The sequence below is a fragment of the Jejuia sp. G7-7 genome (assembly GCF_055808955.1).
Genome location: NZ_JBVVSZ010000001.1, coordinates 865073 through 922743 on the forward strand (window position 1 = coordinate 865073; position 57671 = coordinate 922743).

The following is a 57671-nucleotide window of genomic DNA, read 5'->3' on the forward strand; positions in this document are numbered from 1 at the left end:
AATGGCCACATTTAGATTTAAATGTAAATACTGATTACGCATTTTTAAACACATGGGTGGAAACTATGAATGCTGGAATTGGATTTAGTTTTTTAAATCAGCGTGAAAATAGTACTAATTACAATCACTTTCAGTTTAACGGTAATTTTGCTTACATCGTAAAATTATCAAACGATTGGTATTTTAGACCAGCAATTGAAGTAGGTTATGGTATGAAATCTTTTAATTTTAGAAATTTAGTACTATCCGATCAAATAAATATTAATTCAGGAACCATAAATTCAACATCAGCAGATCCTTTTGCTGCAAATGCAAATGATAATATTGGTTTCTTCGATTTTACTGCAGGTTTTGTTTTTGATAAGAAAAACACACGGAATGATACAGATTTATGGTTAGGTGCTGCGATAAAACATTTAAACAGGCCAAATATTTCATTTATTGATGGAGACAATGTGCCATTAGATATTTTTTATACTGTGCATGCCAATTATAAATTTCCATATTACGATTACAACGATATGATTATCTCTGCAAATTATATGCAACAAGGTGAATATAACCGATTAGATATTGCAACTACCATCAAGCTGAATAAATTATTCTTGGGTGCAATGGCTGTTACAAATCCTGCAAAGAATAGCGGCAATAGCCATTTGTTAACATCTGTAAACGCCTTTGCTGGTTTAGAATTTGAACGTTTACGTTTTGGGTTTTCATATGATTTTAATACTTCTAATATTGGAAGAACTGATGGAATTTATGAAATCTCCATAACATATTTAGCCGATTGTTTGATTTGTAGAAGTCCTACTAATAATGAGCGTAGGAAATAAAACTATTTCTGTTCTAGAAGTGATTTAGCAAACTTCTTAAATCGCCAATTATGATGGGTTGTTGCTTCTTGTAAATTTTCTTTACATTCCGTATTACAAGTTTTAATTTCATTTAAATATTGAAATGCATTTTGGCGTACCTCAAAACTATATTTCAGACTTGTATAATCCATCAATTCTTTAAAATATTTAGATTTATTTTCAGGCTCATAATCTTCAGTAATTAAAGTTAATGTTAACCAAAGTATCCGAACGTTTTTGTCATTAAAACCCTGAATACCTTTAGTTTTATTTAAATACTTGCTTCTGTCTTTTGGAAAGTTTCTCCATAAATTAAATAGTGCTGTTTCTATAGTGATATAGGATTTGTCGTTTAGAAGTGATTCGTAGTCTTTTTTTAATTCTGATGGAATATCAGATAAATTTTGTACTGCGACTTGACGTAACTTGATATCTATTGAAGCTAAAGAGGTTTTAAGTAATTCTTTTTTATCAACCAAACTATCATTTATCAAATCATTAAAAAGTCCTACTTTAGTCATACTATTGATACTTTCGGATAGCTTTTTCATTTTTAATTTGTTTCTTTCTTTTTGAAAATCAACTAAATCAACTCCGCTAGGGCAGTCTAATGCATAAATACCTATTTTTTTATAAATTTTTCTATACTTCATAAATAGGCTAATGTCTCCCAAAAATTCATCTCCTTTTGATATTAACAAACCTTCTTTGAAATTAGTTAAGTCTTTACCACTAGCCTTTTCAACTTCATTTATAAAATCATCAGTTTCTACATTTTTAAATTGATGCTTTTCTAAATAGTTTTTTACTCCAGCTTTAAAAGCGGTATCCCCTACTTTTTCTCGAAGTAAATGCAACACCCAAGCCCCTTTTTTATAAAACGTAGTACTACTCGATTTTGGGTCTAATAGCGAAGTGCTTTTCCCTGCTTTATCTTGCGCTAATAATTCTTGGGCATATTCATACAATCTCCAATAGTAATAATCGTCTCCAAAAACTTCTCGTTCTGCCAACAATGCATAATACGTAGCAAAACCTTCCTGTAGCCAATGATGTGTTCCAGAAGTAGCAGTTACTAAATTACCAAACCATTGATGCGCTAATTCGTGTGCATTAATATTTACAAAATTTTTATCTACAAACGCAATAGAATCTACTACAAAAGCATCTGAATAAATATTAAGACTTGTATTCTCCATCCCTGCATACAAAAAGTCTTTAACTGGCACCATTTTGTAATTCTGCCAAGGATAAGGCACACCAATTTCTTCTTCTAAAAAATCAAACATTTGTTTTGTGTAACGGTATGTAGGTTCAACTTTTAAAGAGTCTTCTGGGTAGTAATACATTTCTAGTGGAATACCACTTTTAGAGTATGCTACTTTTTTATTGTATTTACCAATGGCGAGCGCTACTAGATAGCTAGACATGGGTTTTTGCATGTCGTAATGCCATAGGGTAAGATTAGGAGAAATCTCTTTATTAAGAAGCTTTCCATTACTAATAACTATTGATGGTTTATTCCCTGTAAAAACTTCGTTACCTTCTTTAAAAATAACATTTAGATCAAATTCCACCTTTTCATTCATATCATCAAAACTAGGCATCCAATTACTGGTATATTTACCTTGACCCTGAGTCCATATTTGCTGATTATCCTCTTCATTATTCCAATCTATAAAATACATAGCTTTTTTTGGACTAGTATTCCACATGATATCTATCTTATGTTTGCTGTTTTTTTTAAAAGGATGTTTAACAATTAAAAATTTATTATTATATAAACTGTCTTCAAATTTATTATCAAGTTTATATTTAATACTCTTAAAATCTTTAGCATCTATGTATAAAGAATCAATATCCTTTAGAATTTCAAATTCATAAGAAATAAGTCCTGAAACCTCTTTTTGAGGTAAATAACCAAAAATGATGTCTACTTTAGCCGTTTTAAAATCAACATATTCTGTCTGTTGCCCCCACAAAAAGTTAGTACAAAAACATAAAACAAAGAAGATTTTTTTCATGTTTTTAAATATAGCAAAGATTACTCCAAAACAGTAAATTGAATACTAAAAACTATGAAACTCAATTAAATTAGCTTCAAAATACTGATCGCCTAGTTTAGTTAAAAGTGTTCTAATCACATTACTGTCGCCATTTACAGCAATTGCAGAATATCCAACATCGTTTAATTTTCCTAAACGTAAATCTTTTATATTGATATTTCTAGAAGCTAGAGCAGATAGAAGAATTAATAATATACCAGGAGCATTTTGGTGTTTAGTTAAAATTACCTTCTTGCTTAAAGCCAGGTTTAGCTTTACACCATCCATTTCTAATAAATAAACGCCTTTACTGTAATAATTTGGAAGTACAGCATCTTCTTTATAAGTGAGTTCTTTAAAGAGACCACTATCTGTGCCTTTAATAAATTCAATGGCACTTTTTACATTTCCATTGTCATTATCAATAGATAAAAATGCTACTGCGGTACCATCATTATTAGATTTTAATCGTGCTGTATTCACATTTATACCTTCAGAAGCTAATGTGTTAAACAATGAAGAAATAACCCCAGGTTTATCCAAATGCTCAGAAAACAAACCGTTAACAATTCGCTTAGTATTTTTAGGTGTTTCATCAGTAACTGTGATTGATTTACCCCATTTACGAATTCTAATGGCATTATAATCACCCATTCCTGTGGCACTTCTGTAAATATCTACAAACTCTGAAAATGAGCCTCCAAAAGAAAAATCTGGAATAATACGTCTTTGGTTATCATCCAAACGCTGATTTAACAACTCAATACCCTTATTTAAAATAGTATATTTTACTTTTAAATCATGGTCATCAAAAATAGTTCGGTTTTCAGGAATTAATTTAGAATAACTCACATAACTTTCATAACCAGCCTCTTGAATGTATTCTAAACTTTCTTTATAATTTAACCCGTAATATTTTACATGATGTGTGTCTGTACCCACACAAACAGGAATTTGTAATTCGTTAGCACGACGCAAAATACTTTGAACAGGATATACACCAACACCTTTAAATTTACCCGCCATATTTACATCTAAAGATAAATTTCTATCAGCAATCAGTTCTAAAAGTGTTCTGAATTTATTAGCTAAAGGGTGTGAACTGGTTTCAAAATTAACCAAAGCATCTGGCATATCCACATTTAGTTTTGGCAAATCTATATGACCAATAATCTGAATCATATCGCCAAAACATTCAATCATTTGAATCATTTCATTGAAATAACCATCCCAATAAGCTTCAAGGCTTCCTCTTAGTTTTAATAATTCTTGAGCTTCTTCTTTAGAGCCATCATAAGGCAAACCTTCAGGCGCAAAATGCACAGAACCAATCACATAATCAGCATCTTCTGCTTGAAATATTTTAGAACGACTCCATTGTAAACCTAAATCTGGTCCCATCCATTCCAATTCAACACCGTACTTAATGTTAATTTGTCCATCATATTTTTGACGCAGATTAGCAATTCGCTTTGGATAATTTAAATACGATTTGTTACCGCGAATAAACTTAACTTTTGTCTCTCTCTCTGCGATATAACGAAAATTGGTTAATCTAGGAGAATGAATAATAAAGGTTATACTTGGGTTTCCAGCTTCAATGGCCTTATCAATAATATCCTCTAGCTTATCAATACCATGCTTTACGTGGTCTTGTTCTGTACCAGCATGAATACCGTGGGTTTCCCAAATAAATTCGTTAAGCTTTTTCATCAATTAAAATGCATTTATCCGTTAAGAATGTCAAATTTAACCATTGCGATAGAATTTATAGCTAAAAGTTTATGGTTTTCTATATTTTTTAAAAGTAGTGTTTTTATCCTGAAAAATATTCTAAATATAAACGAATACTAAGAATTTTTTTAAAGGTGTGAATTTTTAATGTTTTGCTTAAATTCGCTTTATGTCTGTGAACTTACAAACTCCAATAGATTATTTAAAAGGCGTAGGTCCAAATCGTGCTGATTTGCTACGTAAGGAGTTGAATATACATAACTATCAAGACATTTTGAATTTATTTCCGAATCGCTACATAGATAGAACACAATATTATAAAATCAACCAACTACATCAAAATAATGCAGATGTTCAAGTTTTAGGAAAAATTACTGGATTTAAAGAAGTAGCACAAAAAAGAGGGAAACGTTTGGTGGCCACATTTCAAGACGATACAGGAACTATGCAGTTAGTATGGTTTCGCGGACAAAAATGGATTAGAGAACGTTTAAAGCTGAATACACCTTACGTGATTTTTGGAAAAACGAATTTATTTGGCAATAAATTTAGCATGCCACACCCCGATGTAGAAACTATTGATGAACACAAAAAAGGTTTGAGTTCGGGCATTCAACCGATCTATCCTTCAACTGAAAAATTGGCTAATCGAGGCATTAGTAATCGTGTTGTTGGCAAAATTGTGCAACAAGTGTTTTTGGAAACTAAAGGAAAGTTTATTGAAACTTTATCTGATTTAGTACTTTCTGAATTAAAACTGATTTCTAAATCTGAAGCGTTACTAAATATTCATTTTCCTAAGAGTCAAGAACTATTGGCAAAAGCACAATTTAGATTAAAATTTGAAGAGCTATTTTATATTCAGCTACAATTAATTCTAAAAAACTTAATTCATAAATCGAAAATAAAAGGCTTTCAATTTGAAAAAGTGGGCGAGTATTTAAATCAGTTTTTTAATAGTTATTTACCGTTCGATTTAACCAATGCGCAAAAACGTGTTTTAAAAGAAATAAGAGCAGATTTAGGGAGTAATGCTCAAATGAATCGATTGTTGCAAGGCGATGTTGGTTCTGGAAAGACTATAGTAGCGTTCATGTCAATGCTTATAGCGCTTGACAATGGTTTTCAAGCCTGCTTAATGGCTCCGACTGAAATTTTGTCAGTCCAACATTATAACGGACTATTAGAATGGTGTAATAAATTGAATATCAGTATTGAATTACTTACTGGTTCAACTAAAACTTCAAAACGAAAAGAAATTCATGAAGCCTTAGAAAATGGCGAATTAAATATCTTAATTGGTACTCATGCTCTACTTGTAGATAAGGTAAAATTCAAAAATTTAGGGCTTGCAATTATCGATGAACAGCATCGATTTGGAGTTGCCCAAAGAAGTAAATTGTGGCATAAAAATGTTAATCCGCCTAACATTTTAGTGATGACTGCAACTCCAATTCCGCGCACATTGGCTATGTCGGTTTATGGCGATTTAGACATTTCTGTTATTGATGAATTACCACCTGGTAGAAAATCTATAAAAACGGTACATCGTTACGATTCTAATCGTTTACAAGTTTTTAAATTCATAAGAGATGAAATCACTAAAGGACGGCAAGTTTATATTGTATACCCATTGATTCAAGAAAGCGAAAAAATGGATTATAAGGATTTGATGGACGGTTATGAAAGTATTTCGAGAGATTTTCCGATGCCAAAATATCAAATTTCTATAGTTCATGGCAAAATGAAACCTGCTGATAAAGATTTTGAAATGCAGCGTTTTATAAAGGGGGAAACACAAATCATGGTAGCCACAACAGTTATAGAAGTTGGTGTTAACGTGCCAAATGCATCTGTTATGATTATCGAAAGTGCTGAACGATTTGGTTTATCCCAACTACATCAATTGCGCGGACGTGTAGGTCGTGGTGCAGAACAAAGTTATTGTATTTTGATGACGAGCCACAAACTAAGTGAAAATAGCAAAACACGTTTAGATACCATGGTACGAACTAACGATGGTTTTGAAGTTGCCGATGTAGATTTAAAACTGCGAGGTCCAGGAGATATTATGGGCACACAACAAAGTGGTGTTTTAAATTTGAGAATTGCAGATATTGTTAAGGATAAAACTGTTTTACAACTCGCAAGGAATTATGCAAAAAAGATTTTGTATGATGACCCTTCGTTAGTTAGTAATGAAAATGAAGTGATTTTGAATACTTATAAAGCTATGGGTAAGTATAAGAATATCTGGAATTATATTAGCTAGATAATTCTAGCGAAACACTACTCTACTGTCATTAATCACGAAGGCCAGAATCTATTTTTTGCACTCTTAATTTGTTATTTATCCCTGCATTCGCAGGAATTAAAGAGTACATAAGCTAAAATTGATTTCATAAAAAAAGCCTTCAATTTCTTGAAGGCTTAATGTTATAAATGAATTTCAGAAAAATTACTTCTTCTTAGCAGGTTTAGCAGCTTTTCCATCCATTTTATCTTTAAGAGCTTGTAAAGCGTCATTAGCATCACCTAAAGTTGGTTTTGCTTCTGCAGCAGCACTAGCAGCTTTTTTGGTAGCAGCTTTTACATTTGCAATTTCTTCAGCTTTATGTATTGCTGCATGAGATGCAACTACACGTTTAAACTCTTTATTAAATTCAATAATTTTGAATTCTGCTTCTTCTCCTTTTTTCAATTTGTTACCATCTTCTTTTTCTAAATGACGTGACGGTACAAAAGCAACGATATCTTCGTTAAACTCTATAGTAGCACCTTTGTCAACTATTTCAGAAATAGCAGCTTTATGAGTTGTGTTTAAAGCAAATTCAGTTTCGTATTTATCCCAAGGATTTTCTGTTGTTTGTTTGTGTCCTAAACTTAATTTACGACCTTCAACATCTAATTCTAGAACAACTACATCTAACTTGTCTCCTACTGCACAAAATTCTGATGGATGTTTGATTTTCTTAGTCCAAGATAAATCAGAGATATAAATTAATCCATCAATACCTTCTTCTAATTCAACAAAAACACCAAAGTTTGTAAAGTTACGTACAATACCTGTGTGCTTGGAAGCTAATGGGTATTTAGTTGTAATGTCAGTCCATGGATCTGGAGTTAATTGCTTAATTCCAAGAGACATTTTACGATCTTCTCTATCTAAAGTTAAGATAACTGCATCAACTTCATCACCAACAGTAACGAAATCTTGAGCAGAACGTAAATGTGTAGACCAAGACATTTCAGAAACGTGAATTAAACCTTCAACACCATCAGCAACTTCTATAAATGCACCGTAATCTGCAATAACAACTACTTTACCTTTTACTTTATCACCAATTTTAACCTCTTCTCCAAGAGCTTCCCATGGGTGCTTGCTTAATTGTTTGAGACCTAATTGGATTCTAGATTTATCTTCATCAAAATCAAGAATTACAACATTTAATTTTTGATCTAACTCAACAATCTCATTTGGATGATTGATTCTAGACCAAGATAAATCTGTAATATGAACTAATCCGTCAACACCACCAAGATCGATAAATACACCGTAAGACGTAATGTTTTTAACAACACCTTCTAATACTTGTCCTTTTTCTAATTGACCAATAATTTCTTTCTTTTGTTCCTCAATATCAGCTTCAATAAGTGCTTTGTGAGATACTACTACGTTTTTGAATTCGTGGTTGATTTTCACAACTTTAAATTCCATAGTTTTATTTACATATTGATCGTAATCTCTAATTGGTTTAACGTCAATTTGAGAACCTGGTAAGAATGCTTCAATTCCGAAAACATCTACAATCATACCACCTTTAGTTCTACATTTAACAAAACCATTAACGATTTCACCAGTTTCGTGTGCTTTATTAACACGATCCCATGCTTTAATTACACGAGCTTTTCTGTGAGACAATACTAATTGACCAGTTGCATCTTCACGCACATCAATTAAAACCTCAACTTTGTCTCCTACTTTTAAACCAGGATTGTAACGGAATTCGTTTAATGAAATTACACCTTCAGATTTTGCATTGATATCGATAATTGCATCTCTATCAGTAATGTGAATTACAGTACCTTCAACAACTTCATCATCTAACGTATCTACAAAATTTTCAGCTACTAATTTTTCAAATTCTTGAAGTTGCTTGTCATCTACCTCATCAATACCTTCTTGGTAATTGTGCCAGTTGAACTCTTTTAAAAATTTTTCGGGATTTGCTTGAGCTTCAGATACTACTGGAGCTTCAACAGTTGTTGCTTCAGTTGCTTCAACTTCAGCTTGTTTTGCTTTTTCAGCCATTAAATATAAGAATGATATATTACTTTATATTCTTTACAGAATGTAATGCTATCATGTTTTGTATTCTGTATGTTTCAGGAGATTTAAGCGTTTAACACACAGAAGTGTTATTTTGTTTTATAGTTTCAATTCCTTTATCACCCTGACGATTCGCTAAAAGGAGTGCAAAAATACATATTTCCAATTAATTAGCCTAATTCACATAAAAAAAGAATAAATATAATTTCATAATGTATTAATTAGTAAAAATCTACAAAAACTGCCATTTCTTTTATTATATTTAGAACGTTAATTTTTAAACTAAAAAACAATGACTGCAAAAGCTAAATACCAAGAAGTTTTAGATTTAGGAGAATCTCTAAACATTCAAAATGGTGATGTAAAAGAAGAAAATGGGCAACTAAAAGTTTGGGGTACAGCTAATACACCTTATGAAAAAGACTTAATTTGGGATAAAATCAAAGAAATTGGTGGAGAAAATGCTTCAGATATTATGGCCGATATACAAGTTGCTGATAGTAGTGTCTATCATAGACATACTGTAAAAAGTGGAGAAACACTAGGTAAAATTGCAATTCAATATTATGGGAAAGCTGCTAAATATCAAGATATTTTTAAAGCGAATTCTGATATTCTGAAAAATCCAGATTTAATTCATCCTGATCAGGAATTGATAATTCCTAATGCATAAAACATATTTGTTCTCTCATCAGGAACATATATATCATAATATTAAGAATCCTGTGAATAAATTTACAGGATTCTTTTTTTAAAAATATTGGTATGAATTTTAGAAACCACTTAACCACTCTCGTTTTATTAAAAAACATTCCTATTAAATCTATTTTTCTTCTAGGTATATTTACAATACTTTTATCTATAAATGTAAATTCTCAAAACGGAAAAATTGAAGTTAAAGGTTTAATTTTAGATGAAACATCTACTCCTATTCCATTTGTTGCTGTTGGGATTACAGCAAAATATATTGGAACATCCAGTACTGATGATGGCGAATTTTCATTTTTGATTACAAAAAACGAACTAAGGGACACGCTTTCAATTTCTAGTTTGGGTTATGAACCATTTGAAATTATTATTGAAGATTTTATCAATAGAACATCAAAAGAAATTGTTTTAATTGAAACACTAACAGAGCTGGATGCTATAACGTTATTAAGTCCTGCTGAATATGTAGTAAATGCTCTTAAAATGCTTAAAAATAACACTATTAGCAAGCCTCATCAAATTGAAATATTATATAGGAGTGCAGTTACTGAAGGTGATAAACCTAAACTTTTAGTAGAAAATTACATTAAAGTAAAAGATCGAGGCCCAGCATTCTACTTTGGGTTAGTTCAGGTTACTGAAAGTCGAAAATCTGGAGATTACAGAATTTGGAAACCCAAACACAATTGGCATCCAATAAATGTTGTTGCCCAAGTAAATCCAATACGACCAAATGACTCTGACCATTCTAGAAACCTAAAAAAATTTATTTGGAAAAAAATTGGTGATTCATCATATGAAGGTGAAGATGTTGTTATTGTTGAAGGTAAAAACCCAAAAAAGAAATGGGAGAAAATAAAACTATATATAGGTATAGATACTTATAAAGTATACAGAATTGAGCGTGGTAAAACCTTGTTTATTTACAAAAACCATGAAAGCGGCAAGCTGGTTTTAAACTACTATAACCATGATTGGCATTTATCTAAAGATAGAATCCCTAGAGAATATTGGAATACACCTGTTGTAGATTCTCATTTTAAAGCAGAAGCTTTTGTTTATAGAGTTATTACTGATAAAAAAGAAAATAAAAGTAAGCCCTTATGGTATTGATGTTGATGCAGCACTAATAGATTTACCTTATAATGAAGAGTTTTGGAAAAACCTAAGTGCTCCACCAGATACCAAATTCTATAAACGTATAAAAGATGGTTTAGAAAGCATATATGGTGTACCACTTGAAAAGCAATATGAATTAGTGAATAAATAATTGAATATTTTGTGCAAATAATTGGTAATTATGTAGTTATATACAATCTGCCAAAAATGTAATTTAGTTAATCTAATAATAAGTGTTAATTAAGTTTTTTCAATCTTTTTATTAAAATTAGATTTTGGCTTTATTTTTGTAATTTAAATCAATATGAAAATCAAATCATTACGTTACTTACTAAGTTTATTAATATTAATTCCAATTTTTGGATATTCCCAGAATGAAAGAATTGAAGTTAAAGGTATAATTTTAGACGAAGCAGCTTATCCAGTACCATTTGTTGCTGTTGGTATTGTAAAAAAATATGTAGGCACATCAAGTACCGAAGATGGGGAATTCTCATTCCTTATTACTAAAAATGAATTACAAGACTCTCTATCTGTTTCTAGTTTGGGTTATGATTCCTACAAGATTAAAGTTGAAGATTATTTAAAACTAGAAAAGAAAGAAATCATCCTTGTTGAAACTACAACTGAGCTTGATGCTGTGAAATTGCTTAGCCCAATAGACTACGTACTTAACGCAAAAAAAATGATGAAGGCAAACACGTTAAGTGAACCTCACAAAATAGAAATGTTGTATAGGCGAGCGAACACAGAAAGTAAAAAATCGAAATTTTTTGTTGAAAACTATATAAAGATTAGAGATAGAGGTCCAGCATATGCTCCAGGAGACATACAAGTTACTGAAATTAGAAAATCTGCTGATTACAGAATATATAAAACAAAACAATGGCAACATTCAATTAATAGCTTATTCCATCTTAACCCTTTTAGACCTCATTATTCTCAACATAGTCGAAATCTAAAGAAATTTAAATGGAAAAAAACTGGGGACTCTTCATATGAAGGTGAAGATGTTGTAATTGTTGTAGGACAAAATCCCAAATTAGATTGGGAAAAAATTGTGCTTTATATTGGTATTGATAGCTATAAAGTATATCGTATAGAACGAGGAAGAACTTTGTTTATTTACAAAAAACATAATAGTGGTAAATTACATTTAAGTTATTTTAAAAATGAATGGAACCTAAAAAAAGAGAATATCCCAAAAAAATATTGGGGTACAGATGCTGAAACTTTACAGTATAGAACTGAAGCTTTTGTTTATAATGTTGAAACGGATAAAAAGAAATTCAGGGTAATACCTTTTGGTCATGATACTGATATGGGGATTATAGATTTACCATATAATGAAGAGTTTTGGAATAACCCTAAGTATGCCTCCGGATACAGAATTTTTAAGAGAATAAAAAATGAATTAGAGGGGAATTTTGGAGTTCCATTAGCTAAACAATTTGAGTTAGTAAATAAATAGAGCTTATTCGCTATCCTCTATCGTCATTTTTACAAGGTTTAAAATTTTACTAAATTGTTCTTGTAAGTTAAGATTAGAATTATCAATTTCGATAGCATCATCAGCTTTCACAAGAGGTGAATCCTTTCGATTTGTATCAATATAATCGCGCTCTGTAACATTTTTTAAAACAGCTTCATATGTAACTTTATCTCCACGTTTAATAAGTTCTTCATAGCGTCTTTTTGCACGTTTTTCAGCAGAAGCAGTCATAAATAGTTTAAGTTCTGCATCCGGAAAAACAACAGTACCAATATCTCTTCCATCCATAACAACTCCTTTGTTTTTTCCCATTTGTTGTTGTAACTCAACCAATTTTTTTCGAACTTTAGAAACAGCTGCTACCCTACTCACAAAACTAGAAACTCTTAAAGTTCTAATTTCTTTCTCAACATTTTTAGTATTCAAAAGCATTTCAGCAAATCCCAATACTTCGTTAAATCTAAACTTCAAATTAATATTGTCTAGTTGATACTCTAGAGCTTCAATATTAAAATCGTTATCAGAAATCAAACCTTTTTGAAGTGCATATAAAGTTACCGCACGATACATTGCCCCAGTATCAACATACACATAACCTAAATGTTTTGCAATCTGTTTAGCAACAGTACTTTTACCTGTTGAAGAAAAACCATCTATGGCGATTGTAATTTTATTCATGTATAAAGTTTGAAGTCCCTAAAATACTTAAAATGGTTAGAGTGTAAAAAATTATTCCCTATTTGAAAACTCAGAATTCTCTACCTATTGTAAATCTATTTGCAATCCAAAAAAATTAGAATTAGCTGCACTTGTATATTTAGCATGTGTATAACTAAAACGCATTTTATTCATCTTGATAGAAATTCCAGCAGAAAGACCTGAGAAATTTCGTTGGTCTACAATTCTTAATTCCTCACCACGGCGGAAATTATACCCTAAACGTATATTAAAACCACCTTCTGGAAACAATTCAGCTCCTAAAATGGTATGCCTTATTAGTTGCCCCATGAAGCCTATTTTTTCAGAAGATTGATTTCCAGATAAATCGCTTGTAACTCTTGCTGGATTTGGTCTTGCGATTGGCCATTCTTGTAAGTTTTCAAACGTAACATGCCATCTAATAGGTACATGCTCTAATGTCTGTGACATACCAAATCCAATTTCAAAAGGTAATGGTTCATTTAAACCTGCATAAGTAGTAATTTGTGAACCTAAGTTTCTTACAACTAAAGCCGCATGAAAATCTAAATCTTCATCAATATACAATAAGCCCAAATCTACTGCAGCTCCAAAAGAATTATATTGTTCTAGTTTTGAAGTAATTAATTTTAAATTAGTTCCAAAAATAAAAATCAGAATAACCTAATTGAAGTGCATAACCTACAGATAATGCTGTTTCATTTCCTGTAAATGATCCAGTAGAGTTGCCAGCTTCATCATAACCATCAAAATCCCCATAATTTATATAGGTTATTCCACCATGAAAAGTTTTGTGTACGTCTATCAACAGTATAAGCATAAGCAGCAGTTCCGTAACTAATACCTCCTAAATAACTCGAGTAATTTAATGCCAATTGATTATCCATTTCAGCATTAATAGTAGCTGGGTTAAATAAGCCTTGGGTTACATCATAGTCTACATTTGTAAATACTTTTCCTCCCAAAGCTGCTTGTCTTGGAGAAGACACTAAGTTCAAAAATTGATATGTAGACTCACCTCCTACTTGAGCAAAAACCAATGGAGCAAGAGACAAACAAAAAATAGTGATAACTTTCTTTAGCATATTTACGATACAAAGTAAATGAATCTATCTTTAAACGATAGCATGTATCTTTTATTTTTTTGAAGTATGGATTTCTATTTCAAAAATAATTTTTGACCAATATTTAGTGTATTATTTTTTAATCCGTTTAAACGCTTTAAGGTAGCAACACTAATTTTTTGTTTTTCTAGAAATTTCATAGAGCGTATCTCCTTTTGAAACTATCCATACAACATCTGAAGTTTCTTTTTCAGCTTTATCAAAATTTCTAACACGAAGCTTCTGTCCTATGCTAACCAAAGTGGTTTTGAGATTATTACCCTTTTTAAGTTCGTTTAATGTTAGCCCATATTGTTTTGAAATCATCAGCATGTTTTCGCCAGGTTCTACAATATGAAAATTCAATTCTTCTAGCGAAAAATCTTCTTTATCAGCATTAGCCTTAATAATTGAATCATTTCCATTCGATCCTACTAATATAAACTCACCTGTAGTAACATTTAATCTTGCCGCTTTACCATTTAAAAGTACATCTTTATAATAGGGCTTTTGTTGTGCACTAATTGTTTGGCACATAAAAACCACCAGAATGAATACATCAAATTTAAAGATTCTTTCCATTTTTAACTTTTTGATTAGTGATAGCAATATCTATAACTTCACTCATATCGGTCACATAATGAAAGGTTAAACCTTTTAAATATTCAGGTTTTATTTCTTCAATATCACGTCTATTATCTTCACACAATAATATTTCTTTGATACGAGCTCTTTTTGCAGCTAGAATTTTTTCTTTAATACCTCCTACTGGTAATACTTTCCCACGAAGTGTGATTTCACCAGTCATTGCCAAACTTTTCTTAACTTTCTTTTGAGTGAAAAGTGACACTAAAGAAGTTAACATGGTAACACCTGCACTAGGTCCATCCTTAGGAGTTGCACCTTCAGGAACATGGATGTGTACATTATATTTCTCAAATACATCAGTATTTATACCAAAAGTATCTGCATTAGATTTTATATATTCCATGGCAATAGTAGCCGATTCTTTCATTACTTTACCTAAGTTTCCCGTAATGCTCATATTACCTTTTCCTTTGGAAAGTATGGACTCTATAAACAAAATATCTCCACCAACACTAGTCCATGCTAAACCAGTAACAACTCCAGCAACGTTATTGTTTTCGTATTTATCGCGTTCTAGTTTTGGCCCACCCAAAACTTCAATAATATCTTCATTAGAAACTTTAACATTGTAATCTTCTTCCATTGCAATGTTTTTGGCAGCAAAACGTACCATTTTTGCAATTTGTTTTTCTAGACCACGTACACCAGATTCTCTTGTATAACCTTCAACTATCTTTTCTAATTGTGGTTTTGCTATTTTTAAATGTGAGTTATTTAAGCCATGCTCTTTTAATTGTTTTGGTAATAAATGACGTCTAGCAATCTCTACCTTTTCTTCTATAGTATAACCAGTTACATTGATGATTTCCATACGATCTCTCAATGCAGGCTGAATAGTATTTAAACTATTTGAGGTTGCAATAAACATTACTTTGGAAAGGTCATACCCCATTTCTAAAAAGTTATCGTAGAACTCACTATTTTGCTCAGGGTCTAACACTTCAAGCATTGCAGAAGATGGGTCACCTTGATGAGAATTTGAAAGCTTATCAATTTCATCTAAAACAAAAACAGGGTTAGAAGTCCCCGCTTTTTTTAAACTTTGAATGATACGCCCTGGCATTGCACCAATATATGTTTTGCGGTGTCCACGGATTTCAGCTTCATCTCGTAATCCACCTAAAGACATACGCACATATTCTCTACCTAAAGCTTCAGCGATAGATTTCCCCAATGATGTTTTACCAACTCCAGGAGGACCATATAAACATAAAATTGGCGATTTCATATCATTTCGCAATTTTAATACTGCTAAATATTCTATGATACGACGTTTTACATCATCTAAACCATAATGATCGCGGTCTAAAATTTTCTTGGCACGTTTTAAATCGAATTTATCTTTACTGAACTCATTCCAAGGTAAATCTAAAAGTAATTCTAGATAATTACGTTGAATTGAGTATTCAGAAACCTGAGGATTCATACGTTGCAACTTCCCAATTTCTTTATCAAAATGCTTCGCTACTTTTTCATCCATACTTTTTCTGAAGCTTTAAATCGCATTTCGTCAATCTCCTCATCATGACTTACACCACCTAATTCTTCTTGAATGGTTTTCATCTGTTGATGCAAGAAATATTCACGCTGTTGTTGGCTCATATCCATTTGAACTCTGGACTGAATATCATTCTTAAGTTCCAATTTCTGAAATTCAACATTCATAAATTTCAATGTCGCTAAAGCTCGCTTTTGTAGATCATTGATTTCTAAAGCTTCCTGTTTTTCGGTAACAGAAAGATTCATATTTGAGGATACAAAATTTACCAAAAAAGAATTGCTCTCAATATTTTTTATAGCGAAAGAGGCTTCACTTGGAATATTTGGACTTTCCTTAATAATCTCTAAAGCTAAATCTTTTATCGAATCTATAATTGCTCTAAATTCTTTATTATTTATAGCTGGTTTAGCTTCTGCAATATCTCGAACGGTAGCGTTCATGTAAGGTTGCTCAGTAATCACTTCAGCAACTTTAAAACGCTTTTTACCTTGAATAATAACTGTAACGTTACCATCAGGCATTTTTAAAACTCTTAAAATCCTAGCTACAGTACCCGTTTCATGGATATCTTTTGCTGTTGGGTTTTCAACAGTTTCATCCTTTTGAGCTACTACACCAACTACTTTTGAGCCTTTATTGGCATCGTTTATCAACCTAATAGATTGATCTCGACCAGCGGTAATAGGTATAACTACACCTGGGAACAATACAGTATTTCGTAATGATAATATTGGGAGTGTTTCAGGTAACTCTTCATTATTAATAGCCTCTTCATCTTCAGGTGTCATTAATGGAATTAACTCTGAATTTTCATCAAACTCCTGTGATGACAAACTGTCAAACGTTATAAAATTAGATTTCTTCATATATCTCTCTAGGTCATTATGTCATTAAAACGTACTAAACCTTTTTTCAAATTTATTATACAAAATTTTAAACACCTATATATCAGTATTTTAATAATTGATAAGACGTTTTATTACTTATATAAATTCAATAGTTATGCCAATTGTAATTATTTAGACATTACATTTTACCAGTTTTTTGCAAAACAAAAAGTACTATAATTGGTATTGCCAATAAACCTACAAATAGCAGACTTGTACTAAAAAGTGATGGCGCCAACATGAGCGTTAGTATATAACCACCTACAGCACCGCCAAAATGCGCATCGTGGCCTATGTTCCCAATTCTTTTTTCATACCGTAAATAGAATACAATAAATACCCTATTCCGAATACAAACCCTGGAATAAAAAAGTTTATTTCCATCCAAGGATCAAACAAAATAGCTGAATATATCACTCCCATAACCGCCCCACTTGCACCAACTGCGCTATAATGATATTCATTTTTATGAAAATAATAAGATAGGAAATTACCAATTAATAAACTACCAATATATATAGTTAAAAAGCCTACTGTTCCTAGCTTGTGAACTACTAAACCAGAGAAAAAGTATAGTGTTACCATGTTGAACAATAGGTGTTGCATATCTACATGCAAAAACCCGGAACTAAACATTCTTATTTGCTCTCCTCTTTTAATCCACCTACATTAAATTTATACTTTTCAAAAAAAGTAAAATCGTTGAAACCCTTATAGGATATCAAAACGTTAGCGATAATTATTATTATAGTTATGGTATCTAAATTACCCATGTGTTTAAAACGATTAAATTGAAATTAACATATATTTGCGCTTACAAATCTAAAACTTATAAATGCAATTTCTAGCGTATATTATTATTTATCCTTTTTTATGGTTAATTTCTATATTACCTTTTAGATTGCTGTATGCATTTTCGGATGGCATTTATGTGTTGCTCTATTATGTTTTTGGGTATAGAAAGAGAGTTGTTTCAAATAATTTGAGATTAGCATTTCCTGAAAAATCCGATTCAGAAATTTTAAAAATCAGAAAAAATTCTACCATCATTTGTGTGATATGATTGTTGAAGCCATAAAATCTATCACAATTTCTGAAGCTGAAATGCAAAAGCGTTATGCATTTACTAATTTGAATATGTTACATCAATTAGAAGAAGAACAAAAAAGCATTGTACTTTTTATGGGACATTATGCAAGTTGGGAATGGATTTTCATCTTACAGACACATGTAAATTATAAAGGTTATGCAGTCTATAAAAAATTAAGTAACAAGTATTTTGATAGACTTGTAAAACGCATTAGAGCCAAATATAATAGTCATTTAATAACCACAAAAGAAACATTTCCTGCACTAATAAAAGCCAAGCGTAATAATGAGTTAACCTTTAACGGTTTTGTTTTTGACCAATCTCCAAAATTAAACAAAGCAATATATTGGCAAGAATTTATGGGCATTAGAGTACCTGTTCATGTTGGCGCCGAGGTTTTAGCAAAACGATTAGATATGGCTGCTTTGTTTTTGAAAGTTAAGAAATTAAAAAGAGGCTATTACGAATCCACTTTTTCTATTATTTCTAAAACTCCAAAAGAATTAAAAGATTTTGAAATTACCGATATTGCTCTAAAACGTGTTGAAGAACAATTACATGAAGCTCCAGAATATTATTTATGGACACACAAACGCTGGAAGCATCGTGGTAAAGAGCCTAAATAAGAAATACTATTCTTCTTTAAAATCTGGATTTACCAATACTCTGCCTTCTTTCATTGCCTTCATATAAACTGCTTTTGATGGTCGTGGACGAATTCTATATTTTGTTGGCAAACCTGTTTCTCTAAAAAAATCGTCTGGTGTTCTTTGCTTTGGTAAAAAATCTTTGGTTGTAGTTCTAGTGGTTACAAGTCTTTCTCTCATTTCATCTAAAACCTCTTTGTAATCTGGATTTAGTACAAGATTATTTAATTCAAAAGGATCTGTTACAATATCAAAAAGCTCTTCTTTGTCTCTTGGTTTTTTAAAACATTTTTTTTGAGCTTCAGTAAGTGTTCCCTTTTTGTATTCTTCCATCATACTTTGCCAACTTCGGCCTCGGTTAACATCTGCAGATGGTGTATCTGGTAAATCATTATAAAAATTCTTAACGTATTTAAATGTTTTGGTTCTTATAGCTCTTGTATAATCTTCATAATCATGAAAATGATCTTCAGCATAAATTTGGTCTCTTATTGTTTTTGAAGTATCATTTAGCATTCCAGAAAAATCAAAACCTTCAAACTCAGAAAGTGGTTTTAAACCAGCTACACTCATAAAAGTAGGTGCTATATCTACAGAACTTATTAGATTATTATTTACAGTACCACCTTTAATTTTAGCAGGCCATTTTACAATCCAAGGTGTTTTAATACCACCATCATAAAGTGTTGTTTTATCTCGCGGAAACGCTCTACCATTGTCAGCAACAAAGACTATTATTGTATTATCAACAACACCTTGAGATTCTAGTTCAGCAACAACTTTACCGATATAATCATCCATCCTTGCAATCTCATCATAATATAAGCTATAGTCTTTTTTTACTAAATCTGTATTTGGAACATAAGGTGGTAAAGTAACATCACTTGTATCATGCACTTTAGGGCAACTATTATCATCATAAAATGGACGATGCGCATCAAATGAGGCTAGCCAAGTAAAAAACGGTTTATCCTTTGGACGCTCTTGTAATAGTTTAATCCATTCGTCACAGCCACTCCCATCTCCTTTTAAACGTCTATCCAAACCGATTGGTGCATCTAACCATTGCATTTCTAAAAGCATGTCAAAATCATCTCTTACCGGATTACCCATGTGATATTTACCTGCTAAACCTGTCCAATATCCAGCATTTTTTAACTCTTGAACAAATGTCTTTTTATAATCGGGTAATGGCCATGATAATTGCTCTGCATCAGTATTGTGAGGATATAACCCTGAAATAATACTTGTTCTACTAGGGCTACAAGAACTCGTAGTTAAAAATGCTTCTTTAAAAAGCATTCCGTCTTTTGCTAACTGATTTAGGTTTGGTGTTTTTACATTTGGATGTCCATATACTCCAATGTCATTCCAACTTACATCATCTGCAATAATTAAAACAATATTTGGTTTGTTATCAGTTTCAATATCTTTTTTAGAATCGTTTTTAGATTGACATGACATTAAAATTAATGCAATGCATGTAATCGAAGTGATGATGTGGCGGTTGATATTCATTATTCAAAAATCTAGTTATTTTACTAAACTAATGATTAAAACCATTAAGATGGAATACTTTTGAAGAATTGACTATAATTTACCTAAACACGATTTTTATTTACTAATTTGAAAACCTTGCTATATAATATAACTATCGCTTTTTAATTCCTAATAAATATAAAATAACGCCAGGTCCAGACTTTACTCTACCTATTTCCCAATTGTATGTTTCTGTATTTTCTAGATTAGCAACAAGGGTATTCATTTCTTTTACAGAATAGGTTCTCAATGAAGAAACCAGACCATCCCACAAAACAAACAATGGCACTATCGGAATAAGATAAGTAAAAATAATGCGTCCAAACTTAAAAGGTCTTATAAATGGCGTCGTTAAAAGTACGCTAATTGGCGAAAATAACATGGCTATAATACTAGGCAAACTTCTTTCTTGAGCTTCAAAAATAGCAATAGAAGAGTTAGAATTTACAGCATTCTGTAAAATTTGTTTTGCAGCATTAGGTTTAAAATGGTGTAATGATAAAAATTGAGTTCTTAAACCATTCAACTCTTCAGGAACAGCTCTGGCGTCTACTGGAGAAGTTACAAAATCAAAATTATTGGCTTTTACCTTTGTAAAATTAAATGCTGAAATATTTGGATAAAAATCAGTTAACATAATTTTTAAATCAGGAATTTCTTTTTTTAATTCAGAATTCAACCAAATTAGTCCACCTCCTCCACCAGATCCTAAATCAATTATTTGATTTGTTTTACTTTCTTGAAGTCCTTTTACAAGTATTGGTATAATAGATTTATATAATTTTGTTTTGTTTGATAGAAACTGCAAAAAATCTGTGCCATAATTTCTTAAAAACGCTGGAAACCATTTTTGGTCTTCAAATTCAAACAGATGTATTCTTCCCATTTTTAGTTAGATTTTGCAACAGTAATATGCTTATAAATAATGTGTTGGAGATTGTATTTCAAAATTAGTAAAAGAAAACAACTTATGATGAAAAGTTTGTTTCAATATAATTTTTATACTAAAAACTTCAATTAATTTTTTAGATTTTCAAATGAAAAGCATATCAAGTAAATACTTTTATTTTCAACTATATTTGCTACAAATTCAGGAATTATATTATGCCGTTTAAAAAACTAATTGAACCTTTAGGAGCTATTTTAGAACATAAAGGTTTTGAAAACCCTTTGCCATTTCAGAAAAAAATCATATCCAAAATAAAAGGAGGTGTTAGTATGTTTGCCATTGCACCGAAAGGATCTGGTAAAACAACGAGCATTATTATAAGTGTGATTCAAAAATTAAAAGGTAAAGCATTTGAAGATGCCCCACGAGTGTTGATTTTTGTAAAAGACAAACAGACTGCATTAGATTTAGAATTGGAGTTTAATGCATATAAAAGAGGAACAGATTTACGTGTCTATTGCGCGTATGATGAGAAAAATATTGATGACCAAAGGAATGAAATTTATGATGGGACAGACATTGTTATAGCTACTCCAAAACGATTGAATAAGATTTTTTACTTAAACGGGATTAATTTGAATAAACTGCAAATGTGTATTGTAGAGGATGCAGAGTTTTTATTTAGAAATAACAACCTATCTGAAGTAGCTAGAACACCAGAAAGTATTGGTAAATGCCAATATTTAATTTTTGCTGAAAAATTTGACAAACGTTTTGAACGCTGGCAAGATACATTTATGTATAATGCACAAATTGTGAAGCTTTAGTTAAGAGAGTTTACTCAATAATTTCGTAATCAATACTTAGTTTTCGTAAAGCTCTTAAAGCAGAGCCAGAGTTTTTATCTTCTACTTCAATATCAACGGCGTCTCCTTCTAAAAGTATATCAGTAAATTCGTTAGACAAAGATGTTTCAATATTAGAGATTTCTACAATACATTTAGCTATCGCTCTTCTATCTGGTCTCTGAGCATCGCAAGACAATAAATTTAATTTCATAGGAATAGTTTATTTGTGTAAGATACTCTAATTGAAGAAAGTCTGGATGATAATTGCCGGATTAGTTAGTCATTGTTTATAAGTTTCTGTTTTTATAAAGTTCAATTGCCTTTAAGTAATTTTGTGCACCTTTCATGGTTAAATCATTGATAAATTCATCAAACTTAGGATGATGGATTTTAATCCAATTAACCAAAGTGTCTCTTTCATTTTGCCAAACATTCCAATTAGCATCTGGATATTCTAATTCTTCAAGTTTTGATATTTTTCCATTATGAAAAGAGATTTTGTATTTGCAAGTTAAAGGATTGTTTTTTAAAACTTGAAACGTAGCGAACTCGATGTTACGGTTGCTAATATTTGGTCATTTTGGTGTTCTATCTTGATTAATTGATATGTGGGCTGAAATACGGAATCCCATTTAAATTGTTTGTAAAAACTATTTTGTGTATAAAGTGTTATATAATCTCCAGAGGTAATTGTAATACTATCATTTATTACCGTTTTTATTTGATTAAAATCTGCAGTATCAAACCCTTGAAAATATGTAGTTACTGTCTCAGAAGGCGATGGTTTTTTAATGCTGCAAGACGTTAGTGAAATTATGATAGTGAAAATGATGACATAGTTTTTCATGGGTTTGGGTGCTGTTTGCATGTAATATATGCCTTGTAGTTCCTCGAAGATCGGAGTTTTATTCAATTAACTTTCTTTCAGTTAATTCTATTTCCCAAAAACTCATAACTTGATTTGCGAGCTCAATTATTTCTAATGAATTGCCAAATTCAGATTTAAGATTATCTTCAAAGTAAACTATTATTGGGCTTTCAAAAAAACCTTCTTGTACAAAACCTTTTTCTACAAAACGCTTTTTTCAATTTCCTTTATAGAATTATGTCTATATGTTTCAAAATGTTTAATCCCATTTGCAATATGATTACACACTTTTATTATTGGCTTTTTATTAAATTCCTTACGATCTCTTGAATATTCCCCCAAAAAACCCAATCAATTAAATGGTATGCTGTAACAAAAAAATTAAAAGCTATATAATGATTATCCTTATTATCAGTAAGTTTGTCAAAATCAAATTCCAGTTTCTTCCAATAATCATTAACTGTCTTTAGTTCTGTAAAACCTTTATTATTTTTCATTTATATAATAGTGCTTAACCCGCTATATAATAACCTTTATTATTTATATTTCGCAAACAGACAGTAAATTCCTTTACCTCTGTCCTATCCGTAAATATAATCAATTTAAAGAAAGAAAAAGACCCTAGCAGATAGTCTAGCCCCGATTGAAACGGCATCCTTTTTAAAACCTAAATGGAACCATAATTACACAGATTGCCACGTCGCTTGCTCCTCGCAATGACGTCTTAAAAGATAGTCCTTAGCTGCGCACAGGATAAATTACAAGCGGGAAACAGCTTCTAATATAAAAGGATTAAATACCAGCTATTACTCCAATTTCGGCTATAAATTTATCGGCCAACGCATCGGCTTCTTCTTGAGATTTTGCTTCGGTATAAATTCTAATAATAGGTTCGGTGTTACTTTTACGCAGGTGTGCCCAACTTTCGGGAAATCTATTTTTACACCGTCTATAGTGGTTAGTTGCTCGTTTTTATAACGGGCTTCCATGGTTTTTAAAATACCATCTACATCCAAACCTGGCGTTAATTGTATTTTCTTTTTACCCATAAAATAACTCGGATAGGTTTTTCTAAGTTCGCTTACTTTCATGCCTTTTTCTGCCAATAAACTTAAAAACAACGCAATACCCACTAAGGCATCTCTACCATAATGAATCTCTGGATAAATAATGCCACCGTTGCCTTCGCCACCTATTACTACTTTGTTTTTCTTCATTAATTTTACAACATTTACCTCGCCTACTGCAGAGGCTTCATACATGCCGCCGTGTTTTTCGGTAACATCTCTAAGTGCACGCGTAGAACTCATGTTGCTTACCGTATTACCTGGGTTGTGACTCAATACATAATCGGCACAAGCTACCAAGGTGTATTCCTCTCCAAACATATCACCATTTTCGTCCATAAATGCGAGACGATCTACGTCTGGATCTACAACTATACCAAAATCTGCATTGTGTTTTTTAACGGCATCAGATAAATCTGTTAAATGTTCTTTTAAAGGTTCTGGGTTGTGTGGAAAATGTCCGTTTGGTTCACAATACAACTTTATAACATCAACACCTAAACGCTCTAATAATAGAGGAATAACTATTCCTCCAGTTGAGTTTACGCCATCTACAACTACTTTAAAACGCTCTGCTTCAATAGCTTTTACGTTTACTAATGGTAAATCTAAAACTTCTATTATGTGTAAATCGAAATAGGCTTTATTTTTTGTGATTTTACCTAAACTATCTACATCGGCAAATTCTATAGTGTTGCCTTCGGCTAGTTCTAAAATTTTTGCGCCTTCTTCTCCATCTAAAAATTCTCCATCTGCATTTAATAATTTAAGGGCATTCCATTGTTTTGGATTGTGACTTGCGGTTAGAATAATACCACCATCTGCATGTTCCATAGGCGCTGCAACTTCAACCGTTGGAGTGGTAGATAAGCCTAAATCAATAACATGAATGCCTTGACCTACCAAAGTTTGCATGACTAAACTTTGAATCATTTTCCAGAAATACGTGCATCTCGTCCTACTACAACTTTGTAATTGTCTTTAACACGTTGTTGTTTTAACCAAGCACCATAAGCTGCTGCAAATTTTACAGCATCTATTGGGGTAAGGTTCTCGCCTACTTGTCCGCCAATGGTTCCTCTTATTCCTGAAATTGATTTTATAAGTGTCATACTCTATTTTTAAAATTAAAGCACAAATATACAGTTTCAAAATCGTATTTCTTAGCACGGAATTTGTAAATTTCACGAATGAATTATTTAGCACACATTTATTTATCTGGAGATAACGATTTAGTTACCATAGGAAATTTTATTGCAGACGGTATAAAAGGTAAAAATTACAAAACCTATGATAAAGATGTACAAACTGGTATTTTGTTACACAGGCATATTGACACGTATACCGATGCTCATAAAACGGTAAGACAAAGCACAAAACGTTTACACGGAAAATACAGTCATTATTCAGGGGTAATTGTAGATATTTTATATGACCATTTTTTAGCTAAAAATTGGAGCAACTATTGTAATGTACCATTAAACAAATATGTGGATAATTTCTATACTTCACTTGAAGATAATTTTGAAATATTGCCTTTAAGAATTCAAAAAATGATGCCATACATGATTACCGATAATTGGTTATTGAGTTATGCATCTATTGATGGTATTACTCGAGTTTTAGAAGGTATGAATAGACGCACCAAAAACGTTTCTGGCATGAATGAAGCTGTTAAGGAATTAGAAGAATTCTATTCTGAATTTGAAACTGAATTTACTGCTTTTTTTGATGAGCTTATTTTGTTTTCTAATGAAAAATTAAAAGTTTTAAACGAAGATTAAATGACAAGGTTTTATTTTACTTCTCTAGTTTTTTTGTGCTTTTTTATTTCCTGTAAAAAAACACCAGATATAGCTATTAACAGCAATACTAAACGTGGTGTGGTTGCAAAACATGCCATGGTAGTTACGGCTCGTGAAGAAGCTTCGCAAATTGGTGTAAACATATTAAAACAAGGAGGGAACGCTTTTGATGCGATGGTAGCTACTGAATTAGCTTTGGCGGTTGCTTATCCCGTAGCAGGAAATTTAGGTGGAGGTGGTTTTATGGTTTATAGAACAAAAAATGGTGAAATTGGATCAATCGATTACAGAGAAAAAGCACCACTTGCCGCTACAAAAAACATGTATTTAGATGAAAATGAAACTATAATTCCTAATAAAAGCACCCTTGGCATAATGTCTATTGGTGTTCCAGGAACTGTTGCAGGTATTTTTGAAGTTCATGATAAATTGGGTTCCCTACCCATAGAAACCATTTTAAAACCTGTAATAGCTTTAGCTTACAGAGGTGTTGTGGTTACCAATAAGCAAGAAAAGAGATTAAAATGGCATCAACCAAATTTTAGAAAAGTAAATAATGATTTTATTCTTTTTGAATTGGATTGGAAAACTGGAGACACTATTAAAAATATAGCTTTGGCTCAAACTTTAGAGCGTATTTCTAAAAATGGAAAGAATGAATTTTATAAAGGGGAAACGGGGGAAATACTGGCTAAATTCATAAAAGACAATGGTGGTATTATTACTGAAGATGATTTATCAAAATATGAAGCCAAATGGCGTGATCCGATAACATTTTCTTATGATGATTTAAAGATTATTTCCATGGGACCACCTTCAAGTGGTGGTATCTGTTTAGCCCAAATTTTAAAAATGATCGAACCTTTTCCGTTACATGAATATGGACATAACACTCTAAAAACCATTCAAGCCATTACCGAAGCTGAAAGACGTGCTTATGCAGATAGAAGTTTTTATCTAGGAGATCCAGACTTTATAGAAATTCCTGCCAGAACACTTATAAGCGATAAATATTTAAGTGGAAGAATGGCTGATTTTTCTTTTGAAAAAGCAACATCTTCTGATGCTGTTTCGCATGGTAACATTCAAATCATTGAAAGTAATGAAACAACACACTACTCCATTATTGATCAATTTGGAAATGCTATTGCAACTACTACAACTCTAAATGGTGCTTATGGCTCTAAATTGTATTGTGCTGAACTTGGCTTTTTCTAAATAATGAAATGGATGATTTTAGTAGCAAACCTGGCACCCCCAATATGTTTGGATTAATTGGAGCAGAAGCCAATAGTATTGCTCCAGAAAAGCGAATGTTAAGCTCTATGACACCAACTATTGTTGAAAAAAATGGTAAATTACTCATGACACTTGGTACTCCTGGCGGCTCTACAATTATTACCTCAGTTTTACAAACCATTCTTAATGTACATGAATTTAATATGAGTATGCAAGAGGCTGTAAATGCGCCTAGATTTCATCATCAATGGTTACCGGATAGAATATTAATGGAACCACATTCTTTTAATAAATCGTTAATTCTTCAACTTGAAGATTTAGGATATCCAGTGAAAGAAGGAAAATCGAGTATTTTAGGTAAAGTCGATGGAATACTTGTTTTAAATGACAACTTGTATGAGGGTGGTGCAGATTATCGAGGAGATGATACGGCTATCGGTTTTTAACTATTTTGTTTCATCAAACCAATGATAATTAATACTTTAGCAAACCAGACCCCAATCTATTACATAAATGAAATCTAAAAAACCTATAAAAATAATCTTTGGTGTTGTAGTGTTTTTAACACTACCTACACTCCTCCTTTTTGGTTTTTTGTATTTTAAACATCATCAAGACATTCCAAATGGTGTAAAAGGTGAAGCTGCAGATAATCTTGCAACAAAAATGCTTATTGCCTTAAATTATGAGGCTTACAGAAGTACAGATTATATAGAGTGGACTTTTAAGAAGAAACGACACTACAAATGGGAAAAAACCAAAAATATTTGTGAAGTGTTTTGGAAAGAAAACAAGATTAAACTTGATTTAAAAGACCATTCTGAAAGTAAAGCTTATGTACATGGCTTTACTATAGAAGGCGAAATGGGTGCTGAATTAGTTGAAAAAGCCAAAAATCACTTTAACAATGATGTATTTTGGTTGATTGCACCTTTCAATGTTTTTGATGAAGGGGTTGAGCGTAAACTAGTTACACTAGATTCTAATAAAAAAGCACTATTAGTGACTTACAATGGTGAAAGCGCTTATTTATGGCATTTTGATGATACAGGAAAACCAAAAAGCTTTAATATGTGGGATTCTGAAACTCCAATTGACGGGCTAGAAGCTTCATGGAGCGATTGGGAAATTGCAGAAACTGGTGTGAAATTACCAAGGTTCCATAAAATATTAATGTTTGGTATGGAAATATCGGATATTAAAACGCATTAACTTTTTTTAACAGTTTTACCTCCATAGATACACTTCATTTTTAACCTCAAAAAACGTAACTTCGCAACTTTGCTCTCAAATAAGGGCAGTTTTGTATTGCTATGAGTTATTTTGAAGAAAAAATTGAGGTAAAGGGCGCTCGTGTTCATAATCTAAAAAATATTGATGTTTCAATTCCTAGAGAGAAACTAGTAGTTATTACTGGTTTATCTGGAAGTGGTAAATCCTCATTGGCTTTTGATACCATATATGCCGAAGGACAACGCCGTTATATTGAAACGTTTTCTGCTTATGCTCGTCAATTTTTAGGAGGTCTGGAACGACCAGATGTTGATAAAATTGATGGCTTATCTCCTGTTATTGCCATTGAGCAAAAAACGACCAGTAAGTCACCTCGCTCTACGGTTGGTACAATTACCGAGATTTACGATTTTATGCGCTTATTGTTTGCTCGTGCAAGCGATGCTTACAGTTACAATACTGGAGACAAAATGATAAGCTATAGTGATGAACAAATTAAGGAACTTATCTTAAAAGATTTTGATGGGAAACGTATTAACGTTTTAGCACCTGTTGTTCGTTCTAGAAAAGGTCATTATCGAGAGTTATTTGAGCAAATTGCAAAACAAGGATTTGTAAAAGTAAGAACAGACGGCGAAATTAATGACCTTGTAAAAGGCATGAAGTTAGACCGCTACAAAACGCATGATATTGAAATTGTAATAGATCGTTTGGTGGTAAATAATGAAACTGATAATGATAAACGGCTTACAGAAACCATCAATACAGCAATGTATCATGGCGATGATGTTCTTATGGTAATTGACCAAGACACACAAAAGGCACGCTATTTTAGTCGAAATTTAATGTGTCCTTCCTCTGGAATTTCATATCCAAACCCAGAACCTAATAATTTTTCATTCAATTCTCCAAAAGGAGCATGCTCTAACTGTAATGGTATTGGCGAATTGTATCAGGTAAATGAGAACAAAATTATACCTGATGATTCATTGTCCATTAAAGCAGGTGCATTAGCCCCTCATGGACCAGAGAAGAAAAGTTGGATTTTCAAACAATTTGAAACTATTGCACAACGCTTTGATTTTAAATTGACTGATGCCTTTAAAGATATTCCAAATGAAGCCAAACAAGTTATTCTATACGGTGGTAATGAAAAGTTTTCTGTTGAAAGTAAAACACTAGGTGTTACCAGAGATTATAAAATAGATTTTGAGGGAGTTGCCAATTTTATTGAAAACCAATACAATACAGCAGAATCAACATCACTTAAACGATGGGCTAAAGATTATATGGACAAGGTAAAATGTCCGGTTTGCGAAGGCTCTCGGTTAAAAAAAGAATCCTTATACTTTAAAATAAACAATAAAAACATTTCAGAACTCGCAAATACTGATATTGTAGAATTAGCTGAATGGTTTAACGATTTGCATCTTCATCTTTCAGAAAAACAATTTAAAATAGCTGAAGAAGTTCTTAAAGAAATAAAAACACGTTTGCAGTTTTTGTTGGATGTAGGCCTAAATTACTTGGCATTAAACAGGAGTTCAAAATCGCTTTCGGGTGGAGAAGCACAACGTATCAGGCTCGCTACGCAAATTGGTTCTCAATTGGTTGGTGTACTTTATATCTTAGATGAACCAAGTATTGGTTTACATCAACGTGATAATGAAAAATTGATAAATTCTTTAGTATCACTTCGAGATATAGGGAATTCTGTGATTGTAGTTGAGCACGATAAAGACATGATAGAACGTGCCGATTATGTCATAGATATTGGCCCTAAGGCTGGAAAATACGGTGGCGAAATTATCAGTATTGGCAATCCAGATGATTTAAAAACACATAATACTCTTACTGCTGATTATTTAAATGGCGCTAAAGAAATTGAAATACCAAAAAAACGAAGAGAAGGTAATGGTAAATTTTTAGAGCTTAAAGGCTGTACAGGTAATAACTTAAAAAATGTGTCTGTTAAATTTCCTTTAGGAAAAATGATTGGAGTTACAGGAGTTTCGGGAAGTGGTAAATCTACTTTGATTAATGAGACGCTCTACCCTATTTTGAATGCACATTATTTTAATGGTGTAAAAAAACCAATGCCTTATAAAACTATCAAAGGGTTAGAGCATATTGATAAGGTTATAGATATTAATCAATCGCCTATTGGAAGAACACCACGAAGTAATCCTGCAACATACACCAAAACTTTTGATGAAATTAGAAGTTTATTTGCCAAAATACCCGAAGCCATGATTCGTGGTTATAAAGCTGGGCGTTTTAGTTTTAATGTAAAAGGCGGACGTTGTGAGACCTGTAAAGGCGGTGGTTTACGTGTTATTGAAATGAATTTTTTACCTGATGTTTATGTAGAATGCGAAACCTGTCAAGGCAAACGTTTCAACAGAGAAACCTTAGAAATTCGCTATAAAGGCAAAAATATTAGTGATGTTTTAAATATGACCATTAATGAAGCTGTGGACTTCTTTGAACATATTCCAAAAATATTCAGAAAGCTAAAAACTATTAAAGATGTTGGTTTGGGTTATATCACACTTGGTCAACAAAGCACCACCCTTTCTGGAGGAGAAGCGCAACGTATTAAATTAGCAACAGAATTAAGCAAACGAGATACTGGAAACACATTTTACATTTTAGATGAACCCACAACAGGTCTTCACTTTGAGGACATTCGAGTATTAATGTTGGTTTTGAACAAACTAGTAAATAAAGGTAATACGGTACTTATTATAGAACATAATTTGGATGTTATCAAAACCGTAGACCATATTATTGATATTGGTTATGAAGGCGGAAAAGGGGGTGGACAAATAGTTGTTGAAGGCACTCCAGAGAATGTTGTAAAGCACAAGAAAAGTTATACTGCCAAGTTTTGAAAAAAGAATTAAATTAAAATAATATGACAAAAGAGGAGCATCACAAAAGTTGGAATGAAATAAAAACTAACGATTCATGGGCCATATTTAAAATTATGGGGGAATTTGTGAATGGTTATGAAAAAATGAGCAAAATAGGACCTTGTGTTTCTATTTTTGGTTCAGCTAGAACTAAACCTGATGATAAATATTACCTGCTAGCAGAAAAAGTTGCTAAAAAAATTGTTGAATCTGGTTATGGTGTTATTACTGGCGGTGGTCCAGGAATTATGGAAGCTGGAAATAAAGGAGCTCATTTAGGCGGAGGTACTTCCGTAGGCTTGAATATTGACTTGCCATTCGAGCAACATGATAATCCATATATAGATGCTGATAAAAGTTTAGATTTTGATTATTTCTTTGTTCGTAAAGTAATGTTTGTAAAATACTCCCAAGTTTTGTGGTAATGCCGGGTGGTTTTGGGACTTTAGATGAACTATTTGAGGCCATGACATTGATTCAAACTCATAAAATCGAAAAATTTCCAATTATTTTAGTAGGGAAAACGTTTTGGGAGGGACTAATAGATTGGATTAAATCCACCTTGTTAGAAGCAAACCAAAATATAAGTCCTAAAGACTTGGATTTAATTCATTTAGTAGACACAGAAGATGAAGTTATCACTATTCTAGATGCTTTCTACAAAGAATCTGGATTAAGTCAAACTTCTAAATAAAACCTTTAGGATGTGTAAATTACATGTATGATGCATATTATTCATTATATTGCTGCGCCTAAAACACAAATCTGATAATTTTAAACACTATTTTGAAGTTACGCTTTTTAACTTACTTATTCTCCTTAGCCTATGTTATAGTAGGTTTTGGGCAAAATGAAATCAACATTAAAGCAGATTTTAATGTAGAGGAACGACTCATTACTATATCCCAACAAATAACGTATCAAAATAAATCTAAAGATACTTTAAAAACTATTTATCTAAATGATTGGAGTAATAGTTACTCAACTAAAAATACAGCTTTAGCTAAACGTTTAGCTGATGAGTATAATAATAAATTTCACTTAGCTAAAAATGAAGATAGGGGCTATTCTGTAATTACATCAATACTTCAAAATAAAGATAGTTTAACATTTTCGCGACTTAAAAACCAAATTGATGTTATTGAAGTAAAACTATCTAAACCACTACCTATTAACGAATCTTATACAATTCAATTAGAATACATTATTAAAGTGCCTAATGATAAATTCACTAGTTATGGCGTTACACCAGATGGTGATTTCAATTTAAGGTATTGGTACATTTCTCCTGCCATTTATGATACTGATTGGCAATACTATAGCAATAAAAACCTAAATGATTTATTTATACCTAAATCAAACATTACACTAGAGGCTACTTATCCAAAAAAATATACTTTAACTTCAGAATTAAATGTTGTTGAAACCAAAATAAATAGAGATAGTAAAATAACAGTTTTTAAAGGAAAAGACAGAAACAGTAATGAAGTTTATCTAAACAAGACTGACAAATTCAAGTCTCTAAAAAATGAAAAAATAGAGATTGTTTCAGATATTAAAGACAATAATTTAGAACTTATAGAAAAGGTTTTAATAACTGAAAAAATCGTCAATTACATAAACGATAATATTGGAGTTTATCCACATGAAAAAATACTATTAACTGAAATAGACAATACTAATGATCCTGTATACGGTTTAAATTCATTGCCTAAATTTTTACAACCATATCCAGATACTTTTGAGTATGAATTAAAACTTTTAAAAATTACACTTCATAATTACTTAGAAAACACATTGTTGGTTAATCCTAGAAAAGACCATTGGTTATTGGATGCTATTCAAATATATTACCTCATTAAATATGTTGAGAAGTATTATCCAAACATGAAGTTTTTAGGAGCTTTGGCAGATTTTTGGGGCGTGAGGTCATTTCATGCTTCTGATTTACATTATAATGAAAAGTATACAATAGCATACATGTCTATGGCCAGAACTAATAGGGATCAGCCATTAACTATGCAAAAGGATTCTCTTTTGAAATTCAATAACAATATTGCCAATAAATACAAAGCTGGTATAGGACTTAAGTATTTAGACGATTTTATAAACCATGACGTTTTAGAACATGCCATAAAACCGTTTTTAGAAACTCATACATTAGAACAAACATCAACTAAAGAATTTGAGGAATTTTTAAAATCAAAAACTTCTAAAAATATTGATTGGTTTTTTGATGATTATTTGAAGTCAAGAAAAAAATAGATTTCAAAATCAAAAATGTTGAAAAAACCGAAGATTCAATAACTGTAACTATCAAGAATAAAAGAGATAACAGTATGCCTGTATCTTTATACACTCTAAATAATGATAGTATTATTTCTAAGTTTTGGATTGAAAATATTCAAAAGAAAAAAACAGTTACTATTCCAAGAAATAAGGCCAATAAATTGGTTTTAAATTACAATAATGCAATTCCTGAATTCAACCAAAGGGACAATTGGAAATCTCTCAAAGGTTTCTTTTTTAATAATAAACCATTACAGTTTCGATTATTTAAAGATGTTGAAGACCCCAATTATAGTCAAGTATTTTTCATGCCAATTGTAGAATTTAATAATATCTATGATGGTTTAAATTTAGGGATTAAAGCATATAACGGCACACTATTAAGACGAAATTTAAAATATAAAATTCAACCCCAATATTCATTAGGATCTAAAGCACTTACTGGAGGAGTATCCGCTTCTATGACTCATAATATTGAGAACAAAAATTTATACGCAATTAAATATGGTGCTAGCTTTGGTTACAGTTCTTATGCTGAAGATTTATTTGTAAGACGTTTAATTCCCTCTCTTTCATTTGCATTTAGAGAAGATAGTGATTTCAGATCGAATAAGAGACAACTTTTAAGATTTAGATTTTTAGATTTTAATCGAGATAGAGACCCATTGAATCCTGATAGTAGTGACGAACCAAACTATAGCGTTTTTAATGCACGTTACATTCACTCAAACGATAATTTAATAAACTTTAGTAAATGGTATACTGATTTACAAATAGCAAGAACATTTAGTAAAGTATCTTTTAATTATGAATATAGAAAGCTTTATGAAAGTAATAGACAATTAAACCTAAGATTTTTTACCGGCCTTTTTATAGAAAACAATAATAACCCAAGCTCAAATTATTTTAGTTTTGCTTTAGACAGACCAACGGACTACTTATTTGAATATAACTATTTAGGACGCTCTGAAGCTTCTGGAATTTTTAGTCAGCAATATATTGATGCAGAAGGAGGTTTTAAATCTCAATTAAAGGTCCCTTTTGCAAACCAATGGATGACTACTGCAAATGTAAGCACAACATTATGGAAATATATTTTAGCTTATGGTGATTTTGGGTTAGTGAAAAACAAACAAATAGCTCCTAAATTTGTTTACGATTCTGGAATTAGAATTAATTTGGTTACAGATTATTTTGAAGTTTACTTTCCAGTATATTCTAATTTAGGTTGGGAAATTGGTCAACCTAATTACGATCAAAAAATAAGATTCAAATTTACGGTTGATCCAGAATCATTACTAGGCTTGTTTAGAAGACGCTGGTATTAGATAATTATTATCTAAATAGTGTTTTTTATAAGAATTCAGCAATATTTAATCGTAAAATTAGATATTATTATAGAAATCACACTTTATTTGAAGGTCTATTAATTGCAAAAAACCTAAAAATTCACTAATTTCGCGTGAGTTCTTAACCAACCAAATATGCAATCTATTTCCGACTTAAAAGACAATATTTCATTTGATGATTTTAAAGCCGAGGTTTTAAATGATTATAAGATAGCTGTGTTAAGTCGCGAATGTAGTTTATTAGGAAGACGTGAGGTTTTGACTGGTAAAGCTAAGTTTGGAATTTTTGGAGATGGTAAAGAAATACCACAACTTGCCATGGCTAAAGCTTTTGCAAAAGGCGACTGGCGCTCTGGATACTACAGAGATCAAACATTTATGATGGCCATTGGCGAATTATCTGTTGAACAATTTTTCGCAGGTTTGTATGCCAATACTAATTTGGAATTAGAACCTATGTCTGCTGGACGTCAAATGGGCGGTCATTTTGTAACTCATAGTTTAGATGAAAATGGTAACTGGAAAGATTTAACAACACAATATAATTCTAGTGCTGATATCTCTCCTACTGCTGGACAAATGCCTCGGCTTTTGGGGCTTGCGCAAGCATCAAAAATTTATAAAGAGTTAAAAGACATAAACCCCAAAAAATTTTCTGTTAATGGAAACGAAGTTGCCTGGGGCACAATTGGTAATGCCAGTACTAGTGAGGGTTTGTTTTTTGAAACTATAAACGCTGCTGGTGTTTTACAAGTACCTATGATTACAAGTGTTTGGGATGATGAATATGGTATTTCTGTACATGCGAAACATCAAACTACAAAGGAAAATATATCGGAAATTTTAAAAGGTTTCCAAAGAAATAAAAATGATAAAGGTTTTGAAATTCTTCGTGTAAAAGGCTGGGATTACCCTAATGTAGTAGCTACTTATCAAGAAGCTGCTGCAATTGCCAGAGAGGAACATGTTCCTGTTTTAATTCATGTAACCGACTTAACGCAACCGCAAGGGCATTCTACTTCCGGTTCTCACGAACGTTATAAAAGTGGAGAACGATTACGTTGGGAATCCGATCATGATTGTAATAAAAAAATGCGAGAATGGATTCTTGAAAGTGGTATTGCAGACAATGAAACACTAACCAATATTGAACGCACCCTAAAACGCGAAGTAAAACAGAGTAAAACAAAAGCGTGGAATACATTTTTAGCACCTATAAAAAGAGAACAAAATGAGCTCGTTTCATTGTTAGAATCTGTTGCTCAAAACAATTCTAATGGTGTTTTTATTTCAAAATTAAAAGACACACTTAAAGGCTTAAATGAACCAACTAGAAAAGATATTTTATCAACCGCACGGAAGGTCTTAAGATATACTATTGGAAAAAATTCTAGTGAGAGCAAACAATTAGCAGATTGGATAAATAACTATTTTGCAACAATCCAACCAAAGTTTAGTTCACATTTATATTGTGAAACCGATAAATCTGCTTTACATGTAACCGAAGTAAAGCCTGTTTTTGATGATACTTCAGAATTGGTAGATGGGAGAATTATCATTAGAGATAATTTTGATGCACTTTTCCAAAAACATCCAGAAGTCTTAATTTTTGGTGAAGACACAGGAAATATTGGTGATGTAAATCAAGGTTTAGAAGGTCTTCAAGAAAAATACGGAGAATTGCGAGTAGCTGATACAGGCATTAGAGAGGCAACCATAATTGGCCAAGGTATAGGTATGGCTTTAAGGGGCTTACGTCCTATTGCAGAAATTCAATATTTAGATTATACACTTTATGCTTTAAATACCATTAGCGATGATTTAGCATCATTACATTACCGCACAAAAGGCAGACAAAAAGCCCCATTAATTATTAGAACTCGTGGACATAGACTGGAAGGTATTTGGCATTCTGGCTCTCAAATGGGAGGGCTTTTAAACTTAATGCGAGGTGTTTTTGTATTGGTTCCAAGAAATATGACCAAAGCCGCTGGTTTTTATAATACGTTATTGCTTAGCGATGATCCTGCATTAGTCGTGGAATGTCTTAATGGTTATCGCTTAAAAGAAAGACGACCTAATAACATGGGAAATTTTAAAACCCCTGTTGGTGTTGTAGAAACTATAAAAGAAGGGACTGATATTACACTAGTGTCTTATGGCTCTACCTTGCGTTTAGTTGAAGAAGCTTCAAAAGAACTTTTAGCCGTTGGTATTGATTCAGAAATTATTGATGTTCAATCCTTAGTTCCTTTTGATATTCATCATGATATTGTAAAAAGTATAGCCAAAACCAATCGTGTTATAGTAATAGATGAAGATGTTCCCGGTGGAGCTTCTGCATATATATTAGATAAGATTTTGAATGAACAAAACGCATTTCAATACTTAGATAGCGCACCAAAAACATTGACAGCAAAAGCGCACAGACCAGCATATGGTAATGATGGTGATTATTTCTCTAAACCCTCTACAGAAGATATTTTTGAAGCTGTTTATGATGTGATGTACGAATTGAGTCCTAATGATTTTCCAAAACTGCGATAATAATATTACTTTAGAGTTCTAAATTAGTATTAGTTGTTTCCAGATTTTAACATTAGAAGTACACCTCTTTTCATTTTAGTAATTCAAGGCTTAATATTTGCCATTCTTCTTCTTGCTAAATACAAAAGGAAAGGAAATATTTCTGATTTATTCTTGAGTCTTATATTATTTATAACCTGCTATAGCCAAACGTGCTACACAATTGGGTTCATGGGTTGGTATGATACATTTAGAAACACCAAAATAAATTACTTCTTATACAACATAACTATCCTTCTAGCACCTTTAATTTATTTATATGTGAAATCTGTAACCATATCTAATTTCAAATTTAAAAAACTACATTGGTGGCATTTTGCATTTGCTTTTACTTTTATACTTTATAGAATCTTCATTTTTATTTATGATGCTTCTCAACCAGCTTTTAATGAAACACAAAATGGAATTTTAAAAATAGACTTAGACGAGTCTATTATTCAACCAGCAATGAGTTTTATTGAATTTCCCTTTATGTTGTTATATTTAGCATTCACACTACAACTGTTTTACAATTATCGCAAAAAAATAATTCAATACTTTTCTAATACTTATAAATTAGAACTTAATTGGATTCTAAGCTTTTTAATACTTTTTACTTTGATGTTTTTGTATGATACTACACAAACTATTGTTGGCATTTTTGTAACTGATTTAAGCTACATACAACGGTGGTGGCTTAATTTATTTGTAGCAATAATTACACTATACATTGGTATTAAGGGGTATTTTACAGATACCTCAATACTTAACAAACTAGATTTTAGATTTTCTCCTAGTAAAGATGCTATACCAAATCCTTCAAGTGAAAACGATTCGAAATCAATATCAAAAAAGGATATTGCTATTGTAAAATCACTTATGGAAAACGAAAGAGCATACTTAAATTCCGAATTAAACTTATCAGACTTAGCGCAACAAGCAAATATGTCTAGAGGGCAACTTTCAGAAGTAATAAATTCAGGATTCAACAAAAACTTTAATGATTTTGTAAACATGTATCGTGTTGATGCTTTTAAAGGTATGATAAAGGAAAATAAGCATAAGCAATTATCCCTATTAGGTATTGCACAAGAATGTGGATTTAATAGTAAAGCAACCTTTAATCGGGTATTTAAAAAGTTAACAAACCACTCTCCTACAGAATATTTAAATTCTACAATAAATTAAGACGTCTCAAATCGTATTTTAAGTCTTTCCAACATCTTTTAAGTCGTTCATGCATTGGTAATGTTTGAAATTTGCCTCATCAACAAAAAAATAAACATTATGAAAATCATTAAATTGTTAATTACACCAATTATCCAATCGCATTGGTTCGCAGATTTACTTTTGCAGCTATCAGGTTTAGCTGTGGTATGTTATTAGCTCTGGATTTTGGAGCAGCAAAATTCGGAATGCCATGGACACCAGATGACAGAAACTTGAAGCTATTTGAAGTTGCTGCTTGGTTTCCAGAAGATGTTGCATCTTACGGAGGGATTTTCGCTATTGCACCAGTTTTTTTTGCATGGATGGGCGCTTTTAGTGAAGCTGTTGGAGGCATTCTATTTGCCTTCGGGTTAAAAACAAGAATTGCTTCATTCTTAATTATGTGCACAATGCTAGTTGCTATTTTTATGCAAAAGTGGCATCAAGGAACATGGGCAATACTTCCTGCTATGGGTTTTTTATGGATCTCCGTTTACAATCTATACTTCGGCTCTGGCCGCTTTGGTTTAGACTATTTAATTTCTAAAACTTTAAAATAAATTATTATGAAAAAATATATTATTACAATCGCTCTACTTTTATTTACAATGATGAATTATGGGCAAGCCAAAGTTTCAATATCAGATATTGAAATATTAAATAACACCAAATGGAAAGGTGTTCTTACATACATAGATTATCAATCTGGAAAATCTTCAAATGTTGAGGCAACTTTAGATATTAAAATTGAGAATGACAAAATAATATCTAATGTTAAATATACTTATGAGCCGAATAAAAATAATAAAGCTAAAGTTAAGATTAAGAAAAACGGCACCTATTACGGCAATGAAAAAGTAGTTTCTAATACTTATAAAAATGGCAAAAGAATACTAATAACAAGTTACGAAGGAAAAGACAATGGCAGAAAAGCTAAGATGTTTAATAGACATGAATTTAATGATTACACGTACACCATCAGCAAAAAAGTAGTTTATAAAAACACCAATGATAGTATCATAAGAAATACATACAAATTCATTAAAACTAACTAAGATGAAACAGTTAATAATTATAACAACACTACTAATAATTGCATTTTGCGCAAGCTGTGTGCAAAATACACATCCAAAAGTAATTCAATTCAAATTAGATATGCGCCATCAAGAAAACATTAAAAATGTTGGAGTAAGAGGAAATACCAGCCCTTTATCTTGGAATGATACATTGAGGCTAACAGATGAAAATAACGGTAGTATATATGAAGGTTCGATTAAATTTAATTCAACAAGTTTTGATTTAGAATTCAAATTTGTAAAAAACAATGACTTCTTTGAGCTAAAAGGACAGCAAAATAGAAGTATAACATTTGAATATAAGCCAGAAACTATTCTATATGAAGCAAAGTTCAACTACCCTGACACAAAAATTTCTAAAAACAATTAAAATGAAGCATATTATTTCTCTAATAATATTTGTTTGTGTAAACACTTTTACACAAAACGAAATCCCGCAACATATACTTGGTCAAGCAATTGAAAACAATAAACCGAAATTTATTAATTTCAAAATTAAAAATAATTCATTGAATAGACATCAATTTGTAGTAATTGGCACAAAACCAAACGGTAGAAAATTTAGTTATGGTTTCCCAATGATGCCTTTAATAAGTAGAAAAGAATATTGGACAACTGGAACAAAAATCTATAAAGTCAATAAAATGGGACTAAGAAAACTTTTAATAACAATAAAACCAGAAGATGAAAACAAAACCATAAAACTCTTTAAAAACAAAGAATAAAAACGTTTAAAGCCATAACATCAGTTGTGGTTTTTTTATATTTATAAATTAATTGAAAACAAATATGAAAGCCGTAAATCTTACCGAAATCAAGAAAGAACTGAATATGCTTTCAAATAAAGAATTGCAAGACCTTTGTTTACGTCTTGGGCGATTTAAAAAAGAAAATAAGGAACTACTTACCTACTTATTATTTGAATCACATAATGAAAGTGGTTATATAGAAAGCGTTAAAAACTATATAGATGCTGAATTTGAGATTATAAATACAGATAGTTATTATTACATCAGAAAAAGTGTTCGTAAAATATTAAGAAACATTAAAAAATTTATTCGCTATTCTCAACAAAAAGAAACTGAGGTAGAACTACTCCTCTACTTCTGTGAAAAATTAAAAGATTTTAAACCAAGTATCAAGCGAAGCACCCAACTGCAAAACATGTACAATCGTCAAATTTTGTTGTCTAAAAAAACAATTGCTAAATTACATGAAGACTTGCAGTATGATTATAATTTGATGCTGGACGAATTGTAGAATTATCATAATTCACTTGAAAAGAAGAAAGAACACTTAAAAATGAAATATTTTATCACTTTATTAATTCTAGGGTCATACTTTAATAGTTGTAAAAACTCAAAAAAGACATCTCACTAAATACAACAAAACAAACAAGAATTATATGTACTAACTATGATTGTAAAGGCACATACAAAGGTGCTGAATTTATAAATGGATCTGATATTGCACATCAGTTTTCTAACAAAATGTCTCAGGCTGTTGGCGATAAACTAAAAAGTTATACCATTCCAAATCATACAAAAAAGTAGATTTTACAAAAGTTAAAATGTCTACTAAAGGTATGGGATCAGGTAATGTAGTTTATAAATTAACTATTCCTTTTATTTCAGTTACTGATAAATGTGAAGCTTACACATCTTTTGATCATGTTGGTGGGTGGAATCATGTGCCAGCATTGACAGAAAGAAAATTACAATTGCAAAAAGCACTCCTTCCAGGCCACAAATTAAATATAAGTGATTTAAAAACAACCCCTGAAGGTTTACAAGAATATTGGATACAATGGAAAAATAAAAAGGTGCAATTTGATTGTGAGTAGTTATATTCAATTACAATACCAAACACTTCGATAGCGTATCTTGATAAATCGCTTCATATTGTGGCACTATAGCATGTAAATCGAATTTCAGGGCTTCTTTTCTTGCGTTATTTTTAAATGTTTTTAAACGTGCTTCATCACTTAAAATATAAAGTGCGTTTTTCACCATGTCTTCTATATCTCCAACATCACTCAAAAATCCTGAAACACCGTTAACATTTACTTCTGGAATTCCACCTGTATTACTTGAGATTACTGCAACTCCTGAAGCCATAGCTTCTAATGCGGCTAAACCAAAACTTTCGGTTAATGATGGTAGTAAAAACAAATCACTAAAACATAATATTTTATCAATTTCATTACTTCTGCCGAAGAAAATCACTTTATCTGAAATCCCTAATTCCCTACAACGTTTTTCAACATTTTCTTTTTCGGGGCCTTCACCTATAAACATTAATTTAGCAGGCATTTCTTTTTGAATACCATAAAATACACTAATCACATCTTGAACCCTTTTTACCGGTCGTAAATTACTGATATGCGTGATGATTTTCTCATTATCATTCGCCATCATTCCTCGTTGACAATCCGTGAAACCATGGTTATATTTATCTAAATCTATAAAATTTGGCACTACGTTAATATCCTTTTTAATATCAAATAAACGAAGCGTATCATCTTTTAAGCTCTTTGAGACCGTAGTAACAGCATCAGATTTATTAATACTAAAAGTAACCGCTGGTTTGTAAAATGGATGACTCCCAACAAGTGTAATATCTGTACCGTGAAGCGTAGTTACAATTGGCAGATGAATACCTTCTTCCTTTAACATTTTCTTCGCCATGTAAGCCGCATAAGCATGAGGAATAGCATAATGCACATGTAAAATTTCTATACCATGCAGTTTAACCATATCTACCAATTTACTTGATAGCGCCAATTCATAAGGTTGATAATGAAATAATGGATACTCTGGCACATTAACTTCGTGATAATGTACATTATTGCTCAATAACTCTAACCTTACTGGTTGATTGTAGGTAATAAAGTGAATTTCATGGCCACGCTTAGACAATTCTAAACCTAGTTCAGTAGCCACAACACCACTACCTCCAAAAGTTGGATAACAAACAATACCTATTTTCATTTTATAAATTTTAAGTGTCTTAAGTTTAAAATACTTAAAGTTTAATAGTTATGCCAACTTTAAATACTTCCAACTTGAAACTTTAAGTACTTCTAATCTTCAATCGCTTCATAAATAAAACGTTGAATTTCAGTTCTTATATTTCGTTTTAATAATAAATTTTTTCCAGCATGCGGATAAGTTCTATTAGCTAAAAACACATAAACAATTTCCTCATCTGGGTCTGCCCATGCATAAGTTCCAGTAAACCCTGAATGTCCAAAACTTGTCATAGATAAACAACCACAGGTTGGGCCTTCATCTCCTAATTGAGGTTTATCAAAACCAACTCCTCGTCTATTATCTTTATGGCAATAATGACAAGTATTAAATTTCGTAAAAGTTTTAGGACTTAAATAACGTTTTCCTCCATAAAACCCTTTCTGTAAATACATCTGCATAATTTTGGCAACATCATTGGCATTACTAAAAACTCCTGCATGACCACCAACTCCATTTTGCATTGCAGCTCCCATGTCATGTACATAACCATGTACCTTTTGGTGACGGTAATAATTATCAACCTCAGTAGGTACAATGTGTTTGTTACTTATTTTTCGGTATGGATTATACATCGTATAATTTGCTCCTAAAGATTGATAAAAATGATCTTGCACCAATTCATCTAAACCTTTGTCGTAATGTTTCTCTATAAATTTCTTTAAAATATAATACGGAAAGTCACTATATCTGTAACGCAAACGCTCAAGCAACTCTGATTCTTTGATTATTTTTTGAATAGAGTCTTGATAATCAGACCTTAAGTATAAGTTTTTAGAGACTTCAATATTGAATTTTTTACTCTTTTCTGTTCTATAATATTTTCCACTTGGACGTTTAGTAATCGAATCTAAAGTATGGTAATAGAAAGGTTCCCATGGTCTTAATCGTGCATAATGGGATAACATTTGCTTTATGGTAACATCTTCTTTATTTGAACCTTTGTACTCTGGTAATAATTCGTATAATGGACTATTTAATGATACTAATCCCTTTTCTTCTAGTTCCATTACAAGAGGCAATGTGGCTAGAATTTTAGTTAATGAAGCTACATCATATATATCATCAAAGCCTACTTTTTCTTTGCCTTTGTATGTGTGTTTACCAAAACTTTTATTGTAAATAACTTTACCTTTTCTAGCTATTAACAACTGAATACCCGGTGTCATCATGGAATCGACAGCAACTTGAGCAATAGAATCTATACGCTTTAATTTTTCTGAATTCATACCAACTCGCTCAGGAATTGTATAACCTAATCGCTTTATAGCATTATTTTCTATACCCTCTCCAGTTTTAAAATATGAACCAATTGATACTGGTAATTTTCCTTTTGAAGCAATAGCTCCAAAAATTAATTGTGCTGATTTTTCTTGAGCTATTTTACTATTTTGATAACTAACAATAATACTCTCAATATTTTCGATAGTTTTCAAATCATCAAGCGCATATGGTTTTGCAAATACATCTAAAATAACATTGTGCGTTCTGGCAATTTCATACAACCAAACTAACTCTTTACTACTAAATTTATAAGGTTTCCAAGGACTTAAATTAGATTTATGTAAACCAATAATTACTGTATTATAAGGCTGTAGTTTTTTAATAAGTGGGAACAGATTATCATCTTGTATTTGATGTACTTTTGTATATTTTTTTAATTCATTGAAAAATATACTACCATCATCATCTCCCATTTTAACATATGCAATAGTTTTAGTCTCTAATTTAGTTACAGGTACTAAATCTGCTTTGTTTTTAACAACGGTTATGGCATTTTCTAGTAATTCTTCATAAAGCATATCGTCTTTTAAGCGATTCAAATCATTCTTTAAATTGTATAATCCTATTGGTTCATAATTATTCAAACCAACTTTATATTTTGCCAGAAGAATCTTTTTTACAGAATGTGCTAAACGCTCCTCTGTAATTTCTCCCTTGTTGAAAGCGCCAATTAGTTTTGACACACCAATACCAACGTTTTCGGACATCAACATAACGTCATTTCCTGCCTTAAAAGCTGCTAAATCTATATCTCCTGATTCGCTAAAATCTGCAGCACCTTTCATGGTTAGTGCATCTGTAAAAATAAGTCCTTTAAAACCTAAGGAATCTTTTAAAATGTCTGTAACGATGTGTTTTGATAAAGATGAAGGATAGCCGTCTCTAGCTTCTAAACTTGGTACATTTAAATGTGCTACCATTACACTAGACAAGCCTTTTTTAATTAGTTTTTTGTAAGGATATAACTCTATAGAATCTATACGTTTTGCATCAAAATTAATTGTTGGTAATGTATGATGAGAATCAGCTTCGGTATCACCATGTCCTGGAAAATGTTTGGCATTTGCTAAAACTCCAGCACTTTGCATGCCTTTCATAAACGCTAATCCCTTTTCTGTAACATTATCTCTATCTTCTCCAAATGACCGATTACCAATTATTGGGTTTTTAGGATTAGTATTGATATCAACCACAGGTGCAAAATTAAAATGAACACCTAAACGTTTACAATGCTCTCCAATTTGCCTACCAGTTTGCTCTACTAAGTTATTATCTTTTATTGCTCCTAATGCCATATTATAAGGAAATGCATAAGTAGAATCTAAACGCATACTCAAACCCCATTCGGCATCCATGCCAATTAACATTGGAAGTTTTGATAGCGCTTGCAACTCATTATTTAGTTGTGCTTGCCGCATAGGACCTCCATTTGAATAAATAATACCCCCAATATGGTGTTCTCTAATCAATTTTACAATGTTCTTTTTTTCAAGAGCATTTTGATTTGACATAACTTGAACCATGTATAATTGCCCTACTTTTTCTTTAAGTGACATGTTACCATAGATACTATCTACCCATTTTTGTTGGGCTACGGCATCACTAGTTAAAAGTGGATTTTGTGTGTCTTGAGCTTTTAATAAAAGGCAAGAGAAGAATATTAAGGTATAAAACAAATAGCGCATAAGGGGACTAATTAAGCAATTTAACTAATAACATAGTCAATAATAATCATGCCAAAATAACACTTTTAAAAAAAGAGAGAAAAACTTTAAGACACTTTTATAAAGAAAAGGTAAATACTAAAATGAAATAGATAAACTGTTACGCACAATAAAATTTCAGAAATACGATATTATTCGATGACCAAAAGTTGTTTTTTCTTTGCTTTATCTAGTAAATCATCATAAAGTTTTTTGTACATCTCTAATCGTTTTTTTGATATGGATTAGCTTGTAAATAAATATTCCCTATGTTTTCTTTATTCCAATCGTTCCAAAGTTTAGCAAGTTCTTTTCGGAGTTTTGGAGAATTGTTTATTATATTTTCATCCTCATAAGGATCATCCGCCATGTTGAATAATGCCAATTTTCCTTTTTTTAAAAATTTAGCATCAACTGTTCTAACTGCCCAAGCAACACCATCTTGCATTCTCCAATACAAAGCATCATGTGGAGAACCTGACTTTTCTCCTTTTAAATAAGGAATTAAATTAACACCCTCTAAAGGTTTTCCTGATGTATCTCCTTGTCCTAAAGCTACTGAAGTCGCAGCAATATCAAGTGCAGATACTAAACCATTAAATTCGCCAGTTTTAAAGTTTCCGTTAGGCCAATGCACAATAAAGGGAACATGAGAACCACCCTCGTACATACTGCCTTTTCCTTCTTTAAAATATCCATTATTTGCAAAAGTCATCCCTTTTTTTATTGCGCCTCCATTATCAGATAAAAAGAAGATTAATGTATTATCAAACTTTCCAGACTTTTTTAAAGCATCTACAACCACACCAATTCCTTGATCTAGTTCATCTACCATTGCCGAGTATGTACGTCGTTTTTTATCTTTTATATGGATGTATTTTTCTATTGTTTCCTTTGGAGCTTCCAATGGCATGTGCGGTGCATTATAAGCTAAATAGAGGCAAAATGGTTTATCATCACTATTTTTTACAAATTCTGCTGCATCATTACTTAATGCTGTGGTTAAATACTCATTAAACTCTGCGGCTTTATTATTTCTTGTTAATGGCCAATAACTCCCTTCATTTGCACCATAATGTGGGGCATTGGTCTTAGGATTTATTAAAGGCATGTGTGTCTTTACATTATTTGGAAAATACGAATGTCCGCCTGATAAAAACCCATAGAAATAATCAAAACCTCTATTATTTGGATGAAATGGGTCTGAACCTCCTAAATGCCATTTACCAATAACTCCTGTTTTATAACCAGATTTTTGTAAACGATTAGCAAAAGTTTGTTCTGTAAGTGGCAAACCATTATACATGTCAAAAGGCGAGTTGGTAAGGTTTATTTCCAAACCGAAACGTGCTTGATAACGCCCTGTAATCAATCCAGCTCTAGATGGCCCACAGTACGGATGTGTAACATATCCATTTTTTATAATTACACCATTATTTGCTAGCTCATCTAAATTAGGTGTTTTAATATCTTTTGAGCCTGTAAAACCTAAATCTGCATAACCCAAATCATCAGCAAGAATTACCAAAATATTTGGTTTGTCTTGTGCTTGAATACTTGATGTTAAAAAAACTAATACAACTATTAAACCTTTTATGAAGCAAAATTCATTTTTCATTTCTTTAAAGTATTACTAATTTGCTAATTTCCAAGTGCGTACCCAATCGTAATAAGTAGTTCTATCTTCTACAGGCATATTCATACCTCCATCTTTTGGTGGTGGATTCCAATTATAGGTTTCTACAACCATTCTTATGTGCATTGGAAGGTTAAAATCGCCTACAGGCTTCACTTTTTCAACAAACTTACCATCCAAAAAGAATAAAATTTCATCTTTACTTTTCCACCAAGCTCCAAACACATGAAAATCGTCATATACTTTAGAGCCAATTGGCGCTTTTCCACCAATAATACCTTTAGCAACATCACAGCCTTCCTCAATATTTCTACTATGGGTGTTAAAATTCATATGATGTAAAAATTTGCTAAGATCTTCAATATCTTCTCCTGTTATTTGACCAACAGATTCTTGAATATCTAACTCTGTGTTTCTTTTATCACAGCCTTCACCATCTTTTTTTCATTATACAACCAAAACGTAGAAGACATGAAAGTTTTATTAGCTTTTAATCTACATTCGTAGTACCCATAAGTCATGGTATTTTTAGACATCACATGACCTCCACCATGTGTAAATATTTTATTTTGTTTCGTTATGGATTCTGGGAGTTTTACTGTAGTAACTTGCAAAGTACCATCATCCACTTTTATGTTCTCGGGCAGAAATAACCCAGGAGCCCTACCAATCCAGTTTTGCCCAGTTGTAGTCCATTTATTGCTAAGTGTATTCCCTTCAAATTCATCTGATAAATCTTCGACTAAAATCCATTTTTTAGAATCTGGTTTGGGGTCTTCTCCATGAGCAAATTGTGGCTGGTGTAATTGTTCTTTTGTACAACTTAGGGTTGCCAAAAGTAATAAGCTTATTAGAAGTGTATTTTTAGTTATATTCATAATTTATTAGTCTACTAACTTCCAAGAGCGTACCCAGTTGTAAGTTGTTGTTCTATCTTCTATGGAACCATTCATACCTCCATCTGGTGGAACAGGATTCCAATCATAAGTTTCTACAACTAGTCTCAAATGCATTGCAATATCAAAATCTGCAGGTGGTGTTACTTTTTTAACTAATTTTCCATCTAAAAAGAATAATACTTCATCTTTACTTTTCCACCACACCCCATACACATGAAAATCATCATAAACTTTTCCTCCTGCTGGACCTCCACCTTTACTAGTTCCCTTTTCATAGTTGCATCCTTCAGGAATATTTCTACTATGTGTATTTGAATTCATGGATTGGTCAAAATATTTCATCCATTCGGCGTCATTTACAATTTGCCCAACACACTCTTGAATATCTAATTCCGTTGTTCTTTTATCACATCCTTTTAAGCCTTTACCCTCATTAATCAACCAAAAAGTAGAAGACATAAATGTCTTATTGGCTTTCATTTCACACTCATAATAACCGTATGTCATACCAAATCTAGAACCAACATAACCGCCGCCATGGGTATATGTTTTACCATATTTTACAGTTGTTTTTGGTAATTTGGTTGTCATTATTTGTAAGCTCCCATCACTTACTGAAACATTTTCTGCAAGAAATAAACCTGGAGCACGTCCTTTCCATCCTTGCCCAGAGATTTGCCATTTTTTTTCATTTACTTTTTTGCCTTCAAATTCATCGGACATGTTTTTAATCAATTTCCAATTTTTATTTGATGGTTTTGGATCTTCTCCTTCATTGAAATGAGGTGCTTTTTGTCCATATATTGAACTTACCATCATTATCAAGAATAGAGTTGAAATTTTATTCAATGTCTTCATTTTTAGTTCGATTTATTTAGTTACTACAGAAATGCTGTTGCTTTTTAAGCCTTTAGATTTAGCGTATAATTTAATATTTCCGCTTTTAGTATTAGAACGAAGTATCGCTAAACACATCCCACTAAAAGCTTTTCTATGACTTGCTTGAAAAGACTCGACGCTAGTTTGATTTCCATTATCTACTGCAATAACTCCCCCTTCTCCTTTAGTTGAAAAGAATACTTGATTATCAGCATTAGGGCAAAGATTTCCGTTTTCATCTTCAATTCTAACTGTAACGTATGCTAAATCTCTTCCGTCTGCATCAATTTCTTTTCTATCAACAGACAAACTGATTTTGGCCGGTTTTCCAGCTGTATAAATTTGTTCTTCCTTTACGGGTTTACCGTCTTTATAACCTACTACTTTTATATCTCCTGCTTCATATGGCACATCCCAAGATAATCTGTATTTTGATTGAAACGTTTTGGGTTCATACCTTAAAAAATCAACGTTTATTTCTGTTAAATCTTTACCTTTTATTTTTTTACCCATTGATTTTCCGTTGACAAATAATTCTGCTGAATCGCAGTTTGTATAACAATACACAGGTACTGTTTGTCCTTCCATGCCTTTCCAATTCCAATGTGGTAGTAAGTGAACCATAGGTTCTGTTGTCCATTGACTTTGGTATAAATAGAATCTATCTTTTGGAAAACCACACAAGTCTACGGCTCCAAAATAAGAACTACGAGACGGCCAATCAGCATTCCAATAACCGTTTGTAGAATTGTCTTTTCCTCCATATGGTGTTGGCTCTCCTAAATAATCAAACCCTGTCCAAATAAACTCACCCATTACATATTGATTTTGTTCTTGAAAATGAAATTCAATATCTGGTGGATACGCCCATGGAGGTCCAATTAAATCATAACTCGTTACGTGTTTAGATTCGTGTGTTTGGTATTTTTCTATTGGTAAATGATAGACGCCTCTACTACTCGTGCAACTTGAAGTTTCTGAGCCATACAACAGTAATTCTGGAAACAGATCTCTTATTTCGCTATACTTTGTAGGCTTATAGTTTACTCCTGCAATATCTACTTGTTGCGCAAAATTAAAAGTATAAGGATTAATATAGTTATTCATTCCCATGGTTGAAGGACGTGTTGGGTCTATTGCTTTACAAACATCATTTAGCATTTTGGCTACTTTCCAGCCATACTGTTTATCCCTTTGTTCAATAATTTCATTGCCTGTACTCCACATAATTATTGATGGATGGTTTCGGTCTCTTCGTATCATGTCTTTTAAATCACGTTCTGCCCAATCATCAAAAAACAAATTATAACCATTAGGGACTTTTAGCATTTTCCAGACATCAAAAGCTTCATCTAAAACTACCAATCCTAATTCATCACAGGCTTCTAAAAAAGCTCTAGATGGCGGATTATGACTTGTTCTTATAGCATTAACTCCCATGTTTTTCATAATTTGAAGTTTTCTTTCATCTGCTCTTTTATATACCGCAGCTCCTAAAGCCCCATTATCATGATGCAAACACACACCATTAAAACGCACTTGTTTGTTATTTAAAAAGAAACCATCTTTTGTGAAAGCAATAGATCTTAAACCTATGCGAGATTTATAAGTATCAGTAACTTTTCCATTTACTGCAACTGTAGTTTCAACGTTATAAAGATTAGGTTTGTAAATATCCCAACGTTTAGGGTTTTCGATATTACACCATGTACCAGAAACCCCAGAGGTATTAGCAGCAATGTTGATATCTTCATCTATTGTGGCTACTTTATTTCCTTCTGGCGAAAAATACTCGTGTTTTACATTAGCTTTTACTGATGCATCTGTATTGTTTATAACAGTTGTTTCATTCTGAACAACGGCTAGTTTTTCTGTAACTGTTGGTGTGGTAATATTAGTTCCCCAATGCCCGATATGCACTTTATTATCAATTTTCAGCCAAACAGAACGGTAAATACCAGCTCCAGGATACCATCTTGTAGATAAATCTTCTGGTTTTAAACGGACTGCAATTACGTTGTCTGAGTCATCATATTTTAAATATTTACTAATATCAAATTCAAAACCAATGTATCCATAAGGTCTGTTTCCAATAAACTGTCCGTTTACCCATATATGTGCATTGTACATAGCGCCTTCAAACTCTATACGTACCACTTTACCTTTGGCATTTCTATCCATTTTGAAGTTTTTTCGATACCAACCTGTACCATGGAATGGCAAACCACCAGAACGGGCATTGTATTTTATATCGAAAGGGCCTTCGATTGCCCAGTCGTGAGGTAAATTTAGGTTGCGCCATTGCGAATCATTAAAATCAACTTTTTCAGCACCTTTAGCTTCAGCATTAAAAAACTTCCATGAGGCATCAAAATTTTTGGTTTGTCCTTCAATATTTTGAAATCCTACTAATGAAATAATTGTTATAACTAATAGAAAATTATTTTTCATTCTATTCATTTGAAATATTTTATGATTATTTATTCTTTTATAAATTTGAAGAATGTCCAAACTTAATAAAATTGAGAAGCTCCAAACACTACAAAACATCTAAAGATAGTAACAAACTATCCAAATTAAATTTTTACGCCAACAAAAAAGCCCTACTTAAAAAAGTAGGGCTTTTATAAATATGTTTAGAATTATTTTCTACCAGAACATAGAATATAGTACTGCTAGAACAATACATACTGCAAAAGATCCTATATTAAATAACGGAGACGTTTTGAATAAATCCTTAGATAGTTCAATTCCTTTAGAATCATCAGCACCTTTATTTTCTAAATGACTAATTACCATAATAACAATTATTGATAATACAGTTGCTATTCCCATTTGATGCATCCATGGCTCCAAAAATGAGAAAGCATCTACATACTTTGGTAAAAATTTCAATGCTAATGCTATTGGTATAGATAATACTGCACCCCAAATTGCTGCATTGTTTGTAGTTTTTTCCAGAATAAACCTAATAAGAATACCGCTAATATACCTGGACTTACAATACCTGTATACTCTTGAATAAACTGGAATGCTTGGTCAATACCACCTAATAATGGCGCAACAATAACTGCAATAATCAAAGCTATCGCGGCAGAAATACGCCCCATATTTACTGTAGCTTTATCATTCGCCTTAGGATTAATGTATTGCTTATAAATATCCATTGTAAAAATGGTTGATGTAGAATTTAACATAGACGCTAAAGAGGATACAATTGCGGCAGCTAAAGCAGCAAATGCTACACCTTTAAGTCCTGTTGGTAAAAATTGTAATAACCAAGGGTATGCTTTATCAGCTTGATCCGTAGAAGGTACGTTAAGCATACCTACTTCACCCAAATTAGCCATAATTGACGGATCGTTAACCATTACGTAAGCTGCAATACCTGGAATAACTACTATCAATGGAATAACTAGTTTTAAACAAGCAGCCAATAAAATACCCTTTTGAGATTCTTTTAGGGACTTAGCTGCTAAAGTTCTTTGAATGATATATTGATTGAATCCCCAATAATAAATATTAGCAACCCATAAACCACCAACCAATACCCATATACCAGGTAAATTAACATAGTTATCATTAGATTCATCCAAGATCATATGGAATTTTTTCTGGAGCAGCTTCAACCACTTTTGAGAATCCAGCTAAAACACCTTCACCTCCAGAAACCGTATTTAGAGCTAAATAAGTTGTCACTAGACCACCTAAAACTAGAAATACAACTTGTATAACATCTGTCCAAGCAACAGCTGATAAACCACCATATAATGAGTAAGCTGCAGCAAATAATGCCAAACCTACAATGGCATACATCATATCTACCCCCATAATGGTTTCAATAGCCAATCCTCCTAGGTATAAAACTGAAGCAAGGTTTACAAAAATGTATAAGCCCAACCAAAATATAGCCAAAATGGTTTTTAGGTTAGTTGAAAACCGTTTTTCAACAAACTCAGGAATTGTGTATAATCCTTTTTCAATAAATATTGGCAAAAAGTACTTACCAACAATAATTAATGTTAATGCAGCCATCCATTCATAAGATGCAATAGCTAAACCCAATGCAAATCCAGAACCAGACATTCCGATAAATTGTTCTGCTGAAATGTTTGCTGCAATTAAAGATGTTCCAATTGCCCACCATGGTAACGATTTACTTGCCAAGAAATAATCTTCCGCATTTTTTTCATGTCCATCCTTATCACGCGATACCCATAAACCTACACCCAAAATTAAGATGGCGTAAGCAACAAATACAACATAATCTAATGTATCAAATCCTGCTGTCATAATTAAATATTTAGTTTTAGTTAGTATTAAAGTTCCAAATATATGTATTTATATTTAAAGAAATGTTGTTGTCAATCTTATGAAATGTTTCTGTGAGTAAATAATAAAACCAACTAGTAGGGTCTAGTAGGTTTTTAAATTATTTTTATATATATTTGTACCCAATGATTGAGATAAAAAACAAAATAGGCACTCCAAAATATCAACAAATTGTTTTCTCTATTGAAAAGGCTATTATTCGTGGTCAACTAAAAAAAGGAGATCAAATACCATCTATCAATAGTGTTAAAGATGAGCACAAACTCTCTAGAGATACAGTTTTAATGGCTTTTAACGAATTAAAAACTAGAGGCATTATTCAATCGGTAGTTGGAAAAGGGTATTATGTAACAAGTGAAAATGTAAACGTTAAGCAAAAGGTGCTTTTACTCTTTGATGAATTAAATTCTTTTAAAGAAGATTTATACAACTCTTTTATTATAAATTTAGACGAAGGTATTGAAGTAGACATTTACTTTCATCATTTTAACCATCATGTTTTCAGTAAAATAATAGAAGATAATATTGGAGATTACAATCACTATATTATAATGCCAGCTAATTTAAAAAATACAGAAAGTATTTTAAAAAAGTTGCCAGAAGACAAGGTTTATATTCTAGATCAAATGCCAGAAAAACTAAAACAATATCCTGGAATTTATCAAAATTTTGAAAAAGATATTTTTGATAGCCTCAGTAAAGCTTATAACGATATCAAAAAATATAACGAATTAATTTTAGTTTTTTCAAACGATAAACAACCTCAAGGCATGCGTGATGGATTTATTTCGTTTTGTGAAAATAAAAATATGTCCTATCTTGTTATTGATTCTTTATATGATAAAACCCTTAAAAAAGGAGAATTATATATTATCCCAGATGACAAGAATTTATTGCGTGTAATTAAGCAAATGAAAGATAAAAATCTCATTTTGTCAAAAGACATAGGCATTATTTCTTACAATGACACACTACTTAAGGAAATAGTTGAAGGAGGTATCACTACAATTTCAACAGATTTTACTGCAATGGGTATACGTTTAGCTACAATGATTCAGAATAAAGAACAAACACATATAGAAAACCCAAATCAATTAATACTAAGACATTCACTTTAAAATAGATAATTTGTGTACACAATCAATCAGGTTACAAACCAAAACATTTTAGAAATAAAAAACTCTGATAAATCAGTTAATGGTAAAATTTATTTAGATCAAGGCGCAAGTCTTCAAGAACTTACTATTGGTGGTCATGCAATAATTCAAGATTTAAGCCCGCTTACATATGATAGCACTTACGCTTCTGCCATTTTATTTCCTTTTGCCAATCGTATCAAAGATGGTGTATATGAGTTTAACGGAGAACGTTTTCAACTTGGAAAAAATCAAGAAGAAGAACAAAATGCACTTCATGGTTTAGTGTACAATAAAACATTTAAAGTTATTCAGCAGGATGTTACAGATCATGAAGCTAAAGTAGTATTAGAATATATTGAAAACAGTAATTCCAAAGGTTTTCCGTTCACTTATAAAATAAAAGTGAATTATACTTTTAAGAAAGATGCCATAAGCTTGGAAGTAACTATTACAAATACATACTCTAAACCTTTTCCTTTTACCTTAGGCTGGCATCCATATTTTATAAGTGACAACTTAAATAAAAGTGAATTAAATTTTGATAGCCATCAAAAACTAATACTTGGAGAGCGAAATATTACAACTGGAATTACAGATATAGAAAATACAGGTAAATTGAGTTTAAAAAATCAACAATTGGATGATTGTTGGGTTTTAAACACCGATAAAGTAACTTTTAAAACACCCAAATACAATTTAGAATTTAACGCATCTGGAACAAAAAACTACCTTCAAGTCTATACACCACCAAAGCAAAATGTTATTGCTATAGAACCTACAACTGGGGTTTCTGATAGTTTTAATAACGCAATTGGGCTAGAAACTTTGCAACCAAATGCTTCACATACTATAAATTGGGGCTTAAAAATAATTAACAACTAAACAAACCAAAATGAGCGCAACATTAATTAAAGATGTAAAAAAGACATTTATTAAAACTTTTAAAACCGACCCATTACTTATTTTTTCTCCAGGAAGAATAAATATTATTGGAGAACATACTGATTATAACGACGGGTTTGTTTTTCCCGCTGCTGTAGATAAAGGTATTGCTGCTGCTATTCAAAAAAGTGATTCTGGTCATTGTACTGCGATTGCTCTAGATTTAGATAGTACAATTGAATTTGAATTAGACAAGCTCAATCCTACAACAGAAGGTAATTGGGAAAATTACGTATTTGGTGTAGTTGCAGAAATTCAAAACAGAAACAAAGTTGTAGGAGATTTTAATGTCATTTTTAAAGGTGATATTCCTGGTGGTGCGGGCATGTCATCCTCAGCTGCTTTGGAAAATAGTATAGTTTTTGGTTTAAATGAATTGTTTGAACTAGGACTATCTAAAGAAGATATGATTTTGATATCTCAAAAAGCAGAACATAATTATGTTGGTGTGAATTGTGGTATTATGGATCAATACGCTAGTATGTTTGGTATAAAAGATAACGCATTGCACTTGGATTGTAGAACCATAAAATCTAAACCATACAAAATAGACTTTAAAGATCACCAATTAATGCTTATCAATACTAATGTTAAGCATAGTTTATCTGATAGTGCCTACAATGATAGACGTTCAGCTTGTGAACGAGTTTCTGAATTACTAGGTATAAAAGCATTAAGAGATGCAACTGAGGCAGATTTAGAAACTGTTATAGATAAAGTAACTCCTGCAAACTATCAAAAGGCATTGTATATTATTCAAGAAATTGCCAGAACAATAAAGGCTGCTAAAGCTATTGAAAATGATGATTTAGAAACCCTTGGAGCTTTAATCTATCAATCTCATGAAGGTTTATCAAACCAGTATAAAGTAAGTTGTGATGAATTAGATTACCTAGTTGAACAAGCTAAAAAGAATAAGCATGTTTTGGGTGCAAGAATGATGGGTGGTGGCTTTGGAGGCTGTACCATTAATTTGATAGCAAAGAAAGAAGCTAAAGCATTTGCCGAAACCGCATCAAATGCATACAAGAAAAAATTTAATAAAGAATGTTCTGTATATTTTATTCAATTAGCTGACGGAACACGAATAGTAAAATAACCAACGAAATATAAATTATAATAATGAAGAATACAGATTTACAAGATTATTCGCATAAGCGTTTTAATATTCTTACTGGAGAATGGGTTTTAGTATCTCCGCACCGTGCAAAAAGACCATGGCAGGGACAAAATGAAGCCGTAAATAACGAAAAACGTCCTGAATATGATGAATCATGTTATTTATGCGCTGGAAATACCAGAATCAACGGAGAAGTAAACCCAAAATATACTGATGTTTTTGTTTTTACTAACGATTTTGCAGCACTTCAAAGTGATTCTCCAACATTTACTGTTAATGACGGATTGTTGGTTGCTGAAAGTGAAACAGGAATTTGTAAAGTAATTTGTTTTAGTCCAGATCACTCAAAAAGTTTGGCAGATATGTCTGCTACTGAAATTCAAAAGGTAGTTTTTGCATGGCAAAGAGAATATAAAGAATTGGCAGCAAACCCTAATATTAATTACGTTCAAATTTTTGAAAATAAAGGTGCTGTAATGGGTTGTAGTAATCCGCACCCACATGGGCAAATTTGGAGTCAGTCTACCCTACCAAACGAAGTAGATAAGAAAAACACACAACAATTAAATTACTATAATAAGAATAATAGTAGCCTCTTGGGGGATTATCTAAATCAGGAATTAGAAAAACAAGAGCGTATTATTTTTGAGAATGATGGCTTTGTGGTTCTTGTACCATTTTGGGCAATATGGCCTTTTGAAGCCATGATTGTTCCAAAACGACAAATGGCAAATATTTTGGATATGACTGATGCTGAAACATTGCAATATGGAGAAGCCATAGCTGTGTTAACCAAAGCATACGACAAGTTGTTTAATACTTCTTTTCCTTATTCTAGTGGTATTCATCAATCTCCAACTGACGGTAATGAAAACAAACATTGGCATTTTCATATGAGTTTTTACCCACCTTTATTAAGGAGCGCGTCTGTCAAGAAGTTTATGGTAGGTTACGAAA

44 protein-coding genes and 7 pseudogenes (2 of these 51 running past the window's edge) are annotated in these 57671 nt (G+C 31.8%); 28 read left to right on the forward strand and 23 right to left on the reverse strand.

The window, feature by feature from the left end; translation table 11 throughout:
* Positions 1-836 carry the 3' portion of a PorP/SprF family type IX secretion system membrane protein gene (locus AC0L5U_RS04290; RefSeq protein WP_473414833.1) on the forward strand. Its footprint begins 163 nt before the window's first position, so the window shows 836 of its 999 coding nt (coding positions 164-999); its start codon lies beyond the left edge, outside the window; the stop codon is at positions 834-836.
* Between the two features lie 2 nt (positions 837-838).
* Here AC0L5U_RS04290 and AC0L5U_RS04295 read toward each other — a convergent pair whose 3' ends face one another.
* Entirely contained in the window at positions 839-2881 is a 2043-nt protein-coding gene (locus tag AC0L5U_RS04295) for a M1 family metallopeptidase (protein ID WP_473414834.1), read from the reverse strand.
* A gap of 45 nt (positions 2882-2926) precedes the next feature.
* Positions 2927-4615 (reverse strand): histidinol-phosphatase HisJ family protein, encoded by a 1689-nt coding sequence (locus AC0L5U_RS04300; protein ID WP_473414836.1) that lies wholly within the window; start codon positions 4613-4615, stop codon positions 2927-2929.
* A 190-nt stretch (positions 4616-4805) separates the two neighbouring features.
* Here AC0L5U_RS04300 and recG point away from each other — a divergent pair, with 190 nt between their 5' ends.
* Positions 4806-6908, forward strand: a complete 2103-nt coding sequence (recG, locus tag AC0L5U_RS04305) for an ATP-dependent DNA helicase RecG (protein WP_473414837.1) — start codon at positions 4806-4808, stop codon at positions 6906-6908.
* A 186-nt stretch (positions 6909-7094) separates the two neighbouring features.
* Here the strand turns inward: recG and rpsA are convergent, their stop codons facing one another.
* Positions 7095-8948 carry a 30S ribosomal protein S1 gene (rpsA, locus tag AC0L5U_RS04310; RefSeq protein ID WP_473414838.1) on the reverse strand — a complete coding sequence of 618 codons (1854 nt, stop codon included), beginning with the start codon at positions 8946-8948 and terminating at the stop codon, positions 7095-7097.
* Positions 8949-9258: 310 nt separating this feature from the next.
* Here rpsA and AC0L5U_RS04315 point away from each other — a divergent pair, with 310 nt between their 5' ends.
* The 4 genes from AC0L5U_RS04315 (at position 9259) to AC0L5U_RS04330 (ending at position 12264) form a co-directional block, all read left to right on the forward strand.
* Positions 9259-9639: a LysM peptidoglycan-binding domain-containing protein gene (locus AC0L5U_RS04315; protein ID WP_473414839.1), complete on the forward strand. Its 381-nt coding sequence runs from the start codon at positions 9259-9261 to the stop codon at positions 9637-9639.
* Between the two features lie 92 nt (positions 9640-9731).
* Positions 9732-10787: a carboxypeptidase-like regulatory domain-containing protein gene (locus tag AC0L5U_RS04320; RefSeq protein WP_473414840.1), complete on the forward strand. Its 1056-nt coding sequence runs from the start codon at positions 9732-9734 to the stop codon at positions 10785-10787.
* Positions 10729-10944: a hypothetical protein gene (locus AC0L5U_RS04325; RefSeq protein ID WP_473414841.1), complete on the forward strand. Its 216-nt coding sequence runs from the start codon at positions 10729-10731 to the stop codon at positions 10942-10944. The genes AC0L5U_RS04320 and AC0L5U_RS04325 overlap by 59 nt, the downstream gene beginning before the upstream one ends.
* Positions 10945-11097: 153 nt before the next feature.
* Complete coding sequence (locus tag AC0L5U_RS04330) at positions 11098-12264, forward strand: carboxypeptidase-like regulatory domain-containing protein (protein ID WP_473414843.1); 1167 nt, start codon at positions 11098-11100, stop codon at positions 12262-12264.
* Between the two features lie 3 nt (positions 12265-12267).
* Here the strand turns inward: AC0L5U_RS04330 and cmk are convergent, their stop codons facing one another.
* From cmk to AC0L5U_RS04355, 5 genes and pseudogenes are all read right to left on the reverse strand, one after another.
* Complete coding sequence (cmk, locus tag AC0L5U_RS04335) at positions 12268-12963, reverse strand: (d)CMP kinase (protein WP_473414844.1); 696 nt, start codon at positions 12961-12963, stop codon at positions 12268-12270.
* An 84-nt stretch (positions 12964-13047) separates the two neighbouring features.
* Positions 13048-14069: pseudogene (gene porQ / locus AC0L5U_RS04340) on the reverse strand (type IX secretion system protein PorQ).
* 150 nt (positions 14070-14219) lie between these two features.
* Positions 14220-14669, reverse strand: coding sequence for a LysM peptidoglycan-binding domain-containing protein (locus tag AC0L5U_RS04345; protein ID WP_473414845.1), 450 nt, complete (start codon positions 14667-14669; stop codon positions 14220-14222).
* Positions 14653-17102: pseudogene (lon, locus tag AC0L5U_RS04350) on the reverse strand (endopeptidase La). The gene AC0L5U_RS04345 and the pseudogene lon overlap by 17 nt, the downstream one beginning before the upstream one ends.
* Before the next feature lie 160 nt (positions 17103-17262).
* Positions 17263-17896: pseudogene (locus tag AC0L5U_RS04355) on the reverse strand (rhomboid family intramembrane serine protease).
* Between the two features lie 62 nt (positions 17897-17958).
* Between AC0L5U_RS04355 and AC0L5U_RS04360 the strand changes: the two are divergent.
* Complete coding sequence (locus tag AC0L5U_RS04360; protein WP_473414846.1) at positions 17959-18186, forward strand: LpxL/LpxP family acyltransferase; 228 nt, start codon at positions 17959-17961, stop codon at positions 18184-18186.
* Positions 18183-18839 carry a lysophospholipid acyltransferase family protein gene (locus AC0L5U_RS04365; protein WP_473416165.1) on the forward strand — a complete coding sequence of 219 codons (657 nt, stop codon included), beginning with the start codon at positions 18183-18185 and terminating at the stop codon, positions 18837-18839. The genes AC0L5U_RS04360 and AC0L5U_RS04365 overlap by 4 nt, the downstream gene beginning before the upstream one ends.
* Before the next feature lie 6 nt (positions 18840-18845).
* On the opposite strand, the gene AC0L5U_RS04370 is transcribed toward AC0L5U_RS04365, so the two are convergent.
* Together AC0L5U_RS04370 and AC0L5U_RS04375 are read right to left on the reverse strand one after the other, a co-directional pair.
* Positions 18846-20378 carry a sulfatase family protein gene (locus tag AC0L5U_RS04370; protein WP_473414847.1) on the reverse strand — a complete coding sequence of 511 codons (1533 nt, stop codon included), beginning with the start codon at positions 20376-20378 and terminating at the stop codon, positions 18846-18848.
* Positions 20379-20511: 133 nt separating this feature from the next.
* Positions 20512-21285: a hypothetical protein gene (locus tag AC0L5U_RS04375; RefSeq protein WP_473414848.1), complete on the reverse strand. Its 774-nt coding sequence runs from the start codon at positions 21283-21285 to the stop codon at positions 20512-20514.
* 218 nt (positions 21286-21503) lie between these two features.
* On the opposite strand from AC0L5U_RS04375, the gene AC0L5U_RS04380 reads away from it, so the two are divergent.
* Positions 21504-22115, forward strand: coding sequence for a DEAD/DEAH box helicase (locus tag AC0L5U_RS04380; RefSeq protein ID WP_473414850.1), 612 nt, complete (start codon positions 21504-21506; stop codon positions 22113-22115).
* A 10-nt stretch (positions 22116-22125) separates the two neighbouring features.
* Here the strand turns inward: AC0L5U_RS04380 and AC0L5U_RS04385 are convergent, their stop codons facing one another.
* The 3 genes and pseudogenes from AC0L5U_RS04385 to glmM form a co-directional block, all read right to left on the reverse strand.
* Positions 22126-22347: a hypothetical protein gene (locus AC0L5U_RS04385; protein ID WP_473414851.1), complete on the reverse strand. Its 222-nt coding sequence runs from the start codon at positions 22345-22347 to the stop codon at positions 22126-22128.
* A 315-nt stretch (positions 22348-22662) separates the two neighbouring features.
* The gene (locus tag AC0L5U_RS04390) at positions 22663-23004 is read right to left on the reverse strand and encodes a hypothetical protein (protein WP_473414852.1); all 342 of its coding nucleotides are present in this window, start codon (positions 23002-23004) and stop codon (positions 22663-22665) included.
* A gap of 792 nt (positions 23005-23796) precedes the next feature.
* Positions 23797-25183, reverse strand: a pseudogene (gene glmM / locus AC0L5U_RS04395) (phosphoglucosamine mutase).
* A 78-nt stretch (positions 25184-25261) separates the two neighbouring features.
* Between glmM and AC0L5U_RS04400 the strand changes: the two are divergent.
* From AC0L5U_RS04400 to AC0L5U_RS04470, 15 genes and pseudogenes are all read left to right on the forward strand, one after another.
* A complete protein-coding gene (locus AC0L5U_RS04400; RefSeq protein ID WP_473414854.1) occupies positions 25262-25855 on the forward strand; it encodes an acyl carrier protein phosphodiesterase in 594 nt (197 codons plus the stop codon).
* A pseudogene (gene ggt, locus AC0L5U_RS04405) lies at positions 25856-27561 on the forward strand (gamma-glutamyltransferase).
* A 67-nt stretch (positions 27562-27628) separates the two neighbouring features.
* On the forward strand, positions 27629-28327 hold the full coding sequence (locus AC0L5U_RS04410; protein WP_473414855.1) for a hypothetical protein: 699 nt from the start codon (positions 27629-27631) through the stop codon (positions 28325-28327).
* 101 nt (positions 28328-28428) lie between these two features.
* Positions 28429-31259 (forward strand): annotated as a pseudogene (uvrA, locus tag AC0L5U_RS04415) (excinuclease ABC subunit UvrA).
* Positions 31260-31265: 6 nt separating this feature from the next.
* Positions 31266-31957 (forward strand): annotated as a pseudogene (locus AC0L5U_RS04420) (LOG family protein).
* A 92-nt stretch (positions 31958-32049) separates the two neighbouring features.
* Positions 32050-33528 carry a gluzincin family metallopeptidase gene (locus tag AC0L5U_RS04425; RefSeq protein ID WP_473414856.1) on the forward strand — a complete coding sequence of 493 codons (1479 nt, stop codon included), beginning with the start codon at positions 32050-32052 and terminating at the stop codon, positions 33526-33528.
* Positions 33529-33602: 74 nt separating this feature from the next.
* Positions 33603-34880 carry a hypothetical protein gene (locus AC0L5U_RS04430; protein WP_473414857.1) on the forward strand — a complete coding sequence of 426 codons (1278 nt, stop codon included), beginning with the start codon at positions 33603-33605 and terminating at the stop codon, positions 34878-34880.
* Between the two features lie 156 nt (positions 34881-35036).
* A complete protein-coding gene (locus AC0L5U_RS04435; RefSeq protein WP_473414858.1) occupies positions 35037-37448 on the forward strand; it encodes an alpha-ketoacid dehydrogenase subunit alpha/beta in 2412 nt (803 codons plus the stop codon).
* Between the two features lie 210 nt (positions 37449-37658).
* Entirely contained in the window at positions 37659-38654 is a 996-nt protein-coding gene (locus tag AC0L5U_RS04440; RefSeq protein ID WP_473414859.1) for a helix-turn-helix domain-containing protein, read from the forward strand.
* 143 nt (positions 38655-38797) lie between these two features.
* Positions 38798-39235: a DoxX family protein gene (locus AC0L5U_RS04445; RefSeq protein ID WP_473414860.1), complete on the forward strand. Its 438-nt coding sequence runs from the start codon at positions 38798-38800 to the stop codon at positions 39233-39235.
* A gap of 6 nt (positions 39236-39241) precedes the next feature.
* On the forward strand, positions 39242-39730 hold the full coding sequence (locus AC0L5U_RS04450; RefSeq protein WP_473414861.1) for a hypothetical protein: 489 nt from the start codon (positions 39242-39244) through the stop codon (positions 39728-39730).
* Position 39731: 1 nt separating this feature from the next.
* The gene (locus AC0L5U_RS04455) at positions 39732-40121 is read left to right on the forward strand and encodes a hypothetical protein (protein WP_473414862.1); all 390 of its coding nucleotides are present in this window, start codon (positions 39732-39734) and stop codon (positions 40119-40121) included.
* 1 nt (position 40122) lies between these two features.
* Positions 40123-40476, forward strand: coding sequence for a hypothetical protein (locus AC0L5U_RS04460; protein WP_473414863.1), 354 nt, complete (start codon positions 40123-40125; stop codon positions 40474-40476).
* A gap of 64 nt (positions 40477-40540) precedes the next feature.
* Positions 40541-41011: a hypothetical protein gene (locus tag AC0L5U_RS04465; RefSeq protein ID WP_473414864.1), complete on the forward strand. Its 471-nt coding sequence runs from the start codon at positions 40541-40543 to the stop codon at positions 41009-41011.
* A 310-nt stretch (positions 41012-41321) separates the two neighbouring features.
* Entirely contained in the window at positions 41322-41594 is a 273-nt protein-coding gene (locus AC0L5U_RS04470) for a hypothetical protein (RefSeq protein ID WP_473414865.1), read from the forward strand.
* Positions 41595-41604: 10 nt separating this feature from the next.
* Here AC0L5U_RS04470 and bshA read toward each other — a convergent pair whose 3' ends face one another.
* The 10 genes from bshA to AC0L5U_RS04520 all read right to left on the reverse strand — a co-directional run bounded on the left by bshA (position 41605) and on the right by AC0L5U_RS04520 (position 53474).
* Positions 41605-42741, reverse strand: a complete 1137-nt coding sequence (gene bshA, locus AC0L5U_RS04475) for an N-acetyl-alpha-D-glucosaminyl L-malate synthase BshA (protein WP_473414866.1) — start codon at positions 42739-42741, stop codon at positions 41605-41607.
* A gap of 92 nt (positions 42742-42833) precedes the next feature.
* Complete coding sequence (locus AC0L5U_RS04480; protein ID WP_473414867.1) at positions 42834-45749, reverse strand: glycoside hydrolase family 3 N-terminal domain-containing protein; 2916 nt, start codon at positions 45747-45749, stop codon at positions 42834-42836.
* A gap of 241 nt (positions 45750-45990) precedes the next feature.
* Entirely contained in the window at positions 45991-47385 is a 1395-nt protein-coding gene (locus tag AC0L5U_RS04485; RefSeq protein ID WP_473414868.1) for a sulfatase family protein, read from the reverse strand.
* Between the two features lie 15 nt (positions 47386-47400).
* Entirely contained in the window at positions 47401-47802 is a 402-nt protein-coding gene (locus tag AC0L5U_RS04490) for a LamG domain-containing protein (RefSeq protein ID WP_473416166.1), read from the reverse strand.
* A 2-nt stretch (positions 47803-47804) separates the two neighbouring features.
* Positions 47805-48281, reverse strand: coding sequence for a LamG domain-containing protein (locus AC0L5U_RS04495; protein ID WP_473414869.1), 477 nt, complete (start codon positions 48279-48281; stop codon positions 47805-47807).
* A gap of 6 nt (positions 48282-48287) precedes the next feature.
* Positions 48288-49160, reverse strand: coding sequence for a family 16 glycosylhydrolase (locus tag AC0L5U_RS04500; RefSeq protein WP_473414870.1), 873 nt, complete (start codon positions 49158-49160; stop codon positions 48288-48290).
* A 12-nt stretch (positions 49161-49172) separates the two neighbouring features.
* Positions 49173-51632 (reverse strand): glycoside hydrolase family 2 TIM barrel-domain containing protein, encoded by a 2460-nt coding sequence (locus AC0L5U_RS04505; protein ID WP_473414871.1) that lies wholly within the window; start codon positions 51630-51632, stop codon positions 49173-49175.
* Between the two features lie 198 nt (positions 51633-51830).
* Entirely contained in the window at positions 51831-52076 is a 246-nt protein-coding gene (locus AC0L5U_RS04510) for a hypothetical protein (protein WP_473414872.1), read from the reverse strand.
* An 8-nt stretch (positions 52077-52084) separates the two neighbouring features.
* Positions 52085-52777 (reverse strand): sodium:solute symporter family transporter, encoded by a 693-nt coding sequence (locus tag AC0L5U_RS04515; RefSeq protein ID WP_473414873.1) that lies wholly within the window; start codon positions 52775-52777, stop codon positions 52085-52087.
* Positions 52770-53474 carry a sodium:solute symporter family transporter gene (locus tag AC0L5U_RS04520; RefSeq protein ID WP_473414874.1) on the reverse strand — a complete coding sequence of 235 codons (705 nt, stop codon included), beginning with the start codon at positions 53472-53474 and terminating at the stop codon, positions 52770-52772. The genes AC0L5U_RS04515 and AC0L5U_RS04520 overlap by 8 nt, the downstream gene beginning before the upstream one ends.
* Positions 53475-53638: 164 nt before the next feature.
* On the opposite strand from AC0L5U_RS04520, the gene AC0L5U_RS04525 reads away from it, so the two are divergent.
* The 4 genes in view from AC0L5U_RS04525 to AC0L5U_RS04540 are tightly spaced (at most 23 nt apart) and all read left to right on the forward strand, a layout consistent with a single transcriptional unit that may run on beyond the window.
* On the forward strand, positions 53639-54631 hold the full coding sequence (locus AC0L5U_RS04525) for a GntR family transcriptional regulator (RefSeq protein ID WP_473414876.1): 993 nt from the start codon (positions 53639-53641) through the stop codon (positions 54629-54631).
* A 12-nt stretch (positions 54632-54643) separates the two neighbouring features.
* Positions 54644-55534, forward strand: a complete 891-nt coding sequence (locus AC0L5U_RS04530) for an aldose epimerase family protein (RefSeq protein ID WP_473414877.1) — start codon at positions 54644-54646, stop codon at positions 55532-55534.
* Positions 55535-55544: 10 nt separating this feature from the next.
* Complete coding sequence (gene galK / locus AC0L5U_RS04535; protein WP_473414879.1) at positions 55545-56693, forward strand: galactokinase; 1149 nt, start codon at positions 55545-55547, stop codon at positions 56691-56693.
* A 23-nt stretch (positions 56694-56716) separates the two neighbouring features.
* On the forward strand, positions 56717-57671 hold the 5' portion of the coding sequence (locus AC0L5U_RS04540) for a UDP-glucose--hexose-1-phosphate uridylyltransferase (RefSeq protein WP_473414881.1). 68 nt of this gene lie beyond the right edge of the window; 955 of the gene's 1023 nt are visible here — the first part of the coding sequence; it begins with the start codon at positions 56717-56719; its stop codon lies beyond the right edge, outside the window.

Bases quoted from the DNA above. Each gene is read 5' to 3' on its own strand.
- AC0L5U_RS04470 (WP_473414865.1), top strand. From the start codon at position 41,322: ATGTCTACTAAAGGTATGGGATCAGGTAATGTAGTTTATAAATTAACT.
- AC0L5U_RS04315 (WP_473414839.1), top strand. From the start codon at position 9,259: ATGACTGCAAAAGCTAAATACCAAGAAGTTTTAGATTTAGGAGAATCT.
- AC0L5U_RS04300 (WP_473414836.1), bottom strand. From the start codon at position 4,615: ATGAAAAAGCTTAACGAATTTATTTGGGAAACCCACGGTATTCATGCT.
- AC0L5U_RS04460 (WP_473414863.1), top strand. From the start codon at position 40,123: ATGAAGCATATTATTTCTCTAATAATATTTGTTTGTGTAAACACTTTT.
- AC0L5U_RS04375 (WP_473414848.1), bottom strand. From the start codon at position 21,285: ATGGGAAGAATACATCTGTTTGAATTTGAAGACCAAAAATGGTTTCCA.
- bshA (WP_473414866.1), bottom strand. From the start codon at position 42,741: ATGAAAATAGGTATTGTTTGTTATCCAACTTTTGGAGGTAGTGGTGTT.
- AC0L5U_RS04345 (WP_473414845.1), bottom strand. From the start codon at position 14,669: ATGGAAAGAATCTTTAAATTTGATGTATTCATTCTGGTGGTTTTTATG.
- AC0L5U_RS04330 (WP_473414843.1), top strand. From the start codon at position 11,098: ATGAAAATCAAATCATTACGTTACTTACTAAGTTTATTAATATTAATT.
- AC0L5U_RS04435 (WP_473414858.1), top strand. From the start codon at position 35,037: ATGCAATCTATTTCCGACTTAAAAGACAATATTTCATTTGATGATTTT.
- AC0L5U_RS04320 (WP_473414840.1), top strand. From the start codon at position 9,732: ATGAATTTTAGAAACCACTTAACCACTCTCGTTTTATTAAAAAACATT.
- AC0L5U_RS04485 (WP_473414868.1), bottom strand. From the start codon at position 47,385: ATGAAAAATGAATTTTGCTTCATAAAAGGTTTAATAGTTGTATTAGTT.
- AC0L5U_RS04455 (WP_473414862.1), top strand. From the start codon at position 39,732: ATGAAACAGTTAATAATTATAACAACACTACTAATAATTGCATTTTGC.
- AC0L5U_RS04380 (WP_473414850.1), top strand. From the start codon at position 21,504: ATGCCGTTTAAAAAACTAATTGAACCTTTAGGAGCTATTTTAGAACAT.
- AC0L5U_RS04370 (WP_473414847.1), bottom strand. From the start codon at position 20,378: ATGAATATCAACCGCCACATCATCACTTCGATTACATGCATTGCATTA.
- AC0L5U_RS04360 (WP_473414846.1), top strand. From the start codon at position 17,959: ATGCAATTTCTAGCGTATATTATTATTTATCCTTTTTTATGGTTAATT.
- AC0L5U_RS04430 (WP_473414857.1), top strand. From the start codon at position 33,603: ATGCCTGTATCTTTATACACTCTAAATAATGATAGTATTATTTCTAAG.
- AC0L5U_RS04295 (WP_473414834.1), bottom strand. From the start codon at position 2,881: ATGAAAAAAATCTTCTTTGTTTTATGTTTTTGTACTAACTTTTTGTGG.
- AC0L5U_RS04480 (WP_473414867.1), bottom strand. From the start codon at position 45,749: ATGCGCTATTTGTTTTATACCTTAATATTCTTCTCTTGCCTTTTATTA.
- AC0L5U_RS04505 (WP_473414871.1), bottom strand. From the start codon at position 51,632: ATGAAAAATAATTTTCTATTAGTTATAACAATTATTTCATTAGTAGGA.
- AC0L5U_RS04500 (WP_473414870.1), bottom strand. From the start codon at position 49,160: ATGAAGACATTGAATAAAATTTCAACTCTATTCTTGATAATGATGGTA.
- AC0L5U_RS04385 (WP_473414851.1), bottom strand. From the start codon at position 22,347: ATGAAATTAAATTTATTGTCTTGCGATGCTCAGAGACCAGATAGAAGA.
- cmk (WP_473414844.1), bottom strand. From the start codon at position 12,963: ATGAATAAAATTACAATCGCCATAGATGGTTTTTCTTCAACAGGTAAA.
- galK (WP_473414879.1), top strand. From the start codon at position 55,545: ATGAGCGCAACATTAATTAAAGATGTAAAAAAGACATTTATTAAAACT.
- recG (WP_473414837.1), top strand. From the start codon at position 4,806: ATGTCTGTGAACTTACAAACTCCAATAGATTATTTAAAAGGCGTAGGT.
- AC0L5U_RS04465 (WP_473414864.1), top strand. From the start codon at position 40,541: ATGAAAGCCGTAAATCTTACCGAAATCAAGAAAGAACTGAATATGCTT.
- AC0L5U_RS04525 (WP_473414876.1), top strand. From the start codon at position 53,639: ATGATTGAGATAAAAAACAAAATAGGCACTCCAAAATATCAACAAATT.
- AC0L5U_RS04520 (WP_473414874.1), bottom strand. From the start codon at position 53,474: ATGACAGCAGGATTTGATACATTAGATTATGTTGTATTTGTTGCTTAC.
- rpsA (WP_473414838.1), bottom strand. From the start codon at position 8,948: ATGGCTGAAAAAGCAAAACAAGCTGAAGTTGAAGCAACTGAAGCAACA.
- AC0L5U_RS04400 (WP_473414854.1), top strand. From the start codon at position 25,262: ATGAATTATTTAGCACACATTTATTTATCTGGAGATAACGATTTAGTT.
- AC0L5U_RS04365 (WP_473416165.1), top strand. From the start codon at position 18,183: ATGATTGTTGAAGCCATAAAATCTATCACAATTTCTGAAGCTGAAATG.
- AC0L5U_RS04495 (WP_473414869.1), bottom strand. From the start codon at position 48,281: ATGAATATAACTAAAAATACACTTCTAATAAGCTTATTACTTTTGGCA.
- AC0L5U_RS04390 (WP_473414852.1), bottom strand. From the start codon at position 23,004: ATGCAAACAGCACCCAAACCCATGAAAAACTATGTCATCATTTTCACT.
- AC0L5U_RS04450 (WP_473414861.1), top strand. From the start codon at position 39,242: ATGAAAAAATATATTATTACAATCGCTCTACTTTTATTTACAATGATG.
- AC0L5U_RS04440 (WP_473414859.1), top strand. From the start codon at position 37,659: ATGGGTTGGTATGATACATTTAGAAACACCAAAATAAATTACTTCTTA.
- AC0L5U_RS04410 (WP_473414855.1), top strand. From the start codon at position 27,629: ATGAAATCTAAAAAACCTATAAAAATAATCTTTGGTGTTGTAGTGTTT.